Source organism: Streptomyces sp. NPDC051217, from assembly GCF_044455465.1.
GTDB lineage: Bacteria > Actinomycetota > Actinomycetes > Streptomycetales > Streptomycetaceae > Streptomyces.
Genome location: NZ_JBITEV010000020.1, coordinates 54,323 through 100,039, shown reverse-complemented (window position 1 = coordinate 100,039; position 45,717 = coordinate 54,323). Strand labels below are relative to the sequence as shown.

General features: G+C 69.6%; 43 protein-coding genes, 4 tRNA genes, 1 other RNA gene and 4 pseudogenes (1 of these 52 running past the window's edge). 21 read left to right on the top strand and 31 right to left on the bottom strand.

Annotated features, from left to right (window positions below; all coding sequences use genetic code 11):
- The first annotated feature begins 360 nt into the window (after positions 1–360).
- The gene (locus tag ACIBBB_RS32675; protein WP_398988458.1) at positions 361–579 is read left to right on the top strand and encodes a DUF6274 family protein; all 219 of its coding nucleotides are present in this window, start codon (positions 361–363) and stop codon (positions 577–579) included.
- Positions 580–972: 393 nt separating this feature from the next.
- Here the strand turns inward: ACIBBB_RS32675 and bldC are convergent, their stop codons facing one another.
- Both bldC and ACIBBB_RS32665 read right to left on the bottom strand, forming a co-directional pair.
- Positions 973–1,179, bottom strand: coding sequence for a developmental transcriptional regulator BldC (gene bldC / locus ACIBBB_RS32670; protein ID WP_003949541.1), 207 nt, complete (start codon positions 1,177–1,179; stop codon positions 973–975).
- A gap of 546 nt (positions 1,180–1,725) precedes the next feature.
- Positions 1,726–2,574 carry a hypothetical protein gene (locus ACIBBB_RS32665; RefSeq protein ID WP_398988456.1) on the bottom strand — a complete coding sequence of 283 codons (849 nt, stop codon included), beginning with the start codon at positions 2,572–2,574 and terminating at the stop codon, positions 1,726–1,728.
- Positions 2,575–2,726: 152 nt separating this feature from the next.
- Here ACIBBB_RS32665 and ACIBBB_RS32660 point away from each other — a divergent pair, with 152 nt between their 5' ends.
- Together ACIBBB_RS32660 and ACIBBB_RS32655 are read left to right on the top strand one after the other, a co-directional pair.
- Positions 2,727–3,827 carry a Leu/Phe/Val dehydrogenase gene (locus ACIBBB_RS32660; protein WP_398988454.1) on the top strand — a complete coding sequence of 367 codons (1,101 nt, stop codon included), beginning with the start codon at positions 2,727–2,729 and terminating at the stop codon, positions 3,825–3,827.
- Positions 3,828–4,128: 301 nt separating this feature from the next.
- Complete coding sequence (locus ACIBBB_RS32655; protein ID WP_189111161.1) at positions 4,129–4,377, top strand: DUF3073 domain-containing protein; 249 nt, start codon at positions 4,129–4,131, stop codon at positions 4,375–4,377.
- 98 nt (positions 4,378–4,475) lie between these two features.
- On the opposite strand, the gene purM is transcribed toward ACIBBB_RS32655, so the two are convergent.
- The 9 genes from purM to purS all read right to left on the bottom strand — a co-directional run bounded on the left by purM (position 4,476) and on the right by purS (position 13,765).
- Positions 4,476–5,549 carry a phosphoribosylformylglycinamidine cyclo-ligase gene (gene purM / locus ACIBBB_RS32650; protein ID WP_398988452.1) on the bottom strand — a complete coding sequence of 358 codons (1,074 nt, stop codon included), beginning with the start codon at positions 5,547–5,549 and terminating at the stop codon, positions 4,476–4,478.
- Between the two features lie 137 nt (positions 5,550–5,686).
- Positions 5,687–7,204: an amidophosphoribosyltransferase gene (gene purF, locus ACIBBB_RS32645; protein WP_398988450.1), complete on the bottom strand. Its 1,518-nt coding sequence runs from the start codon at positions 7,202–7,204 to the stop codon at positions 5,687–5,689.
- A gap of 144 nt (positions 7,205–7,348) precedes the next feature.
- A complete protein-coding gene (locus ACIBBB_RS32640) occupies positions 7,349–8,158 on the bottom strand; it encodes an META domain-containing protein (RefSeq protein ID WP_398988448.1) in 810 nt (269 codons plus the stop codon).
- Positions 8,159–8,244: 86 nt separating this feature from the next.
- Positions 8,245–9,039 (bottom strand): sterol carrier family protein, encoded by a 795-nt coding sequence (locus tag ACIBBB_RS32635; RefSeq protein WP_398988446.1) that lies wholly within the window; start codon positions 9,037–9,039, stop codon positions 8,245–8,247.
- A gap of 10 nt (positions 9,040–9,049) precedes the next feature.
- Positions 9,050–9,910 carry a M23 family metallopeptidase gene (locus ACIBBB_RS32630; RefSeq protein ID WP_398988444.1) on the bottom strand — a complete coding sequence of 287 codons (861 nt, stop codon included), beginning with the start codon at positions 9,908–9,910 and terminating at the stop codon, positions 9,050–9,052.
- A gap of 31 nt (positions 9,911–9,941) precedes the next feature.
- Positions 9,942–10,475 (bottom strand): ArsR/SmtB family transcription factor, encoded by a 534-nt coding sequence (locus ACIBBB_RS32625; RefSeq protein ID WP_398988442.1) that lies wholly within the window; start codon positions 10,473–10,475, stop codon positions 9,942–9,944.
- A gap of 109 nt (positions 10,476–10,584) precedes the next feature.
- Positions 10,585–12,843: a phosphoribosylformylglycinamidine synthase subunit PurL gene (gene purL, locus ACIBBB_RS32620; protein WP_398988440.1), complete on the bottom strand. Its 2,259-nt coding sequence runs from the start codon at positions 12,841–12,843 to the stop codon at positions 10,585–10,587.
- Positions 12,843–13,523, bottom strand: coding sequence for a phosphoribosylformylglycinamidine synthase subunit PurQ (gene purQ / locus ACIBBB_RS32615; RefSeq protein WP_398988438.1), 681 nt, complete (start codon positions 13,521–13,523; stop codon positions 12,843–12,845). Before purQ ends, purL begins: the two co-directional genes overlap by 1 nt.
- Positions 13,520–13,765, bottom strand: a complete 246-nt coding sequence (gene purS, locus ACIBBB_RS32610; protein ID WP_078076409.1) for a phosphoribosylformylglycinamidine synthase subunit PurS — start codon at positions 13,763–13,765, stop codon at positions 13,520–13,522. Before purS ends, purQ begins: the two co-directional genes overlap by 4 nt.
- A gap of 399 nt (positions 13,766–14,164) precedes the next feature.
- On the opposite strand from purS, the gene ACIBBB_RS32605 reads away from it, so the two are divergent.
- The 8 genes from ACIBBB_RS32605 to ACIBBB_RS32570 all read left to right on the top strand — a co-directional run bounded on the left by ACIBBB_RS32605 (position 14,165) and on the right by ACIBBB_RS32570 (position 18,981).
- The gene (locus ACIBBB_RS32605) at positions 14,165–14,491 is read left to right on the top strand and encodes an Lsr2 family protein (RefSeq protein WP_398988435.1); all 327 of its coding nucleotides are present in this window, start codon (positions 14,165–14,167) and stop codon (positions 14,489–14,491) included.
- 126 nt (positions 14,492–14,617) lie between these two features.
- A tRNA-Gly gene (locus tag ACIBBB_RS32600) sits at positions 14,618–14,689 on the top strand.
- Between the two features lie 41 nt (positions 14,690–14,730).
- Positions 14,731–14,803, top strand: a tRNA-Gly gene (locus ACIBBB_RS32595).
- A 132-nt stretch (positions 14,804–14,935) separates the two neighbouring features.
- The gene (locus tag ACIBBB_RS32590; protein ID WP_398988433.1) at positions 14,936–15,934 is read left to right on the top strand and encodes an ABC transporter ATP-binding protein; all 999 of its coding nucleotides are present in this window, start codon (positions 14,936–14,938) and stop codon (positions 15,932–15,934) included.
- Entirely contained in the window at positions 15,931–16,743 is an 813-nt protein-coding gene (locus tag ACIBBB_RS32585) for an ABC transporter permease (protein WP_398988431.1), read from the top strand. The genes ACIBBB_RS32590 and ACIBBB_RS32585 overlap by 4 nt, the downstream gene beginning before the upstream one ends.
- Positions 16,744–16,856: 113 nt before the next feature.
- Positions 16,857–18,245: a sensor histidine kinase gene (locus tag ACIBBB_RS32580; RefSeq protein WP_398988428.1), complete on the top strand. Its 1,389-nt coding sequence runs from the start codon at positions 16,857–16,859 to the stop codon at positions 18,243–18,245.
- A complete protein-coding gene (locus ACIBBB_RS32575; RefSeq protein ID WP_398988426.1) occupies positions 18,242–18,886 on the top strand; it encodes a response regulator in 645 nt (214 codons plus the stop codon). The genes ACIBBB_RS32580 and ACIBBB_RS32575 overlap by 4 nt, the downstream gene beginning before the upstream one ends.
- A 22-nt stretch (positions 18,887–18,908) precedes the next feature.
- A tRNA-Gly gene (locus ACIBBB_RS32570) sits at positions 18,909–18,981 on the top strand.
- Between the two features lie 66 nt (positions 18,982–19,047).
- Here the strand turns inward: ACIBBB_RS32570 and ACIBBB_RS32565 are convergent.
- The 6 genes from ACIBBB_RS32565 to ffs all read right to left on the bottom strand — a co-directional run bounded on the left by ACIBBB_RS32565 (position 19,048) and on the right by ffs (position 27,780).
- Positions 19,048–19,947 (bottom strand): phosphoribosylaminoimidazolesuccinocarboxamide synthase, encoded by a 900-nt coding sequence (locus ACIBBB_RS32565; protein ID WP_398988424.1) that lies wholly within the window; start codon positions 19,945–19,947, stop codon positions 19,048–19,050.
- A 109-nt stretch (positions 19,948–20,056) separates the two neighbouring features.
- Positions 20,057–21,514 (bottom strand): N,N-dimethylformamidase beta subunit family domain-containing protein, encoded by a 1,458-nt coding sequence (locus ACIBBB_RS32560; RefSeq protein ID WP_398988422.1) that lies wholly within the window; start codon positions 21,512–21,514, stop codon positions 20,057–20,059.
- Between the two features lie 240 nt (positions 21,515–21,754).
- Positions 21,755–23,569 carry a hypothetical protein gene (locus ACIBBB_RS32555; RefSeq protein WP_398988420.1) on the bottom strand — a complete coding sequence of 605 codons (1,815 nt, stop codon included), beginning with the start codon at positions 23,567–23,569 and terminating at the stop codon, positions 21,755–21,757.
- A gap of 326 nt (positions 23,570–23,895) precedes the next feature.
- Positions 23,896–25,152 (bottom strand): phosphoribosylamine--glycine ligase, encoded by a 1,257-nt coding sequence (gene purD / locus ACIBBB_RS32550; protein ID WP_398988418.1) that lies wholly within the window; start codon positions 25,150–25,152, stop codon positions 23,896–23,898.
- A gap of 192 nt (positions 25,153–25,344) precedes the next feature.
- Entirely contained in the window at positions 25,345–27,639 is a 2,295-nt protein-coding gene (locus tag ACIBBB_RS32545) for a DNA polymerase III subunit gamma and tau (RefSeq protein WP_398988416.1), read from the bottom strand.
- A 42-nt stretch (positions 27,640–27,681) separates the two neighbouring features.
- Positions 27,682–27,780, bottom strand: an RNA gene (gene ffs / locus ACIBBB_RS32540) — signal recognition particle sRNA small type.
- Positions 27,781–27,852: 72 nt separating this feature from the next.
- Here ffs and ACIBBB_RS32535 point away from each other — a divergent pair.
- The 4 genes from ACIBBB_RS32535 to ACIBBB_RS32520 all read left to right on the top strand — a co-directional run bounded on the left by ACIBBB_RS32535 (position 27,853) and on the right by ACIBBB_RS32520 (position 32,778).
- Positions 27,853–27,940 (top strand) — tRNA-Ser (locus tag ACIBBB_RS32535).
- A 440-nt stretch (positions 27,941–28,380) separates the two neighbouring features.
- On the top strand, positions 28,381–28,842 hold the full coding sequence (locus ACIBBB_RS32530) for a hypothetical protein (protein ID WP_398988414.1): 462 nt from the start codon (positions 28,381–28,383) through the stop codon (positions 28,840–28,842).
- A 133-nt stretch (positions 28,843–28,975) separates the two neighbouring features.
- A complete protein-coding gene (locus ACIBBB_RS32525) occupies positions 28,976–31,933 on the top strand; it encodes a BTAD domain-containing putative transcriptional regulator (protein WP_398988412.1) in 2,958 nt (985 codons plus the stop codon).
- A gap of 194 nt (positions 31,934–32,127) precedes the next feature.
- Positions 32,128–32,778 carry a hypothetical protein gene (locus ACIBBB_RS32520; RefSeq protein WP_398988410.1) on the top strand — a complete coding sequence of 217 codons (651 nt, stop codon included), beginning with the start codon at positions 32,128–32,130 and terminating at the stop codon, positions 32,776–32,778.
- Between the two features lie 631 nt (positions 32,779–33,409).
- On the opposite strand, the gene ACIBBB_RS32515 is transcribed toward ACIBBB_RS32520, so the two are convergent.
- The 5 genes and pseudogenes from ACIBBB_RS32515 to ACIBBB_RS32495 all read right to left on the bottom strand — a co-directional run bounded on the left by ACIBBB_RS32515 (position 33,410) and on the right by ACIBBB_RS32495 (position 36,550).
- Positions 33,410–33,820: a tyrosine-type recombinase/integrase gene (locus ACIBBB_RS32515; RefSeq protein WP_398988527.1), complete on the bottom strand. Its 411-nt coding sequence runs from the start codon at positions 33,818–33,820 to the stop codon at positions 33,410–33,412.
- Between the two features lie 451 nt (positions 33,821–34,271).
- On the bottom strand, positions 34,272–34,448 hold the full coding sequence (locus tag ACIBBB_RS32510; RefSeq protein ID WP_398988537.1) for a hypothetical protein: 177 nt from the start codon (positions 34,446–34,448) through the stop codon (positions 34,272–34,274).
- 43 nt (positions 34,449–34,491) lie between these two features.
- Positions 34,492–34,713 (bottom strand): annotated as a pseudogene (locus ACIBBB_RS32505) (ATP-binding protein); the annotation flags it as partial.
- A gap of 358 nt (positions 34,714–35,071) precedes the next feature.
- On the bottom strand, positions 35,072–35,656 hold the full coding sequence (locus ACIBBB_RS32500) for a TerD family protein (protein WP_398988408.1): 585 nt from the start codon (positions 35,654–35,656) through the stop codon (positions 35,072–35,074).
- Positions 35,657–35,962: 306 nt separating this feature from the next.
- Positions 35,963–36,550 (bottom strand): hypothetical protein, encoded by a 588-nt coding sequence (locus ACIBBB_RS32495; protein WP_398988406.1) that lies wholly within the window; start codon positions 36,548–36,550, stop codon positions 35,963–35,965.
- A gap of 175 nt (positions 36,551–36,725) precedes the next feature.
- Here ACIBBB_RS32495 and ACIBBB_RS32490 point away from each other — a divergent pair, with 175 nt between their 5' ends.
- Positions 36,726–37,289: a hypothetical protein gene (locus tag ACIBBB_RS32490; protein ID WP_398988404.1), complete on the top strand. Its 564-nt coding sequence runs from the start codon at positions 36,726–36,728 to the stop codon at positions 37,287–37,289.
- Between the two features lie 26 nt (positions 37,290–37,315).
- Here ACIBBB_RS32490 and ACIBBB_RS32485 read toward each other — a convergent pair whose 3' ends face one another.
- The gene (locus ACIBBB_RS32485; RefSeq protein WP_398988402.1) at positions 37,316–38,230 is read right to left on the bottom strand and encodes an alpha/beta hydrolase; all 915 of its coding nucleotides are present in this window, start codon (positions 38,228–38,230) and stop codon (positions 37,316–37,318) included.
- Positions 38,231–38,342: 112 nt separating this feature from the next.
- Between ACIBBB_RS32485 and ACIBBB_RS32480 the strand changes: the two genes are divergently transcribed.
- Positions 38,343–38,777: a MarR family winged helix-turn-helix transcriptional regulator gene (locus ACIBBB_RS32480; RefSeq protein ID WP_398988400.1), complete on the top strand. Its 435-nt coding sequence runs from the start codon at positions 38,343–38,345 to the stop codon at positions 38,775–38,777.
- A gap of 75 nt (positions 38,778–38,852) precedes the next feature.
- Here the strand turns inward: ACIBBB_RS32480 and ACIBBB_RS32475 are convergent.
- A pseudogene (locus tag ACIBBB_RS32475) lies at positions 38,853–39,160 on the bottom strand (IS630 family transposase); the annotation flags it as partial.
- Between the two features lie 155 nt (positions 39,161–39,315).
- Between ACIBBB_RS32475 and ACIBBB_RS32470 the strand changes: the two are divergent.
- The 3 genes and pseudogenes from ACIBBB_RS32470 to ACIBBB_RS32460 all read left to right on the top strand — a co-directional run bounded on the left by ACIBBB_RS32470 (position 39,316) and on the right by ACIBBB_RS32460 (position 41,254).
- Positions 39,316–39,708: an ester cyclase gene (locus tag ACIBBB_RS32470; protein WP_398988398.1), complete on the top strand. Its 393-nt coding sequence runs from the start codon at positions 39,316–39,318 to the stop codon at positions 39,706–39,708.
- 66 nt (positions 39,709–39,774) lie between these two features.
- Positions 39,775–40,134 (top strand): annotated as a pseudogene (locus ACIBBB_RS32465) (SDR family NAD(P)-dependent oxidoreductase); the annotation flags it as partial.
- Positions 40,135–40,651: 517 nt separating this feature from the next.
- Complete coding sequence (locus ACIBBB_RS32460; protein ID WP_398988397.1) at positions 40,652–41,254, top strand: TetR/AcrR family transcriptional regulator; 603 nt, start codon at positions 40,652–40,654, stop codon at positions 41,252–41,254.
- Positions 41,255–41,313: 59 nt separating this feature from the next.
- Here the strand turns inward: ACIBBB_RS32460 and ACIBBB_RS32455 are convergent.
- The 3 genes and pseudogenes from ACIBBB_RS32455 to ACIBBB_RS32445 form a co-directional block, all read right to left on the bottom strand.
- Positions 41,314–41,538, bottom strand: a pseudogene (locus ACIBBB_RS32455) (disulfide bond formation protein DsbA); the annotation flags it as partial.
- A 145-nt stretch (positions 41,539–41,683) separates the two neighbouring features.
- Complete coding sequence (locus tag ACIBBB_RS32450) at positions 41,684–42,451, bottom strand: GlxA family transcriptional regulator (protein ID WP_398988395.1); 768 nt, start codon at positions 42,449–42,451, stop codon at positions 41,684–41,686.
- A gap of 2 nt (positions 42,452–42,453) precedes the next feature.
- Positions 42,454–42,579 carry a hypothetical protein gene (locus ACIBBB_RS32445; protein WP_398988393.1) on the bottom strand — a complete coding sequence of 42 codons (126 nt, stop codon included), beginning with the start codon at positions 42,577–42,579 and terminating at the stop codon, positions 42,454–42,456.
- A 97-nt stretch (positions 42,580–42,676) separates the two neighbouring features.
- On the opposite strand from ACIBBB_RS32445, the gene ACIBBB_RS32440 reads away from it, so the two are divergent.
- Positions 42,677–43,183, top strand: coding sequence for a hypothetical protein (locus ACIBBB_RS32440; RefSeq protein WP_398988391.1), 507 nt, complete (start codon positions 42,677–42,679; stop codon positions 43,181–43,183).
- A 226-nt stretch (positions 43,184–43,409) separates the two neighbouring features.
- Here ACIBBB_RS32440 and ACIBBB_RS32435 read toward each other — a convergent pair whose 3' ends face one another.
- From ACIBBB_RS32435 to ACIBBB_RS32420, 4 genes are all read right to left on the bottom strand, one after another.
- On the bottom strand, positions 43,410–43,688 hold the full coding sequence (locus tag ACIBBB_RS32435) for a hypothetical protein (protein ID WP_398988389.1): 279 nt from the start codon (positions 43,686–43,688) through the stop codon (positions 43,410–43,412).
- Positions 43,689–43,970: 282 nt separating this feature from the next.
- Entirely contained in the window at positions 43,971–44,390 is a 420-nt protein-coding gene (locus ACIBBB_RS32430) for a CoA-binding protein (protein WP_398988387.1), read from the bottom strand.
- Between the two features lie 133 nt (positions 44,391–44,523).
- On the bottom strand, positions 44,524–45,258 hold the full coding sequence (locus ACIBBB_RS32425; RefSeq protein ID WP_398988385.1) for a response regulator: 735 nt from the start codon (positions 45,256–45,258) through the stop codon (positions 44,524–44,526).
- Positions 45,255–45,717: the 3' end of a sensor histidine kinase gene (locus ACIBBB_RS32420; protein WP_398988525.1), read on the bottom strand. It continues 767 nt past the right edge of the window; only the last 463 of its 1,230 coding nucleotides appear in the window; its start codon lies off the right edge, out of view; it ends in the stop codon at positions 45,255–45,257. The genes ACIBBB_RS32425 and ACIBBB_RS32420 overlap by 4 nt, the downstream gene beginning before the upstream one ends.

Below are 45,717 nucleotides of genomic sequence, written 5' to 3'. Positions count from 1 at the left end.
GTGACACGCCAACCCGAGGCCGCGCCCGCAGCGAAGCTGCCGTCGGACACAGCAAATCCCGTCAGGACCGCGTCGCAGTACTCGGAGCCCGCATCCCTCTGGATGCGGGCTCCACTGCTACATCCGGCCGGTGACACGCCAACCCGAGGCCGCGCCCGCAGCGAAGCTGCCGTCGGACACAGCAAATCCCGTCAGGACCGCGTCGCAGTACTCGGAGCCCGCATCCTTCTGAATGCGGGCTCCACTGCTGTGCGTTGGCCCACTGCGCGCGCGAGGCTCGTTGCTGTGTCTTGGGTTGACGCGTCCCCGCGGCGCCGGTAAGTCATCAGCAGGGGCCCTTTATTCCCGGGGGGGGCGCGCATGGTGGCGTCGGCGGCCAGACACAAGACTCGCGCGCTCCTGCGTGCCCATCTGGCGGCCGCGACGGGCTATCGACATGTCATGCGCCACTGCGCGGTCTGTCACCGTCTCCAGCGGCTCGCCATGGAGTCCGCCGCGCCCGCGCTTCCTGACGGCGAGGCCACAACCAACAGCTCCGCTCCGAATCGCACACCAGAAGCGGACAGCGACCCTCATTAGGCGCTATGACCGGAGTTGGCAAGTGGCCAGTACTGTGACGGGTGTCACCGCTCATGTTTGCGGAACGACTCCGCTTACCCCCCACCTACAAACCGCGAATTTGATATGTGCAATTGCACGCTCCCGCAAGCGCTTCCCGCCCGACCCTCTCCAGCCCCCAACTCCGGCCCCACCACACAAAAAAGATCGCGCTGGACTCGGCGGAGTCCAGCGCGATCAAAGTGACTTGCCCCGTGTTGCGGGAGCGTGGGCCCTGTTGGGGCAGGTGCCCGCCGTGTGGAGCGTTGCGAAGCTATGTGGATCAATGTGGAGCTATGGAGCGGGACGACCGGATTGGGGACCCGGGTGTCCGGTTGGGGTTGGTTGGTTGTCAGCTGTGCCCTGGCGAGACGTTCAGGCCTCGCTGCGCTGCTGCGGAATACCCGCAAGCAGTGCGCGGACCTCTGCCTCGCGATACCGGCGATGCCCACCGAGCGTGCGGATGGACGTGAGCTTGCCGGCCTTTGCCCAGCGTGTGACCGTCTTCGGGTCCACACGGAACATCGTGGCAACCTCAGCCGGGGTCAGCAGCGGCTCGGCATCAGGGGTGCGAGCGGTCATGAGCGGCCTCCTCGGGAGAACCGAACCATCTCGGTTCTTTCCTCTAAATTCTGCACCTTGACCCACGTTGCCCGAAATGGCGGACGCGGGCCGAGTCGGTTATAGGACGAACGGCTTGTCCTCGGCACTACAACTACACCATCTGTCCAGCCTCGTCGGCCAAACCGATGGAATTGCCCTCTCAGGTGTTCATCAACGACGGAAGCCGATGGACCATGCCATAGCGGACAGTTACGTCGCAGTGACGATCAGTCACAGGAGCGATCAGGCGTCACGAGACCCCCGATAGAGCGCAATGCAGAGCAATCCACCCTTACTCGGACGGAAGGAGCCCCCTCCGGACTCCTTGTCCTATTTTGACACGAGGGTGGGTGATGGGCGCAAGAGCCCCGTAAGTGCGGTCCGTCACGCTTGAGCGTAAAGAATCCGTATCGGGGCCTAAGTCCCGTGGGCAGGGGACGCATGGCGCCACGCCCGCCGACGGCCCCCGCCACCGCCCGCCGGCGTCCCTGCCGCACGCTCCGGGCGGGCCCGCCGGGCCCGCCCTCAGTTGGCGAACTGGCGGTCCCTGACCGCCCGCCAGCGCTCCGCCAGCCGTTCGTACGCCACGCCCGCCGCCTCGCCGTCCCCGGCCCGCAGCGCCGCGATTCCGGCCGCCACGTCCGCCGCCGACCGGTCGTCGGCGAGCTGCGGCCCGGTCAGCGCGTGCACCAGCCCGCCGTAGTCGAGCTCGACCAGCGAGCGGGGGTGGAACTCTTCCAGCCACCGTCCCACATCTATGAGGCCCTCAATGAGCGGGCCCTCGTCGACCGACTCCCGCAGCGCCTTCAGCGCGCGGGCCAGCCTGCGCCGGGCCTGCACCATCGGGGTCCGGTAGCGCAGGGCGGGCGCCGTGGGGCCCGACTCCTCGTACGCCCGGTACTCGCGCTCGTCGTCGGCGAAGAGCGTGAACCAGCGCACCGGCACCTGCCAGACCGCCGTCCTGATCCACGGCCGGGCGTCCGGATTGCGGTCCCGCCACTGCTCGAAGTCGACTGCGGCCTGCTCACGCACCACCGACGGCAGCACGGCCTCCAGCAGCGGCTTCGGCAGGGTGTCGCCCAGCGACTCCAGGGCCAGCCAGCCGCGTAGCCGGGTGCGCCAGGGGCACACGCACACCACGCCGTCCACCTCCGTCACGAAGGCGTCGGCGCTCTCGTGCACCGGCACCGGGACGGGCGGCGTGGGCAGCAAGTCCGCCAGGGAGCGCCGGAGTTCGTCCTGCGCCGTCGGCGTACGCTCGCGCGCGGCGTAACGCGCCCAGTGGCTTCTCTCCGGCTCCGGGAAGGCGGCCAGGGGCTCGTACACGCGCAGGTAGGAGGCGTAAGGGACGAGGAGTGAAGACACCGCTGGCATGGGGCGAATCGTCCCATGCCCGTACCCCCCGAGAGGGTGATCCTCGGCACTGCGTCGGATCTACGTCGCGGTAGGACTTACTCTCATGCCCAAACAGTCCCTCCCCACCCCCAGGAGGGCCTCTCACCGCTTCGTACTTGGGAGTCACCACCGTGACCGATGTGACCGGAGCCCCTGTCGCAACCGTCGACGCACTGCACACCCTGTTCCACTCCGAGCAGGGTGGCCACGAACAGGTCGTCCTCTGTCAGGACCGCGCCAGCGGGCTCAGGGCAGTCATCGCCCTGCACTCCACCGCCCTGGGCCCCGCCCTGGGCGGCACTCGTTTCTACCCGTACGCCTCCGAACAGGACGCCGTCGCCGACGCGCTGAACCTGTCGCGCGGGATGTCGTACAAGAACGCCATGGCCGGTCTCGACCACGGTGGCGGCAAGGCCGTGATCATCGGCGACCCCGAGCTGATCAAGACGGACGAGCTGCTGCTGGCGTACGGACGGTTCGTGGCCTCGCTCGGCGGCCGTTACGTCACCGCGTGCGACGTCGGTACGTATGTCGCCGACATGGACGTCGTCGCCCGCGAGTGCCGCTGGACGACCGGCCGCTCGCCCGAGAACGGCGGCGCGGGCGACTCCTCCGTACTGACGGCGTTCGGCGTCTTCCAGGGGATGCGCGCGAGCGCACAGCATCTGTGGGGCGACCCGTCGCTGCGCGGCCGGAAGGTGGGCATCGCGGGCGTCGGCAAGGTCGGGCACCACCTGGTGGAGCATCTGCTCCGGGACGGCGCCTCCGTCGTGATCACGGACGTACGGGACGAGTCGGTGCTCCGGATCACCGACCGGCACCCCGAGGTCACCGTCGCCGCCGACACCGACGCGCTGATCCGCGCGGAGGATCTGGACGTCTACGCGCCGTGCGCGCTCGGCGGCGCGCTGAACGACGACTCCGTGCCCGTACTGAACGCGCGGGTGGTGTGCGGTGCGGCCAACAACCAGCTCTCGCACCCCGGTGTCGAGAAGGATCTCGCGGACCGCGGCATCCTCTACGCGCCGGACTACGTGGTGAACGCCGGAGGCGTGATCCAGGTCGCCGACGAGCTGCACGGATTCGACTTCGAGCGGTGCAAGGCGAAGGCAGCGAAGATCTTCGACACCACGCTTTCAATATTCGCACGTGCGAAGGACGACGGGATTCCGCCGGCCGCGGCGGCCGACCGGATCGCCGAGCAGCGCATCTCGGAGGCCCGCCTCCGCTGACGTCCGCAGGGGGGCGGTCGGCCGGTGCCGAGCCGTCGCGTGGCCCTGGGGGAGACGAGACTCACCCCGGTCGGCGGGTCGCCCCTCAAGAAGAGGTTAAAATCGCAGCTGACCAGCGAGGACATTCGTTCTCGCCGGTCCCGCGCCGAGGCGCGTCATGCGGGCGGCGTACCGTATGGCCGCGGAAGCAGGTACCGTTGAAGTCCTAAGGACGGGTCTCTCTGCGGAGAGCTCGTTCTGAAACATGAACGCGTGTCAAGACTCTGGGGCCGTGGAGCCCCGTCACCGAGGGGGTCGAGCCATGGGGCGCGGCCGGGCCAAGGCCAAGCAGACAAAGGTCGCCCGCCAGCTGAAGTACAACAGCGGCGGGACAGACCTGTCGCGTCTGGCCAATGAGCTGGGCGCATCGCCTTCGAGTCAACCGCCGAACGCTGAGCCGTTCGAGGATGACGACGAGGAAGATGACCCGTACGCACAGTACGCGGAGCTGTACAACGACGACGAAGAGGACGAGGAGTCCGGTCCGTCGTCACAGCGCCGCGGCGCTTGACGTACGTACACCTCAAAAAGAAATCACCCATGTGACCCGGTCCGGACTCCCCGGACCGGGTTTCACCATGAGACCGGTGCCTCGTCGGCGTGCCCGGACTAGGCATAGTCCCCGGTCAGCGCCGCGCCCGTGGTGGCGCCGGTGCTCTGCCGGTCCACGATGCCGCCGGCCACCCAGGCGCCCACGCCCCGGTCGGCCAGCGTGGTGAGGGCCGTGTCCACGGACTCCTCGGGGACGACGGCGATCATGCCGACGCCCATGTTGAGCGTCTTCTCCAGCTCCGTACGCTCCACCTGACCCGCCGAGCCGATCAGGTCGAAGACCGCGCCGGGCGTCCAGGTCGAGCGGTCGACCGTCGCGTGCAGATGGTCCGGGACGACACGCGCCAGGTTGTTGGCGAGGCCGCCGCCGGTGATGTGGCTGAAAGCGTGCACCTCGGTGGTCCTGGTCAGGGCCAGGCAGTCCAGCGAGTAGATCCTGGTGGGCTCCAGCAGCTCCGCGCCGAGCGTGCGGCCGAACTCCTCGACCTCGCGCTCCAGCGACCAGCCGAGCCGGTCGAACACGACGTGCCGCACGAGTGAGTACCCGTTGGAGTGAAGCCCGGAGGACTCCATGGCGATCACGACGTCACCCGTACGGATACGATCCGCGCCCAGCAGCCGGTCCGCCTCGACCACGCCCGTACCGGCGCCGGCGACGTCGAAGTCATCCTCACCGAGGAGGCCCGGGTGCTCGGCCGTCTCACCGCCGACGAGGGCGCAGCCGGCCAGCACACAGCCCTCGGCGATGCCCTTGACGATGGCGGCGACCCGCTCGGGGAAGACCTTGCCGACGCAGATGTAGTCGGTCATGAACAGCGGTTCGGCCCCGCACACCACCAGGTCGTCGACGACCATGCCCACGAGGTCGTGGCCGATCGTGTCGTAGACGCCCATCTTGCGCGCCAGATCGACCTTCGTGCCGACGCCGTCGGTGGCGGAGGCGAGCAGCGGGCGCTCGTAGCGCTTGAGCGCGGAGGCGTCGAAGAGGCCGGCGAAGCCGCCGAGGCCCCCGACGGTCTCGGGGCGCTGGGTCTTCTTCACCCACTCCTTCATCAGCTGGACGGCGCGGTCGCCGGCCTCGATGTCGACGCCCGCGGCGGCGTAGGAGGCACCGGAGGATTCAGCTGGCATGGCGGGGAGCTTTCGTGTCATTGCTGCGGAGATTCGGTTCGGGTCCGTGGGTTCGGGACGTGGCTGCGGGCCGCCGCGGCCGTAAGGGGGGTCGCGGCGGGCCGTACGGGCACGTTCACGGGCGCTCACGGCCGGTGTTACGGCCGCCTGAGGGCGTCGGCGGCATCGGCGCCGCCCGCCAGCTCGGTCTCCAGCAGCTGCTTGCCGAGGAGTTCGGGGTCGGGCAGGTCCATCGGGTACTCGCCGTCGAAGCAGGCGCGGCAGAGGTTCGGCTTGGCGATGGTGGTCGCCTCGATCATGCCGTCGATGGAGATGTACGAGAGGGAGTCGGCGCCCAGTGACGTGCCGATCTCCTCGATGGACATGCCGTTGGCGATCAGCTCCGCGCGGGTGGCGAAGTCGATGCCGAAGAAGCAGGGCCACTTGACCGGCGGGGACGAGATCCGGATGTGGACCTCGGCCGCGCCCGCCTCACGGAGCATCTTGACGAGGGCGCGCTGGGTGTTGCCGCGGACGATCGAGTCGTCGACGACCACCAGCCGCTTGCCCCTGATGACCTCTTTAAGAGGATTGAGCTTGAGACGGATGCCGAGCTGGCGGATGGTCTGTGAGGGCTGGATGAAGGTCCGGCCCACATACGCGTTCTTCACCAGTCCCGAGCCGTACGGGATGCCGCTCGCTTCCGCGTAGCCGATCGCGGCGGGGGTGCCGGACTCCGGCGTCGCTATGACGAGGTCGGCGTCGGCCGGTGCTTCCTTGGCGAGTTTGCGACCCATCTCCACACGGGAGAGGTAGACGTTCCGGCCGGCGATGTCGGTGTCCGGGCGGGCCAGATAGACGTACTCGAAGACACAGCCCTTGGGCTTCGCTTCAGCGAATCGGGAGCTGCGGAGGCCGTTCTCGTCGATGGCGATCAGCTCGCCGGGCTCGATCTCCCGGACGTAGGCGGCGCCGCAGATGTCGAGGGCGGCGCTCTCGGAGGCCACCACCCAGCCGCGTTCGAGCCGGCCGAGGACCAGCGGGCGGATGCCCTGCGGGTCACGGGCCGCGTAGAGGGTGTGCTCGTCCATGAAGACGAGCGAGAAGGCGCCCTTCGCGTGCCGCAGGACCTGCGGTGCGGCCTGTTCGACGGTGAGGGGCTTGCCGTCGTCGTCCGTCTGTCCGGCGAGGAGCGCCGTGATCAGGTCGGTGTCGTTGGTGGCCGCGACGCGGGTCGTGCGGCCGTTCTCCTTGGGCAGGTCGGCGACCATTCCGGCGAGCTCCGCCGTATTGACCAGATTGCCGTTGTGACCGAGCGCGATCGAACCGTGCGCGGTCGCCCGGAACGTCGGCTGCGCGTTCTCCCACACCGAGGCTCCGGTGGTGGAGTAGCGGGCGTGGCCCACGGCGATATGGCCTTGGAGTGAGCCGAGGGAAGTTTCGTCGAAGACCTGTGAGACAAGGCCCATGTCCTTGAAGACAAGGATCTGGGAGCCGTTGCTCACTGCGATGCCCGCGGATTCCTGTCCGCGGTGTTGCAGTGCATACAGTCCGAAGTAGGTGAGCTTGGCGACCTCTTCACCGGGGGCCCAGACTCCGAAGACGCCGCAAGCGTCCTGAGGGCCCTTCTCGCCGGGGAGCAGGTCGTGGCTGAGTCGTCCATCACCACGAGGCACGCCACCGAGTGTAGGCGAGATCGACCGCTGGTCCGAATGCGGTACGGAAGTGGGCCATGAGATGGACCCCGCGGCGGGCCGGCGGCGTGTCGCCACCGGCCCGGCCGGGGAGGTCCCCGTTCACCAGCGAGAACCGTGCGGGCACTACTTCGCCGGGGACCCCGCGACGGCGCTGAATCCTTCACCGCCGGCTGTCTTGAGGGTCAGCGCACGGTGGTGCAGCTCATACGTCACCTGTCCGTCGAGCACCTTCATCAGCTCCCGCTCCACGGACATTCCCGGCTCCGGGCACATCCTCTTGGTGGCTTTGACGGCCCCGAAGGTGATCGTGGAGTCCGTGATCTTCGCGGACGCCGAGAACCCGTTGCAGCCGAGGTTGCCGCTCACGGTCCCGTCCTTGGTGAAGGTGAGCGTCGCCTTCGGCGTCTCGCCCTTCTTGTCCTTGGGCAGCGAGCGGGCCGTTCCGTCGGAGACGAGGCTGTCGACGGCCCAGCCGGTGCCGACGAGCGGGGCCGGCTTCTCGGCGGACAGGGCGATGGAGTCACCTCCGGCGGTGGTGAGGGTCAGTTTCTTGTCCTCGACCTTGGCCTTGATCTTGCCGTCGAAGGCGCCGCCGAGGGCCTTCTCGAAGTCCCCGGGCACCCCCGGGCAGCCCATCTGTGTCGACGGCAGCCTCTCACCGACAGTGATCGTGTCACCGTCGACGGTGACCATCGCTCCGACGCCGTTGCAGCCGGTCTCCGCACTCGCCTTGCCCTTGGAGTCGATCTCCAGGCTGGCCCCGGCGGGCACCGCGATCTTCTTGCCGTCGACGCTGAAGCTCTCGATGTTCCAGCGGACATCGGTCAGGGGCAGATCGGTCCGCACCGCGCTGCCGGATCCTCTGCCGGACTCGGTGCCGCAGCCGGCGAGGGCGAGGAGGGCCAGGGTCGTGAGGGCGGTGACGGTGGTCACTGGCTGTTTCTGCATGCCGGTGGGACGAGGCAGGTCCGGGTCCGGTTCCGCACGGTTGTCGCCCGGACCGGCCGGGCCGGGCCCGTTCACCTCATGACCGGCAGCAGCCCGCCGAGGTCCGCGCGCTCGCCGCTCGCGCTGACCTGGGCCGATGACAGCGCCTCGGCCCATGCCGTACGCCCCGTCGCGAGCCGCAGCCAGGTGACCGGGTCAGTCTCGACCACGTTCGGCGGGGTGCCGCGGGTGTGCCGGGGACCCTCCACGCACTGCACGACGGCGTACGGCGGGATCCGCACCTCCGTCGACGCCCCCGGCGCCTTCATCGCGAGCGCGTCGGCGAGCAGCCGTGTGCAGGCGGCGAGGGCCTGCCGGTCGAGGGGGACGCCGAGCCCGACGGCGCGGTTCAGGTCGTCGGTGTGGACGACGAGCTCGACGGCGCGGGTGACCAGGAAGTCGCCCAGCCTCATGGCACCGACCCGGATGGCGACGAGCCGCTCGGGCGGGGCGTCCTTCAGCAGGTCGGTGATCCGGGCGGCCGTGCGCTCGAACAGCTCGGTGGGCTCGGCGGAGGCCGCGTACACCTTGACGTCGTCCGAGATCGCGACGGCCACCGCGGCCGTCGCGAACGCCCACTCCGGCAGCCCCACCTCCACGGCGGGTGGCGCGGGCTGCTCCAGCGCGCGGCAGACGCTCTCGACGCCCATGCACACATGTGCGGTCAGCTCGCGTACGGTCCAGTCGCCGAGGCCGGCGGGGAGGGCGAGCTGGTCGGGGGTGAGGGCGGCGACCGCCTCGCGCACCTGCGCGAACTGGGTGAGGACGGCGGTACGGGTCTTCTCGGAGTCGTAACCGCGTTGCTTGCGCTTCTTGGCCGGGGGCATAGCCGGGAGGCTAATCGAGCCGCTCGGCGGGGGTCGCTTCTTTTCGCGGGGCGATCGATTCGCCCGGCGCGGTGAACGCCTCGCCGTTGGCCGGGACCCCGACGCCCCGCCACGTGAAGGGGATGCCGCGCGCCGTGTCCGGGTCGGGGCCGTCCATCAGCTGGAAGTGAAGGTGCGGCTCGGTGGAGTTGCCGGTGTTGCCGCAGTCGGCGATCCGCCGGCCCGCGCGCACCGTGTCCCCCACGGCGACGGTCACCGAGCCCTGCTTGAGGTGCGCGTACGCGGCGTAGGTGCCCTCGCCCAGATCCAGGATCACATGGTTGCCCAAGATCCACGAAGGGCCCGTGGCCTCCCGCACCAATCCTTCGACCAGCATCATCCAGGCGAGCGCCGGGAACGAGGTGCGGGTCAGATGGTCGCGGCGCCGGTCCAGTACACGGACGACCGTCGCGTCGGCCACGGCCAGCACCGGGGTGCCGAAGGCCGGGTAGTGACCGTTCCCGCGCGCGAGCGGCCACAGCTTCGCGAACGGAGGGCGGGTGTCGGGCTCCGGCGCGACCAGGATGTCGATGGCGTACGTCTGGCCGTAGCCGTGCAGGCCGTGGCTGGGCACCTTGTCCGCCGGACTGTTGTGCGCCGTCCAGCGCCCGGACACCGGCGGTTCCGTCTCGACGGGGGCGCGGGCGGACCGCTTGAGAGCGGTGGAGGTCAGCCGCCCCAGGACCAGGAACGTCACGATCGGGAGCAGGGCCGGGCCGAGGGTCGCCCAGCCCGGCGGACGGAGGCCGGCGAAGACCATGCACAGGGCGAGTACGACGACAGCCAGGATGCAGCGGCGGGCCAGGATCATGGCGAGTTTCCGGACGGACATGGTGCGGGTCACCTCGGTTCTCCGGTGGAGGTCAGTTCCTGGCGGCGGACAGCATCACCAGCAGCGGTACGACGCGTGCGCCCGGCACCTCGTAACGCCCGCGCCCCGTCGTCTGGAGCCAGCCCGCGCCGGTCAGCTGGCGCAGATGGTGGTAGATCTGCCCGGTGGTGCCCATGTCGTCGAGCGCGGCCAGTTCGGCCGCCGTGCGCAGGCCGCCGAGGATCTCGCGCAGCAGCCGCAGCCGCACGGCGTGCCCGAGCGCGGCGAAGCAGTCGACGGTCACCGACCAGTCCGCGTCGAGCACTCCGTCGGTCAGCTCGGTGAACTGCCACCGGTAGTGCTCCTCCGTCGGCAGCCGTACCGAGCCGGTGTACGTCACGCCGCCGCCGGGCGCGCCCAGCTCCGCGAGCTGTTCCTCCAGGTACTGGAGCGGACGGAAGGTGCCGTCCGCCGTCGGCGGCCCCGGCCGCTCCCCTCGCGGCGGCCGGGACGGCGCCCCCGGCTCCGCCCGCTCCAGCGCCGCGAGCCGGCGCTCCAGCTCGGCGACGCGTTCCTCAAGTTCCATGGTGAGAAGTTACGTAATTACGTAATCCAGCGCAAGCCTCTCCGCGTACGGGCACGACGAAGCCCCCGCCCGGTTCGGTGAGAACCGGGCGGGGGCCAAGGCGTTCGTCTCAGGCCAGCAGGGCCTCGATCGTTCCCTCGTGCGCGGTCCGCAGCTCGCTCAGCGGGATGCTGAACTCGCCCTGGACCTCGACCTCTTCGCCGTCCACGACACCGATCCGTGTCGCGGGCAGCCCGCGCGCGCCGCACATGTCGGTGAAGCGCGTCTCCTCGCTGCGCGGCACGGCGACGACCGCGCGCCCGGCCGACTCGCTGAAGAGGGCCGTGAAGGCGTCGAGTCCGTCCGGCACGACCAGCCGTGCGCCCCGGCCGCCCCGCAGGCACGACTCGGTGACGGCCTGGATCAGACCGCCGTCGCTCAGGTCGTGCGCCGCGTCGATCATGCCGTCGCGCGATCCCGAGATCAGGATCTCGCCGAGCAGCTTCTCCCGGTCCAGGTCCACCTTCGGCGGCAGTCCGCCCAGATGGTCGTGGATCACCTGCGACCACGCCGACCCGCCGAACTCCTCGCGGGTCTCGCCCAGCAGATAGAGGAGCTGGCCCTCTTCCTCGAAGGCGATCGGCGTACGGCGCGTGACGTCGTCGATCACACCGAGCACGGCCACGACCGGTGTCGGGTGGATCGCCGTCTCGCCGGTCTGGTTGTAGAGCGAGACGTTGCCGCCGGTGACCGGGGTGCCCAACTGGAGGCAGCCGTCGGCGAGTCCACGGGTGGCCTCGGCGAACTGCCACATGACCGCCGGGTCCTCGGGCGAACCGAAGTTGAGGCAGTCCGAGATGGCGAGCGGCTTGGCGCCGGACGCGGCGACGTTGCGGTACGCCTCCGCCAGCGCGAGCTGCGCGCCCGCGTACGGGTCGAGCTTGGCGAACCGGCCGTTGCCGTCCGTCGCCATCGCCACGCCGAGGTTGGTCGACTCGTCGATCCGGACCATGCCCGCGTCCTCGGGCTGCGCGAGCACCGTGTTGCCCTGGACGAAACGGTCGTACTGGTCGGTGATCCACGCCTTCGACGCCTGGTTCGGCGACGAGACGAGCCGCAGCACCTGCTCACGCAGCTCGGCCGAATTCGCGGGCCGGGCAAGCTTGTTGGCGTCGTCGGCCTGGAGCGCGTCCTGCCAGTCGGGGCGGGCGTACGGCCGGTGGTAGACCGGTCCGTCGTGCGCCACCGAGCGCGGCGGCACGTCCACGATCTGCTCGCCGTGCCAGAAGATCTCCAGCCGGGTGCCCTCGGTGACCTCACCGATGACGGTGGCGATGACGTCCCACTTCTCGCAGATCTCCATGAAGCGGTCGACCTTGTCGGGCTCGACGACCGCGCACATGCGCTCCTGCGACTCGCTCATGAGGATTTCCTCGGGCGAGAGGGACGAGTCACGCAGCGGAACGGTGTCGAGCTCGACCCGCATTCCGCCGGATCCGGCCGACGCCAGCTCGCTCGTCGCGCAGGAGAGCCCGGCGCCGCCGAGGTCCTGGATACCGGCGACCAGCTTCTCCGCGAAGATCTCCAGGGTGCACTCGATGAGGAGCTTCTCCTGGAAGGGGTCGCCCACCTGGACCGCCGGGCGCTTGGCCGGTCCGGTCGACTCGAAGGTTTCGGAGGCCAGCACCGAGACGCCGCCGATGCCGTCGCCGCCGGTGCGGGCGCCGTAAAGGATCACCTTGTTGCCGGTGCCCGACGCCTGCGCGAGGTGGATGTCCTCGTGCCTCATGACGCCGATGCAGCCCGCGTTGACCAGCGGGTTTCCCTGGTAGCAGGGGTCGAAGACGACCTCGCCGCCGATGTTCGGCAGGCCCAGGCAGTTGCCGTAACCGCCGATGCCGGCGACGACCCCGGGCAGCACCCGCCGGGTGTCGGGGTGGTCGGCCGCGCCGAAGCGCAGCGGGTCCACGACGGCGACCGGGCGGGCGCCCATGGCGAGGATGTCGCGGACGATGCCGCCGACGCCGGTGGCCGCGCCCTGGTAGGGCTCGATGTACGAGGGGTGGTTGTGCGACTCGACCTTGAAGGTGACCGCGTACCCCTGGCCGACGTCCACGACGCCCGCGTTCTCGCCGATGCCCACCAGCATCGCGTCGCTCGCCGGGGCCTTGTCGCCGAACTGCTTGAGATGGACCTTGCTGCTCTTGTACGAGCAGTGCTCGGACCACATAACGGAGTACATGGCCAGCTCGGCGCCGGTCGGCCGGCGCTGGAGGATCTCCCGGATCCGGGTGTACTCGTCCTCCTTGAGGCCGAGTTCCTTCCAGGGCTGGTCGACGTCGGGCGTCCCCGTCGCGTTCTTGACGGTGTCCAGGTTCTTGATCGTCATCAGGCGCTTACCAGCTTCTTCAGGATCGAGGTGAAGAACCCGAGCCCGTCGGTACGACCCGTACCGATCAGCGGTTCCACGGCGTGCTCGGGGTGCGGCATCAGCCCGACGACGTTGCCCGCCGCGTTCGTGATGCCCGCGATGTCGCGGAGCGAGCCGTTCGGATTGCCGTCCAGATAGCGGAAGGCGACCCTGCCCTCGGCCTCCAGCTCGTCCAGGACCGGCTCGGCGGCCACGTACCGGCCGTCGATGTTCTTCAGCGGTACGGAGATCTCCTCGCCCGCCGCGTAGTCGGCGGTCCACGCGCTCTCCGCGTTCTCCACCCGCAGCTTCTGGTCGCGGCAGATGAAGTGCAGATGGTTGTTGCGCAGCATGGCGCCCGGCAGCAGATGCGTTTCGGTCAGGATCTGGAAGCCGTTGCAGATCCCGAGGACCGGCATGCCGCCCTTCGCCTGCTCGATGATCGTCTCCATCACCGGCGAGAAACGGGAAATGGCGCCGGCCCGCAGATAGTCGCCGTAGCTGAATCCGCCGGCCAGGACAACGGCGTCGACCTGCTTGATGTCCTTGTCGCGGTGCCAGAGTGGGACGGGCTCGGCTCCGGCGATCCTGACAGCGCGAAGACTGTCGCGGTCGTCGAGTGTGCCGGGGAAAGTGACGACTCCGATACGAGTGGTCACGACTCCACCTTTACGACGAAGTCCTCGATGACGGTGTTGGCGAGGAACGTCTCGGCCATCTCATGGATGCGGGCGAGGGCGGCCTCGTCGACCGGGCCCTCCACCTCCAGCTCGAAACGCTTTCCCTGGCGGACGTCCGCGATCCCGTCGAAACCCAGCCGGGGCAGTGCGCGCTGCACTGCTTGTCCTTGCGGGTCGAGGATCTCCGGCTTGAGCATGACGTCGACTACGACGCGTGCCACTGGCACTCCCGGTGGTGTGGTGCGGCTGTGTGCAGCTGTCTGCGGCTGTGGTTCTGACCGGGGAATCCCCCGACCCCCCGAGTCCCATCAGCGTACCCGTACGCAAAATCTACGCGAGTAGATATCCACACAGTGCCGGACTCTCCACCGATCTCCGTCGATATCGCACCGCGAGACCACTGGGAAAAATCCAGGAAAAAAACTCGCCCCCGCCATTGCCGTCGGACACGCTGATGCAATTGGCTGGGCTTCACAATGCGAGGCGGTTCGCTGTACAAAGGAATATAGCGATGGGTCGCATTGCCCCTAAACAGCCGGAAGGCCGGTATCACCGCACGTCAGCCCTGCTTCAGAAGCATGGGCCGACGGAGCGGGTACCGCATGAAAGGACCGATATCCGTGGCGCAGCGCGTAGTGGTCACGCTCTCCGACGACATCGACGGCGGAGAAGCGGCGGAAACGGTCTCGTTCGGCCTCGACGGGAAGTCGTACGAGATCGACCTCAATCCCGCCAATGCAAAGAAACTGCGCAAGGCCCTGGCCCCGTACCTCGCGGCGGGCCGGCGACAGACCCATGCCGGCAAGAACCGTAAGTCGTACCGGCACACCGCGCTCGCGCCCGACCCGGCGGCCGTCCGCGCCTGGGCGCTCTCGCACCGGATGGAGGTGCCGGCCCGCGGCCGTATCCCCAAGCGGGTCTACGAGGCGTTCCGCGAGGCGAGTTGAGTCACCGGCCGCCGACACGGCCGGACGGGCACGCCGGGGAACGGAGTTGCACTGCACCCCCAGCGATCGGCTAGAGTCTGGAGCACGCCGAAGGGCAAGGCCGAAAAGCCGAACCTCACGCAGCGTGCGGGTGTAGTTCAGTAGTAGAACGCCCCCTTTCCAAGGGGGAGGCGCAGTGTGCGATTCCTGTCACCCGCTCTGCATCACATCGAAGCTTGTTGGTCGGTGGACGATGCACTGCGGACGTAGCTCAGTTGGTAGAGCGCAACCTTGCCAAGGTTGAGGTCGCCAGTTCGAACCTGGTCGTCCGCTCCGAATCGAAGGCCCCGGTCACTTGTGACCGGGGCCTTCGTCGTCTCCGCGCCCCCCGCGATGACATTTGTCATGAGCACTCATGACAGCGCGCACTGCTCCCGGGCCCGATCCGCCGGAAACCTTGAGGGCATGACACGAACTCGGGGAAACCACAGCGCGAGCAGAGCGAATGGGGATGGGAACGTCATCGAGGTGGAGCGGCTCCGGCGCACGTATGCCGGAGGGTTCCGGGCGGTCGACGGGATCTCCTTCACCGTCGGGGAGGGGGAGCTGTTCGCGCTCCTCGGCACCAACGGCGCGGGCAAGACCTCCACCGTCGAGATGCTGGAGGGTCTCACCCGCCCCAGCGGCGGCACCGTGCGGGTCTTCGGACGGGACCCGTACACGGACAGGGCACGAGTACGGCCGCGAACCGGGGTGATGCTCCAGGAGGGCGGCCTCCCGAGCGATCTGACGGTCGAGGAGACCGTACGGATGTGGGGCGGCTGCACGAGCGGCGCACGGCCCGTCGGCGAGGCGCTGGAGCTCGTGGGGATGAGCAAGCGCGCCGACGTACGGGTCAAGCAGCTCTCCGGCGGTGAGAAGCGGCGCCTGGACCTGGCGCTCGCTCTGCTCGGGCGGCCCGAGGTGCTGTTCCTGGACGAGCCCACGACCGGCCTGGACGCCGAGGGGCGGCGGGACACCTGGGAGCTGGTGCGGGAGCTGCGTGCCGGCGGCACCACCGTCCTGCTGACCACGCACTACCTGGAGGAGGCCGAGGGCCTCGCGGACCGGCTGGCGATCATGCACGGGGGCCGGATCGTGGTCTCGGGCACACCGGCGGAGGTGACGGCGACCAGGCCGGCCCGGATCCGGTTCAGGCTGCCCGTGGGGGTGGAGCCGGGGCATCTGCCGCTCACGCTGCGGGCGGCGGCGGACGGCCGGCAGATCACCATCCGTACGCAGGAACTCCAGCGGGACCTCCGTGAACTGCTGCGCTGGGCCGACGAGTCCGGCGTTGAGCTGGAAGCGCTCGACGCACGCTCGGCCTCGCTCGAAGAGGCGTTCCTGGACATCGCGGCACAGCGCACGGGGGCAGCGGCCACCGGTGCGGGCACGGGCAACACGGGAGAGGCGGTAGCGGCATGAGCACGGCAGTCGCACAGAACCGGGAGACGGCCGCCGAGGGCGGGACCACGAACAGGGCGGGACGGCTGGGGGCGCTCGCGCGGGCCGAGCTGACCATGCTCGTACGCAACAGGACGATGCTCTTCATGGCCCTGTTCATGCCGGTCTTCCTGATCCTCTCGACCAAGGCCTCACTGAAGAACGTGGATCTGGGCGGGACCGGGCTGAGCATCACGGAGGTCGCGCTGACGGGCGGCATCGGCATGGTGCTGCTCATGGTCGTCTACATGAACCTCACCTCCTCCTACACGGCCCGGCGCGAGGAACTGGTGCTCAAGCGGCTCCGTACATGCGAGGTGTCCGACCCGGAGATCCTGGCCGGGACCGCGCTGCCCGCCGTCCTGCTGGCGCTCGTGCAGTGCGTCCTGCTGGTCGTCGTCGGGGTCGCGGTCCTGGACGTCAGCGCTCCGCAGCGGCCCGAGCTGCTGGCCCTGGGTGCGCTGGCGGGCCTCGGGCTCATGGCGACGCTGGCCGCCGCGTCGGCGTCGTTCACCCGTACCGTGGAGAGCGCCCAGATCACCACCCTGCCGATGCTTCTGATCTCGGCGATGGGATCGGGACTGTTCGTGCCGCTGGAGGCGCTGCCGGACAAGGTCGCCTCGGTCTGCGAGCTGCTGCCGATGACCGGGATCGTGACTCTGGTGCGGGCCGGCTGGCTGGGCGGCGCTTCGGGCGGCGACCTGCTTACGGCGGGACTGAATACCCTGGCCTGGACGGTGCTGGCGGTGTTCGCTGTCAGGCTGTGGTTCCGCTGGGAGCCGCGGCGCTGAGCGCCACGAGCGCACGGACACGGCGCGGACACGAGCACCGGCACGAGAACCGGCGGGAACACCCCGGCACGGACACTTCGCACGGACACGGACGACAGCCCGGGAGGGACGACATGGCGAGGTTGTGGGCGACGGGCTCATGGGCCGGGAAGAGCAAGCCGGCCAAGGTCGAGATCTACACCCGCTGGTCCTTCCACTCCTTCGCGGCGATCGAGGTGGGGGTCGTCGGGCTGCCGACCCTGTCGCGGGCCGGCTCTCCGGTCGGCGGCTGGTTCCTGCTGCTCGTCACCGCCCATGCGCTCGTGAGCGCCGCCACCAGTTCCTACGGCCTGTCCTGGGCACTCGGCAGGCGGGACCGGCCCGTCCGGCTCATGATCGCGACCGCCCTGCTCACCGCCGGCGGCGTCGTGGCCGCCATGAGCGTGTTCCCCGTGAAACCGGACGTGGACGACGCCCAGTCCGTCGCCTATCTGCTGGTCACCTTCGCGGGCTTCGGCGTCGGGACGCTGGCCATCGGCCTCCGCCGGGTGCGGAGCATGCTGCTGACCGTGCTGGCCGCGCTGGTGGTCGTGGCGGCGGCCGGTCTGGTGTTCGGACTGGGGTTCGGCGCCATCCTAGGCGGTCTGATCGGGGTGCTGGCGGCGGCGCTGGCCCTGGTCTTCGCCTGTGGCTTCTCCGTCTGGCTGGCCAAGTCCGTGTGGGACCTGGACAGCGCCCGGGAACTCCAGGCGCGGCTCGCGGTCGCCGAGGAGCGGCTGCGCTTCGGCCGTGACATGCACGACGTCATGGGCCGCAATCTGGCGGTGATCGCGCTCAAGAGCGAACTGGCCGTGCAGTTGGTACGGCGCGGGAGCACGGAGAAGGCCGCCGAGCAGATGGCCGAGGTGCAGCGGATAGCGCGGGAGTCGCAGCGCGAGGTGCGGGCCGTCGTACGGGGGTATCGCGAAGTGGATCTGCACACCGAACTGGAAGGCGCGCGGGGCGTGTTGGAGGCCGCCGGCATCGGTTTCCAGCTGGATCTGGAGGGGGCGGTTGTCGGGGCGCCCGCCGGGGCGACCGGCGAGGGAGCCGGTGGGTTGCCGGGTCGGCTGCCCGGTGGACTGACACCCGAGGTGCAGTCCGCCCTCGGGTGGGTGGTGCGGGAGGCCGCCACGAACGTGCTGCGGCACGGGGACGCGCGGCGCTGCACGGTACGGCTGACGGTACGGGAAGGGGGCGACGCGGTGCTGGTCGTGGAGAACGACGGACTGCCCGAACAGAGGGTCCTGGCCCGGGTGGGCTCGGGAGGCACGCCCAGGACGGCCGGGGCCGGGCTCGCCGGGCTGCGCGAGCGGCTGGCCACGCTGGGCGGCACACTCGACGCGGGCCCGGTGGCCGGTACGCGCTTCCGGCTCACGGCGCGCGTGCCGCTGCCGGCGCCGGCGGAGTCCACCCAGCCTGTTACCGCGACCGCCGGCGAGCCGGCGGCGCACGGGTCCGTCTCCGACGAGGTGACCGCGTGAGCGGCACCGGGCAGCCCGACGCCGCGTCGGCCCCTCTCGTACGCGTCCTTCTCGCCGACGACGAGCATCTGATCCGCGGCGCGTTCGCCGCGCTCCTCGGCCTGGAGGACGATCTGACCGTCGTCGCCGAAGCCGCCTCCGGGCCCGAGGCGCTGGCGATGGCGCTGGCGCACCGCCCGGACGTCGCCGTACTCGATCTCCAGATGCCGGGCGCCGACGGTGTGAAGGTCGCCACATCGCTCCGTACCGAACTTCCCAGCTGCCGCACGATGATCGTCACCAGCCACGGTCGGCCGGGTCATCTCAAGCGGGCCCTGGCGGCGGGGGTGCGCGGCTTCGTACCGAAGACCGTCAGCGCCCTCCAGCTCGCCGAGATCATCCGCACCGTGCACGCCGGAAATCGGCACGTGGACCCGGAGTTGGCCGCCGACGCGATCTCTGCCGGGGACTCGCCGCTGACCGTGCGCGAGGCCGAGGTGCTGGAGCTGGCCGCCGACGGGGCGCCGATCGCCGACATCGCGGCGTGGGCCTCGCTGTCACAGGGCACCGTACGGAACTACCTGTCGTCGGCCGCGTCCAAACTGGGGGCGGAGAACCGGCATACGGCGGTGCGTCTCGCCCGCGAGCGCGGTTGGGTATAGTGGGTGGCGCGCCACGGCGTATGCGGACGTAGCTCAGTTGGTAGAGCGCAACCTTGCCAAGGTTGAGGTCGCCAGTTCGAACCTGGTCGTCCGCTCAGCACAAGAACCCCCGGCCGGATCATCGGCCGGGGGTTCTTCGTCGTCCTGCTGTCCGGCGTCGGTTACCAGCGCGTGCCGGTGAGGAGTTCGTACGCCTCCAGATACTTGGCGCGCGTCGCGTCCACGACCTCGCCCGGCAGCTCCGGCGGCGGCTGCTCGCTCGCGCGGTCCCAGCCCGACGCGGACGAGGTCAGCCAGTCGCGTACGTACTGCTTGTCGTACGACGGCTGCGCGTGTCCCGGCTCCCAGCTCGCCGCCGGCCAGAAGCGCGAGGAGTCCGGGGTCAGCACCTCGTCGGCGAGCACCAGCCGGTCCTCGGTGTCGAAGCCGAACTCGAACTTCGTGTCGGCGAGGATGATGCCCCGGTCGCGGGCGATGTCCCGGGCGCGGCCGTAGACGTCGAGCGTCGTACGGCGCAGCAGCGCGGCGGTCTCGGCGCCGACCTGGCGGGCGACCTCCTCGTACGACACGTTCTCGTCGTGGTCGCCGACCGCGGCCTTCGTGGCGGGCGTGAAGATCGGTGCCGGCAGTTCGGAGCCGTCGACCAGGCCCTCGGGGAGGGCGAGGCCGCAGACGGTGCGGGTCTGCTCGTACTCGGCGAGGCCGGAGCCGGTGAGATAGCCGCGCGCGACGCACTCGACCGGGGTCATCCGCAGTGACTGGCAGACCAGTGTGCGGCCGGCCCAGTCGGCGGGGGCGCCGTCCGGGAGGTCGGTGGAGACGACGTGGTTGGGCGCGAGATCGGTGAGCCGGTCGAACCACCAGAGTGAGAGCTGGGTCAACACCCGGCCCTTGTCGGGGATTTCGGTGGGCAGGACCCAGTCGTACGCGGAAATGCGGTCGCTGGCGACCATCACGAGATCGCCCGCCTCGTTCCGGTACAGGTCGCGCACCTTGCCGGTGTGCAGATGCACCAGACCCGGGACCTGAAGCGGCTCGGGCTTCTCTACGAATCCGGACACGGTTCCTCGTTCCTCGCCGTGGGAGTTTCCGATTCCGATTCTCCCGTATGCGCGGAGTCGGGTGTGCGCGGGGGCGAGGGGGGCTCGGACCGCCGGCTTCGGTTCGTGCTCAGTCGCGCTTGCAGATGCGGTCGAGGAGATTGGCCGTAGCCCGCTGGACGCGCGCGTCGACATGGCCGGGGCGGTCCAGCGCGGGCGACCACGCGAAGGTGCCCGAGGCGAAGACGAGGGCGCCGGAGGGGGCCCGGTAGAGCGAGGTCTCCTGGTGGCGAAGGGAGTTCTCGCTGTCCCGGTACGGCGAGTGGGCCAACAGCATCCGCTCGTCGTGCTCGGGCAGCGCCGTACGCGGGAAGTAACGGTCCGCCTCGCCGGCGACCAGGCCGGGGATCTCGTCGCCCTCGGAGGCGCCGGTGGCGTCCCAGAACCAGTGCTCCGCGTTCCGTACGACCATCGGGTGCGGCTCGGGGACCCGGCCCACGTACTGGATTCCGAGCAGCTGCTGCTCGGGCCTGTCCACCTCCCGCCAGAGGGCGGGGCGGCCGGGGCCGTGGCGCTTGCGGCAGGTGAGGAGGCGGCCGGGGACGCCGGAGGGGGAGGGGCCCAGCTCCATCTGCCAGTACATGGTGTTGGCGGAGAGGAAGACCAGGGACGTGCCGTGCTCGCGCGCCCGCTCGACGGTGCGGCGCATGGGGAGCGACCAGTACTCGTCGTGGCCGGGGAAGACCAGCCCCCGGTAGCGCGTCGGGTCGATCAGACCGGCGTGCAGATCACGGGCGTCCGCGTAGGCGATGTCGTAGCCGTAACGCTCGGCCCAGCGGATGAAGTCGTAGGCGTGGCCGACATGGATGGGCAGGCCGGCGCCCGCGTACGGACGGTCGAAGGAGACGGTGATCGCCGCGTCCTCCTCGCCGAGGAGCCGGCCCTGCTCGTCCCAGGCGTGGTAGAGGCTGGCGCCGAGGTGGCCGTCCTCCGGGTAGAGGTTGTACGCCTGCCAGGTGATGTCGGGGAGCAGGAGGAGCAGGTCGGCGGGGTGGCTGTCGCGGACCGTGAAGGGGACGTGGGAGCGGTAGCCGTCGGTGGTGGTGAGGACGGCGACGTACGCGCCGAGCGACCAGTACGACGGGATCTGGAGGCGCCAGGAGAGCCACCAGTGGTGGCACGAGACCGTACGCTCGGCGGCGAGCGGGGCCGGCTGGACGATGCCGGAGAGGCGGGGGCTCGTGGTGATCTTGCGGGCGCCCTCGCCGCCGTAGTGCCCGATCCGGTAGACGTCCACGGAGAACGGCTGGGGCGGATCGACGGTGATGTGGAAGTCGATCGACTCGCCGGGCGCGGCGGCGCCGGTGGAGGAGAAGCCCTTGATCTGGCAGTGGACGTCGTCGGCGGTGCGGGGGCCGCCCCTGTCGCGCCCGAGCGTCGGGTCCGCGTACCAGGGGACGACCTGGCCGGTGTCGTCGAAGTAGGTCTCGCTGCCGCGCAGCCAGGGCACCGGTCCCTGGCCGAAGGGGTCGGAGACGGCGTGGGCGAGCGCGCCCGATTCCCACCGTCGGATGTGATCGGCGCACATTGGCGCGCCCCTCCCTGGATGCCCCGTGCAGGTGTTGATGGTTGATCGACTGCCGTTGTGCGGACCGCTGTTGGGGGGACCGAGTCGGCGCCGGTCTCCAGCACATCACATAACGCACGCACTCCGTCACCGTTCGTCGCGAATGGAACTGACCGGAAGTGGGCGGAAGGGGTGGGAAGCACCCGAAACGCCTGGCTCCGGTCTCGCGTGCCCGTTTCGCCGGTGGAGTGGTGACCGACTTCACACCAGACGGACCGGCTTCTCCGGTCGTACGCCCGTCGCGGCCAGCCACTGTCGCAGCGGCTCCCCGTCGCCGTCCTCCACCAGGCTCAGCACCCCGCCCGCCAGATCCGTGCGGCGCTTGCCGTCCATCAGGAGAGCCGGGCCGTCGAGCCAGTCGAGCCCCGGGGCCGCGCCCGCCGTGTCGACGGCGGCGCAGCAGACCATCGCGGTCACGTGGTCGGCGAGCAGCTCTCGGCCCGTACGCGGCGGCATGAGCGGGAACAGCGGCAGCGGGTCCGAACCGCGGAGAGCCAGGGCGTCGCCCGCGGCTTCGGCGGGCTGGGGCGCGCTCGGGGCGGGCGGCGCGGCCTCTGCCTCCTCGCGCGCCACCTCCGCGCTGATCGCTGCGGCGAGGGTGTCGCCCGCCTCCTCGCCCTGTCCGGCGAGATGGTCCATGACCCGGTCCAGCGTGGGTCCGGGCAGGGCGGCGTCGGCCGTGGGATCGCCGGGCCGCGCGGGGCGCCGTACACCCATACCGTCCAGGACGCGGTGCAGCCTGGCCGCTTCCGTACGCCACTTGCGGTCGACGACCTCTTCCGGATACTGCTGCCAGTCGACCGGGGACCAGTCCGGGCCGGAGGCGGCCGGGCCGCCGTGGAAGAGGCGCGCGGCCAGCAGGGACGCGGCCTCGTCGACCGCGCCGGGCTCTTCGAGCAGATCGCAGGCGGGGCGCTCACCGAGCCGGGACGCGAAGCCCTCGGCCAGCCGGTCGCGCCGCGAGAGCTCGGTCAGCGCCGATACGACTCCGACATCGAGCCGGGACGGCCAGCGGCCCATCCGCCAAGCGGGCAGGGCGACGCGGGTCAGCAGCCGGTCCCAGCCCGCGTAGGCGAGGCCGACCTGCTCCTGGGCGACGATCCGCAGGCCGTAATCCACACTCTGGGCACGCTCGGACGCGGCGGACGCGACACCGCGCTCCATCAGGGCGGCGTGCTCGGCGCAGGCGCGCAGCATCAGGCGGGCGATCCGGCCGATGACGGCCGACGCGGCCCGGCGTATCAGCCCCAGGTCCTTGCGGCCGGCGAGGGCAACGGTGGCGTCCAGACCGCGTACGAAGCGGCGGGCGGCGGCTATGTCCGGTTGCGACGCCGGTCCCGTACCGGCGACGACCGGGGCCAGCACGGCGCGCAGCTCGGCGACGCGCATCCACCAGAGGAAGGGGGAGCCGATCACGAGGACGGGCGCGGCGGGCGCGGCGCGGCGACCGGCGCCGTAGGTGCCCGCGAGAGCGCCGTGAGTGCCTGCCGGGGCGCCGTGGGTGCCGGGTGAGGCGCCTGGGGTGAGTGGGTCGTGCGGTCCGTTCGGGGAGCCGGCGCCGTTTCCGGGCGATTTGGTCGATGCGTCGGCGGGGGCGTGCGCGGGGTGCGTACGGTCTTCCAGCCAACTGTCGCAGTCCGGCGTCAGCGCTATGGACGAGGGTGCGGGCACGTCGAGCCGCTCGGCCAGCTCCCGCACCAGGCGGTAGAGGTCGGGGGCGGACCGCTCGGCGATCTCCACGGTGGGGCTGAGGGCGGGTCTGGCCCTGGCGATCACGGCCGCGACGGCAGCCGCGCACAGCAGCACGACGAGGGCGACACCACTCACGATCCAGCGCGCGGCATCCCAACTCCCGCCGGTGAGACGGCCGGTGGCACCGCCCGCGAGCAGGACGACCGCCGCGGCGGCGGGCAGCAGAGCGACGGCCGCCGCTCTGCCGCGCACGCGCAGCACAGCGAGGGCCCGGACCCGGGCGCCCTGGGCGCCGATCTCCTCACCAACACCTGAACCGGACACGTCCGGATCTCACCCCCTCTGCCAGCACTGCGGCGGATTTGCTCACTCCCCCACTGTGGCACCCGCCACTGACATCGCAATGCCGGTGGGCCAAGTGCCCGAACGCTTGCGCCGCACCATAGTTGGGGCCTCGGCGGGGGTCATTCGGATGGGTTAACCGTCACTCGATGGAATGGCTTTGGTCAAAGGTGCTGACGTTGCCAGTGTTTTTTGATGTGGCGTCCGGGACGTGGCGCGGATGCGGTGGACGCGGCATGGAAAAGTCCCCGTCCGAGCAGGTCGGACGGGGACCGGGGCTTGGCTCGGGCCCTCGCTGAGGGGCCGGTTCAGGCTTCGGCGGCCTCACGGGCGATGTCCGTACGGTGCTGCGAACCGTCCAGCCGGATCCGGTCGACGGCCGCGTACGCCCGCTTCCGTGCCTGCGCGAGATCCTTGCCGGTCGCTGTGACGGACAGCACACGGCCTCCGGCGCTGAGGACCGTACTGCCGTCGTCGGCCAGCCGGGTCCCGGCGTGCAGGACGTACGCGTCGGGCGCATCGTGCGCGACGACGTCGGCCAGGCCCTCGATCGGATCCCCGGTACGCGGCGTACCGGGGTAGTTGTGCGAGGCCACGACGACCGTGACCGCCGCGTCGTCGCGCCAGACCAGGGCCGGCTGGTCGGCGAGCCTGCCCTCGGCGGCGGCCAGCAGGACACCGGCGAGCGGGGTCCTCAGCCGGGCCAGGACCACCTGCGTCTCGGGATCGCCGAAACGGGCGTTGAACTCGATGACCCGCACACCGCGGCCGGTGATCGCCAGGCCCGCGTACAGCAGCCCGGAGAAGGGCGTGCCACGGCGGCGCAGCTCGTCGACGGTCGGCTGGAGGACGGTCTCCAGGACCTCGTCGACCAGCTTGGGGTCGGCCCACGGGAGCGGCGAGTACGCGCCCATGCCACCGGTGTTGGGGCCTTCGTCGCCGTCGAGCGCGCGCTTGAAGTCCTGGGCGGGGCGCAGCGGGAGCACCGTACGGCCGTCGGTGATGGCGAAGAGGGAGACCTCGGGGCCGTCGAGGAACTCCTCGATGACGACGCGGCCGCAGGCGAGCGCGTGCTCGCGGGCGGTGGCGAGGTCGTCGGTCACGACGACGCCCTTGCCGGCGGCGAGACCGTCGTCCTTGACGACGAAGGGAGCGCCGAAGGCGTCGAGGGCCTTGTCGATCTCCTCGGGGCTGGTGCAGACGTAGCTGCGCCCGGTGGGAACGCTCGCCGCGGCCATCACGGACTTGGCGAAAGCCTTGGAGCCCTCCAGGCGCGCGGCCTCGGCGGACGGGCCGAAGCAGGCGATGCCCGCGTCCCGTACGGCGTCGGCGACCCCGGCCACGAGCGGCGCCTCGGGTCCGACGACGACGAGCCGGGCCTCCAGCTCGCCGGCGAGGCGGGCGACGGCGGCACCGTCCATGGCGTCGACCGCGTGCAGCTCGGCGACTTCGGCGATGCCGGCGTTGCCGGGCGCGCAGTGCAGAGCGGTGACGTCGGGATCGAGGGACAGAGAGCGGCACAGGGCGTGTTCGCGGGCACCGCCGCCGATGACAAGGACCTTCACGGGGGCAGCCTAGCGGGGACGGGGTGCGGTCCCGGTCCCGGTCCACTCCCGGCCTGCGCCTGGCTGTCCCCCCGGGCCGTCCTAAGGGCTGTCCCGTAATCCCCGGTGGATCAGCGCGCGGCGTCAGACGCGGTACATCAGCCGCTGCCGCGGCGGGCCCCATCTGATCCGCGAAGATCCGCCGGACAGGACCTAGTCGTTCGGGTACTCCTCCACGACCGTGGCACCGAGCTCGCGGACGATCAGGTCGTGGCCGGAGAGCGCGGAGTCGACGAGGTCGGCGTCGTCCTCTTCAGGAGTGTCGTCCTCGGGGGCGACGTGGTGCGGAGGCGGCGCGGGGGGAGAGTCCGACGGGCGGCGCTGCTCGGGCGGCGTACGGCCGGCGGTGGCGGTGGCGGTGGCTGGCGCGGGCGCGGCGGGAGCGTAGGCGCCGGACATCGCCGAGCCGGGGCGGGGGCCGGGGCCGGAGGAGGACTGGGCGGACGGCTCGGGCCGCTGGGAGGGAGCGGGGGCGGGGGGTCTGGAGCCGCCGCCCCCGTCCCCGCCGCCGTAGCCGCCGGGGGCTCCGGCACCGCCGCCTCCGCCGCTCCCGTAGCCGCCTCCGCCGCCGTGACTTCCGCCTCCGCCGGGGCTGTTTCCGCCGTTGCCGCCCCCACCGCCGGGGGCGGACGGCTGCGGGGTGCCGCCCGAGGGATCGATGATCGCCTCGATCTTCCACTGCACGTGGAACTGCTCGGAGAGCGCCTGCTTGAGCACTTCCTCGCTGCCGCTGCTGGCGAAGTTGTCGCGGGCGCCCGCGTTGAGGAAGCCGAGCTGGAGGGTCGTCCCGTCGAAGCCCGCGACCTGCGCGTTCTGACTGAGCAGGATCCAGGTGAAGCGACGGCGGTTCTTCACGGCCTCCAGGATGTCCGGCCACATGTTCCGCACCTGGCCTGCGCCCTGGGTCATGACGGGACCGCCGGTGTGGGCGGACGGGCCGGTGGGCTCCGGCGCTGGCGCGGCAGGAGCCGGTTCGGCGGCAGCCGGGCCCCGGCCGGGGGCGGAGGCGGTGGGCCAGCCGCCGGGCTTGCGGGGCGCCTCCGAAGCGGGGGCCCCCGCGCCCGGCCAGGCGCCGGGGCGGTTGCCGTTCGGGGGCCCGGGGTCGGGCGCAGGAGGCGGGGTGGGAGAGGGCGTGGCGGCGGGAGGGGGCGTGGGCGCCGGGCCCGGCGTACCACCACCTTGTACGGCGGCGCGCGCCCCGGCCGGCCCGTTCTCGACCGCGTGAGCCTCAGGCCCGGGGACGTACCCCATGGCGGGCGCGGGCCCCCCGGTCGAGAACGCCGCCGCGGAGACCCCCCGCTCCAGCCGGTCGAGCCGCGTCTGTACGGACCGCTCGTCGTCGAAGGCGGCGGGCAGCAGTACGCGCGCGCAGATCAGTTCGAGCTGGAGCCTGGGCGAGGTGGCGCCCCGCATCTCGGTCAGCCCGGTGTTGACGAGGTCGGCGGCCCGGCTCAGCTCGGCGGCCCCGAAGACCGACGCCTGGTCCTGCATCCGCTGGACGACGTCGTCGGGGGCGTCGATGAGCCCCTTCGTACCGGCGTCCGGAACGGCGGCCAGGATGACCAGGTCCCGCAGCCGCTCCAACAGGTCGGCGACGAACCGCCTCGGGTCGTTGCCGCCCTCGATCACCCGGTCCACGATCTCAAAGGCGGCCGCCCCGTCGCCCGCGGCGAAGGCGTCGATCGTGGAATCGAGCAGCGAACTGTCCGTATATCCGAGCAGGGCCGTCGCCATGGCGTACGTCACGCCGTCCTCGGCGGCACCCGCGAGGAGCTGGTCCATGACGGACATCGAGTCCCGCACGGACCCGGCACCGGCGCGCACGACGAGCGGCAGCACGCCTTCGGCGACCGGGATCCGCTCCTCGCCACACACCTTGCCGAGATAGTCCCGCAGCGTCCCGGGCGGCACGAGCCGGAACGGATAGTGGTGCGTACGCGACCGGATCGTGCCGATGACCTTCTCCGGCTCGGTGGTCGCGAAGATGAACTTGAGATGCTCCGGCGGCTCCTCGACGACCTTCAGCAGGGCGTTGAAGCCCGCCGGGGTGACCATGTGCGCCTCGTCGATGATGTAGATCTTGTACCGACTGCCGGCCGGCCCGAAGAACGCCTTCTCCCGAAGATCACGCGCATCGTCCACACCACCGTGCGAAGCGGCGTCGATCTCGATGACATCGATCGACCCGGGCCCGGTCCTGGCCAGGTCCTGGCAGGACTGGCAGACCCCGCAGGGGGTCGGCGTGGGTCCCTGCTCGCAGTTCAGACAGCGCGCGAGGATGCGTGCGCTGGTCGTCTTCCCACAGCCCCGCGGCCCGCTGAACAGGTACGCGTGATTGACCCGGTTGTTGCGCAGGGCCTGCTGCAGCGGGTCAGTGACATGCTCCTGCCCGATGACCTCGGCGAACGACTCGGGGCGGTAACGGCGGTACAGCGCTAGGGACGACACACCTACGACGATATCGGCCCGCTACGACATCCCACCCCCGCCAACGCGAACGCCCCCCACGCACCCGCCAGAGCCAACCTACCCTTGCTGCCTTCCGGCCCTGGGGGAGTTCAGTCAGATAGCGCCACGTGAGGGGCTGCGCCCACAGTACCCGATGCCCACCCCCGGGAACGAGTTCGCGAGCACCGCTCCACGTCTTGTATGGTTCGTCGCGGAGGATTCGCCTAGTGGCCTAGGGCGCACGCTTGGAAAGCGTGTTGGGGGCAACCCCTCACGAGTTCGAATCTCGTATCCTCCGCCATTGCTCTCACCGGGCAATAGTTGAAGGCCCCCGCTGCTGGCAGCGGGGGCCTTCAACGTTCCTCACCAGGGCGGTGAGCGGCGTACATCGCGGCGGCGCCACCCGAGAATGACGCCGCGATCACATGCACCGGTCCCGGCCACCCGAATATGGGCTCGCAGATGGTCGCAGGCCGCACGGATGTCGTTGGTCACCGAGGCGATCGTCAGCTCCGACTCGTGCCTGTCGCTCGCCCCATGCCCCCGCAGGTCGAACCGCCGGCTGGTGACCCCCGACGCGGCAGGCATCCCCCTCAGCCGCTCCCGTCACGCGCACCCTGGCCACACGGACCGAACCCTGACTTTGTCACAGCAGCGCAACCGCCCAGCACGACCGGGCAGTTGCTCCGGCCTGCTGGTTAGGGTCCCCCTGGAATCATTGGCAGATCACGGGGGGTTTTCATGAGGCTCAAGCATGTGGGGCGGTTCGGCACCACCGGCGCGTTGGTCGCCGCGGCGTTCGGCGCGTCGATCGTCTTCACTCCGGTGTCGGCATCCGCGGACAGCGATTGGAAGTGCTACGGCACCGGGGTCAAGCGCTGCGCCACTGTCTGGTGGGACGAGACCGCCGGCACCTACCGGGCGCGGGCGAAGATCACCGACGTCGCCGGTGGCGGCAGCTACGAGGTCAAGGTCACCAACGTGAAGCTGGAGCGCACCAGCGGCGGTGACTTGATTACGGTGCGCACGGCGGCGGACACCGACGGCTGGCATGACACCGAGGACTTGGCCGGCACCACCACCGTCGGCCCGTGCAACTGGCCGGGGGAGAGTCTCAGGGTGGTGGCGACGTTCAGTTGGAAGGGCGCAGGTACCGGCGAGAAGACCTGGCGTCCCAACCACTCGTGGGGCCAGGTCTGCTGACCCGACGGAGATGTCCGCCCCGCACCGGTCGGTGCGGGGCGGACATCTCCGTCAGGCCGGTCGCGAGTCGGCGGCCGTTACAGTTGGCGTCGAACGGCGGGGGGCGGGTGTGGACTTCGGGGTGTTGGGCCCGGTGACCGTGTGGCGGGCCGGCGTACCGCTGGAACTGGGCACGCCGAAAGGGCGGGTGCTCCTGGCGGTCCTGCTGTGCCGGCCGGGTCGATCGGTCGCCGATGATGCGCTGGCAGAGGCGATCTGGGGCGAGGAACAGCCGAAAAGTGCCGCCAAGAACGTGCAGACCTACGTCCACCGGCTCCGGCGGCGCCTGGGGGATTTGGGACGCATCACCAGGGAGGGCCGGGGCTATCTGTTGCGTGTCGGCCGTGACGAGCTGGACGCGGCACGTTTCGAAGATCTGGCGGGCGTGGCCCGGGCGGCGCTGGCGGCCGGTGATCTCGATCAGTCGCGTCGGCTCTTCGACGAGGCCCTGGGCCTCTGGCGGGGACCCGCGTACACCGGGATCGCCGACGTCCCGGCGCTGGCCTCGGAAGCCGCTCGGCTCGATGAGCTGCGGCTCGGCGTACTCGAAGAGCGCATCGACGTCGACCTTCGGCTTGGTCTGCACAGCGAGCTTCTTGGCGAGCTGACCGCGCTGACGATGGAGCATCCGTTCCGCGAGCGGATGTGGGCCCAGCTCATGCTCGCGCTGTATCGGTGTGGCCGGCGGGCGGACGCGCTGCTGGCTTATCTCCAGGTCCGTGATGTCCTGGCCGAAGAGACCGGTCTGGAGCCCGGGCAGAAGTTGCGGGAACTGCACCGGACCATCCTCGGTGAGGATCCCGCGCTGGACCCGGCGATCGCGACCGAGGGGCGGGGACGCAGGTACGCCGGCGGCGCCCGGATGCTGCCTCCGGCGCTCGGCGACTTCAGCGGGCAGCAAGCGGAGTTGGCGGAGATCGAGGCAGTGCTCCGCGAGGACCGCGCCGCTGATGAGCCGGCCGCGGTGGTGACGATCTCGGGCCCTGGCGGGGTCGGCAAGACCGCGCTCGCGGTACAGGCCGCGCATCGCCTCAGGTCCGCGTACCCCGACGGGCAGCTGTTCGCGGCGCTGGCCGGCGCACGTACCCAGCCGGTCGACCCGGCCACTGTGCTCGGTCGTTTCCTGCGTGCGCTGGGAGTGCCCGCCACCGCGGTGCCGGACGATCCGGAGGAGCGCACGGATCTCTACCGGGGCATGCTCGCGGAACGCCGGATCCTGGTGGTGCTCGACGACGCCTTCGACGAGGAGCAGTTAGCTCCCCTGCTGCCGGCGAGCGGTACGTGTGGGGTGATCGCCACCGGCCGCGTGCGGCTGGGCGGTCTTGGCGGCGCGCATCGGGTCGAGCTCCGCGAGATGTCCGAAGTCGACAGTCTGATCATGCTGCGCAACAGCACGGACGACCGGTTGACCTCGGCCACCCGGGGGGAGCTGTCCGACCTGGTCCGGCTGTGTGCGCGGCTGCCGCTCGCGCTGCGGATCGTCGGGTCGCTCCTGGTGTCACGACCTCATTGGCGCCTGGCGGACCTCGTGTCGCGGCTGGCGGACGAACAGCATCGGCTGGACGCCCTGCGCTATCGCGATCTCGAAGTACGGGCCAGTTTCGGGCTGAGCTACGAGGGGCTCCGGCCCGATGCACGGCGGCTGTTCCGGCTCCTCGGACTGCTGGAGGCACCCGATTTCCCGCTCTGGGCGGCAGCCGCCGCCGTCGATGCCGAATTGCGCCCGGCCCAGGAGCTCCTCGACGAACTGGTCGACGTCCATCTGCTCGACGTCACCGGAACGCCGAACGGTCAGGCGCGTTACGGCTTCCACGACCTGATCCGCGCGTACGCGAGGGAACGCGCGGAGGTGGAGGAGTCGGTGGAGGCCCGGGAGGAGGCCGTCGTCCGCGTCCTCAGCGCCCTGTTGACCCTCACGGACATCGCCGACCGCGACCACATGGGACAGAACATGTTCCAGCGGGACGCTCCCCGGTGGCGGCCGGAGCGGGTGGAGGCAAGCCTGCCGCCCTCCGTACCACCGATGGAGTCGCTGGATTCGGAGCGTATCCCTTTGGTGGCAGGTGTACGGCAAGCCGCGGAGCTGGGCAGGGACGAGCTCTGCTGGGAGCTGGCCGTGGGCGGGCAGGCACTGTTCGAGACGGAGCGGTACTTCGACGACTGGCAGGAGTGCTACGAGAAGGCGATGGGCCTGGCCAAGGCGGCGGGCAATGTGCGGGGCCGGGCCAGATTGCTCATCTCGATGGCCGGCCTGCGCTACATCCGGCGCCGGTACGGTCCGGCCGAGGAGTCCAACACCGAGGCCATGGGCCTGTTCGAGCGGATCGGGGACTCGCGGGGCTACCTGGAGGCACTGAGTAACGCGCCGTTCTTCCTTGTGCCCAACGGACGTCTGACCGAGGCGATAGCCGCCGGTCGCGAGGCCTACGAACGGCTCAACGCCGGCGGGCAGGACGCGGCGGCACTGCACGCGTACTCACAGGTTGGCCTCGCTCACCTGCAGGCGGGAAGGCCGGGGGTCGCGGTAGAGGTCCTCACGGAGATCGTTGCCGGGGCACGGAAGCAGGGGATCCGGACCCTGATCGCGCGAGACACCTACTGGCTCGGCCAGGCGCAGCTCGCACTCGGCCGTCATGCGGAGGCGGAGGAGGCGTTCACCGAGCTGAACGCGTATGCCCGGGACATCGGGTCATCGGGCGCGTTCTACACGGCCCACGCCTGGGGCTGTCTCCACCTGGCCCGAGGTGAGTACGCGGACGCGCGCCGGCATCTCCTCGAAGGTGTCGAAGTCGCGCGTGCACTCCATGACCCCATGTTCGAGACCCGTGTTCTCGTCGACCTGCTCGATCCCCGCCTGTACGGCCGGCCCGATCTGCGAGCCGCGATCGGCCAGGGGGAACACGCGGTCGAGGTGGCCCGCGGTATCGACTACCCGTACCTGCTCGCGGGTGTGCTGGAAAAGCTTGCCCGGCTACAGGCCGCGGCGGGAGACGACACCGCCGCGAGGCATCTGACCGACGAGGCCGCCGCCGTGGGAGCCAAGATCCGCTGAGCCGTGGCGGGCAGCTCGTATTCCCGGTGTGTGCCGGCCGTATTCCGGTCCGTGTCACTGTGCGCGTCAACGACGAAACGCCGTCGGGAAGCCGCTCTGGCATCTCCGGCCGCGTTGCCGGTCATCTCTCGGAACAACCAAACGTTCGGAGCTGTCGAGTCAGGCAGCTCTCGTTACGAGTGAGGTAGTTAGTAGTGCACAAGGGACGTATCGTGTTCGCGGCCGCTCTGGTCACCATGGCGCTCGGGCTCTCCGCCTGCAACGGCGACGAGGAGGGGGCGGCGGCGCAGGACTCACCGGCGGCATCGACCCCGGCTTCGGCCTCGTCCGAGCCGAGCGACGAGGGCGCGGATGCCGGCAGTGGCAGTGGCGGCGCCGCTGCCCCGGGCGAGGGGGACGTCACCGCGCCGGGAAGGAAACTCAATGTGGGCGACAAGGCTGTCCTGCCGTTCGAGTACACGAGCGAGAAGAAGGGCACCATCGCCGTAACCGTCACGGCGATCGAGAAGGGCGCCGAGGCCGACATGGCCGCCTTCGGTGAGAAGGCAGCGGGAATGACGCCCTACTTCATCAAGATGAAGGTGGAGAACGTCGGAGGCACCGACCTGTCGTACGCGTCGCTGAAGCTGAACGGTGTGCTGGAAGGCGGCGCCGGCACGGGCGTCATACTGATGGGCGACATTCCAGGCAAGTGCGACAACGAGACCGCGCCCACCGAGTTCACCACCAAGGGTGCGTCGTACGAGACCTGCGCGCTCAGCGCCACGAAAAGCACGCCCGTCACGGCCGCCGAGTTCGACGAGGGCGACGCGTACAGCGACAGCCCGGTCGTCTGGACCAACTGAAGATCCGCGCCTGCCTGTACCTCGCCGGCCTGACGGCTCAAGACGGTCCAGGTCGTCCTCACCGGGCCGGTCGGCGCCATGCCGTCCGGGCCGATTGCGGTGTCACCCCTGACCGCCATGCCGGGCGGCCGGTTGACCGGGCACCCGCTCGTCCTGCGGCAGCAGCGGTGGTGTCCGGGGTGGTGGCAACCCCGGCGCGATACCGGGTCTGGTGAGGCGAGCCCGGAGGCAAAGGCTGCGACCAGATCGTCGCGGACGCTGTCGCCGAGGCTCGCGCACCATCGGTACGGGGCACCAAGTCCCATGCCTGTCAGCCCGTCAGGCCAGGATGCTGGTCGTCCTCTTGGACGAACTGGCTGCAACACCGCGTTGTCGCGCCGGAACTCGCTGAGCCATGGCTGCAGTTCTGGCTGCATTCGCCTACGTACGGCCCCGTTCGCAAGTGGTGTCCGCCCCGGCCTCACCGCAGGTCAGACCGTTCCCGCACACCCCCGGACCCCCAGGCGAACATTTGGAAAGCGTGTTGGGGGCAACCCCTCACGAGTTCGAATCTCGTATCCTCCGCCATTGCTCTCACCGGGCAATAGTCGAAGGCCCGCCGTCGCTAGCGATGGCGGGCCTTCGACGTGTCTCAGGGCTCGTTGTCATGGTTTTTGTCCACAGCGAGCTTTTCCTGGGGTCCCCAGATCACTTCTGCGATCTTCCGGGCGACGTCCTTGAGCATGGCGTCCGGCACGTGCAGGTACCGCGCCCGCATGCCTGCGGAGGTGCCCGGTTCCCACCCCATGATCTGGTCGATCACGCGGTCTGGGACACCGAGCAGCATGAGCACGGTTGCGGCCGTGTGACGTGCGTCGTGAAGGCGAGCGCCCGAAATCCCGCGTCTTCCACCAGCCGCTTCCAGTCGTGGTAATCCGTGTTCGGGCTCAGCGGGCCCCCGGGCGGCCTTGGTGAACACGTAGTCCGACGCGGCCCACAGGTCGCCGACCGCCTTGCGCTCGCGCTTCTGCGTCTCAGCGTGTGCGCGGAGCACGGCGACCAGCGGGCCCGGCAGGGGGACAGCGCGACGGCCCGCGCGGGACTTGGTGTTCTTGGTCTCGCGCCGGACCTGCGCCTTCGACCTCGGATTCGTCCTCTTCCATCCGCGGCGGCTTCGCCAGCGCCGCGGCGTTCTTCGCCGCGTAGCCGCGCCGTACAGCCTCCCCCAGGGAGGTTCGGGCCGTGCGGTGGGCCTGGTGAGCCGTACCCGCCTTGCGCGCCCCGCCCGCCTGCACGCGGCGATACAGGCTCTCCAGATGTTCGGGCTGCAAGCGGGTCAAGGCGATGCCTGCCGATACCGGGCACGAGGTGAACGCGAACAGCAACCTCGTAGCCGTCATACGTGTTCTCGCTGACCGCCGGCTTGGCGATGTTCTCAGCCCAGTGCCCAAGCCACTTCTCAACCGTCCACGGCTTGCCGGGCTGACTCGCCGAACCCGCGTCGCGCAGCTTCTTCAACCGCCGGACCTCGTCAACCAGTTCCTCGCGCGTCGGGCGCGTCGCATGTCGGCGGTACGGCTCCCGTTGTCCTTGTAGCCCATCGGCACGCGAGCGTGCCAACGGCCGTCCTTCCCGAGGTAGATGGCGGATTCACCATTGGCGCGGCGGGTGCCCTTCTCCAACTCTGCCACGGCAGACTCCTGGTTCGTGCTGTCGGATTGAGGCCGGGGCGTCTGCATGCCTGAAGACGGTTTGCGCGAGGAGATCGCCCTCGATCACGTCGTCGTTCAGGTCGTCCGGACTGGCCCGGTACGCGGGGAGCGCCCCTGGACCGGTCGCCGCGTCGAGCTGGGCGCACAGGTGGGCGAAGTCGGCCATCCGCAGATCGGTGGGAGTTTCCGCCTCGGCCGCTCGGACCTTGACCGCGAGGTCGAGGAGCGAGCCGAGAACGACGGGCCCTTGCCGTCGGTGTCCTTGACGGAAAGGGGCAGTTCCCCGGTGAGCTGAGTACGGCGCCAGCACACCTCACGCGGGTCCGGGACGGTGATGTCCCACCCGGTGTGCACTCGCCGACACCGAAGCCTCCGGCCACAACCCCACCACCCCAGCTTCACCAGCCCGCGCCACACCGGACCCGAGTTCGGAGGTCCCGAGGCTCCCGGGCCTGATCTCCCCGCCCTGCGGGGCTGATTGACCGGGCACATCGCTCAGGGCCGGTGGGGCGTCAAGGGTTGAACGCCGGTCGGATCCGGTCCGGCCGGTCCGGCGACGGCCACGCGAATGGACGATCGGCGGACTGCCTCGAGGACTCACGCTACTTGCTGACGGCGAAACGCATCAGGGCCTGCTCGTCCCCCTGCTTGATCTTCCCCGTCTCGTTGATCACCTGGAGCTTCCAGCCCGTACCCTCACGTACCGCCTTTGCCACGACGCAGCCGTTGTCGTTGCTGAGCAGGCTCGGCCAGATGTCGGCGACCTGCTGGATGCTGCCGCCCGTCGCGTCGTACACCTTGAAGCTGATGTTGCGTGCGTTCTGGAAGGAGCTGCGCTTCTTGTAAGCGGCGGCGATGAACACGATCGACGTGATGTTGGCCGGCACCCGGGAGAACTCGACGGTCACCGTCTCGTCGTCACCATCCCCCTTCCCCGTCTGATTGTCCCCGCTGTGCAGCAGCGAACCGTTCCCCAGCGGGTCCAGGGAGTCCAGCCCGGCCAGACGCACCGGATCCGCGCCCTGCACCGCGATCGCGATCAGATCGAGATCGGTGCCGGCCTTCTGCCGGAGCTTGCCCAGGACTCCCCCGCTGCTCCCCACAGTCGGATCCCATGACACCCCGATGGACAGATGAGTGACCCCGTCCAGGTCGGCGGGACCGTCTTCCTTCGTCAGCGTGATCATGCCTAATCCTTCTGATGGCTGGAATGGGACACCTGAAGTGTGCCTCGTACCATCGACATCTGGTCCACCAGGCTCGGACTCTTCTCAGCGGGCCGCTTCGGTACAGGGCAACCCCGGAGGGTCACGCCGGGCGGCGGGTCCACCGGACATAGAGAATCCCCAGCGCGACGGTGAAACCCAGGTGGGACCGGATCACAGAGGCACCCTTGCCGGGAACCGGAAGCAGCGGCGAAATGGGCCTCACTGTACGGGAGTTGGTGTTTCTACCGGTCAGTATGTCCTTTTTCTCGCGGGCCGCCGCCTTGGTCAGCCGCTTCGCCGCGGTGGCGGTCCGTTCTCTGGGGCCCGTGGCTTGATGTCCGTACCCTTGACGGCCCTGACGAACTCGGCGTCGAACCGCTCCTTGCCCGCCTTCTCCACAAGGCGGGTGAGGTACTTCAGCTGCGCGACGGTGATCGGGGTCTTCTGCGCCACGGCCTTCCGCTTCGCGCTCTCCTCGCGAATCCGCCCGTAGTACTCCTCGTTGGCCGCCTTGCGCTTCGCCTCCGACTCCCCGCTGCGGCAGGCGACCTGCACGCCCTCGTGCCAGGTCTGAGTGCCCGGCTTGCCGGTGACCGCCTCCCACAGCGCGTTGGCCGCCAGCGCGGACTCGTCCACGCCCTCCGTCAGACCGGGGCCCACCAGCCCGTAGTAGCCGGTCTTCGCCCCGCGGCAGGACAGTGAACCCGCCGGAATGGCGTGGGCGGTGAGCCAGTCCTGCCCACACCCGCAGTGCGTCGCGTGGTACCGGCCCCACTTGCTCTCCAGCGGCTCGTACACGAGACGGTCGCCGTAGATCGTCGTCGACCTGAGGGCGTAAGTCCGCCTGCCGATCGACGATCTCGGTATTCCCACCGGGCAGCAACCGGTCATCCTGCGCCTGGAACAGGGACGCGCGAAGAACCCCTCTGCCCAGGTCGTCGGCGCCCTCGCCCTCGCCCGGGCCCTTCAGCTCTCCCGCGCCGAGCGCGACCAGCTGTACCCAAGCGCCGGGCTCCTGCCGCCCCAGGATGGGACGGTCAGCACCCATGTGCCCGCGGGGATCCAACGACTCACCGCGCGCCTGGGCGACATCCCGATCGCGGTGTTCGCCGCCGACTGGACCCTGGTGTGGTGGAACACCACGTGGAGCGCCCTGCACGGCGACCCCACCGCCCTCCCGCCCGCCGAACGCAGCCTTGCACGCGCCCTGTTCGGCAACGGCCCTGCTCACGCCTCGATCCCTCCCGTTCGGTCCGAACGCGGACAGGACGCCTTCGAGGCGTCGATCGACGACGGCCGTGGTTTCACACGGCCGGTCGGAGGCCCTCTCAGCACTATGGCCAGAGTCCCGCAAGTCGTCGCTCACCGGCACGGCGAACCAGCCGTGATCGGCGGTTCCTGCCTGTTCCGCTTGTTTGCGAACCAGGCCGCAATAGCACCGAGCGTGTGCCTCACCGGCTTGGCCTACACCGGGTTGCCGGGTCGGTGTCGGCAGCTGATGAAGCGGTACCCACGGAATCTCTTCGGAGCGGAATCGCGCCCTCAGCGGCGCCTGGAGCCCATCACCAACTCACGTCGTTCCTGGTCCGGCCCTGCGGAACTCGTGCTGTGACCGCATAGGTTCGCCGGTTCTGATGCTTACAGGTTGTTCACATAGAAGCTGGTGAGTCGTTCGACGGCAGCGTCGACGTATTCGGGCTCGTCGTACATCTCGTAGTGGCCGGCGCCGTCGATCACCATGAGGTCGACGGGGTTGGGGGCCAGCTTCCACAGCTGCATGCCGGTGTCGTAGGAGCCGGTGTTGCCGATGCGTCCGGCGAGGATGACCTGTAGCGGCTGGGTCATGAGCTGATCGGCCAAGTGGAACGCGTCATAGCCCAGCAGGAGGGAGTCGCTGCGCGAGAGGCGCCGATTTGTGGAGTGCTCGTTACCGCCGCGCTCGGTGCGGTAGTAGGTGATGGCCTGAGTGGTGTCGATGTCGGTCAGGCCCGCTGTCATGGCGTCCTTGAGGGTGTCGGGCAGCCAGTTCACACGGGTCGTCTCGCCGGAGCGGGCCTCTTCGATACGTGCGTCCGCGAGGGCGTTGAGTGCGGCGGCCGGGCCGTCGGGCTGGAAGCTGCGGAACGAGGTGCCCATGTTGCCCGGGACGACCGTGCCGACCGCTTTGATGCGGTGGTCCGTGCGGGCGGTGTGCACGGCGTAGCCCCCACCGGCGCAGATGCCGAGGACGCCGATGCGCTGCGGGTCGATGCCGGGGGTCGTCGTGAGCACGTCGATGGCGTAGGAGATGTCCTCGCCTCGGCGGTAGGGGTCTTCGAGGTCGCGGGGCTCGCCTCCGCTCTGGCCCTGATGGGCGGGGTCGAAGACGAGCGCCGCGATGCCGCGGGCGGCGAGACGGGAGGCGTAGTTGGCGCCGATCTGCTCCTTCACGCTGCTGCCTGGGGTAGAGAGCACCACGGCGCGCAGCGGTGCCCTGCTGTCGGCGTTGTCGGGCATGTGGAGGGCTGCGGCGAGTTCGATGGGACCGCGCGGAATCGTGAGGTGCTGAAGCATGCGTAGCTTCCTTGGTGAGGTCGTTGTTCCATAGAAGTCCAGTACAAAACAGCAACTGGTACGATCTGAAACTAATACGAAACAGTACCACCCCACCTGGACGGAGGCTCGCATGTCAGTCGACGGGGCGCAGCTGTGGACGCTGAACCAGCGGCTGCTGGGCGTCGTGATGGATGCCTGCACGCGAGAGCTGGCCGAGCTCGGGTTGGAGACGAAGGAGTTCTTCGTCCTGGCCGAGGTGGAGGCATCGCCGTACCCGGCCGAGATCGCGACCGCGCTGCTGCTGCCCAAGGCGAGCGTGACGGTCTACGTTCGCAACCTCGTCACCAAGGGCTTTGTCCGCCGCGAGATCGACGAGGCGGACTTGCGGCGTCATCGGCTCGCACTGACCGCTGAGGGCACGCAAGCACGCGATCGAGCACTTGCGGCCCTCGCGACGGAGTACGACCGCAGGTTGGCGAGGGTCACCCCCCAGGACCGCGTTGAGCTGCAACGCATCCTCCAGGCGATGCTCGCCTCGCCCGCGTCAGGCCGTATGCCCGAGTGATTCGTCTGCCCGGTGCTCTGCTGCACGTTCGGGCTGCGACCGCATGGATTCGTCAGATCGTTCAGGTTTCGACGGCAAGGGGCGTCCGCCCCGGCGGATGCCCTTCTCGCTTCGGATGCGGGCGCGTTCGCGACGCTGCGCCGCGAGGACGTCGGGGTGGCGGGCGTTGGCATTACGCCGGCGCCGGTAGGCGTGCGGGGCCCGGGTCCGCACGCTGTGATCGCGGTGGTGGGAGTTTGCGATCATGAACTGCCGCAGAGGCCCGAAATGGGCTTCGATCGGGTTGGCCCATTCACCGCCCCCTTCGTGCGGCGGTTGACGCCCCACAGCCGGTCGTCGACGACGGAGTAGCAGCCGTGGAAGTACCGCACCCTGTGGGTGCGCCCTGTGGGCGCGGTGCGGTTGCCGTTTTGGATTCTCTTGTACATAATACGGGAGGCGTAAACGGGCGAGTTCCTTACCGATCGGAGTGGCGTCGGTCGGCGTTCTCGTTCATCAATATCCGAGCCCCGCGGCCCGGGGCGGCAGAGGGGGTTCCATGTCCGAGAACGCGGTACGCAAGGTCTTCGAGCGCTACATCGAGGCGCTCAACGCCCACGACTTCGACCGTATGACTGAGTTCGTCCATGACGAGCTTGTCGAGAACGGTAATCCGGTCACGCGAGAGGACGTCATCGCGGAGCTGAAGGGGCACGGTGACGCGGTGCCGGACTTCACCTGGCGGGTGAAGGACATCGCCGTCGACGGTGACCGCGTGGCGGCCCGTCTGTTCAACAAGGGCACGCCCGCGAAGGAGTGGTTCGGCGTCGCACCGACCGGCGCCACGGTCGAGTACGCCGAGTATTCCTTCCACCGGGTCCGCGACGGGCGCTTCTACGAGATGAACTACCTCATCGACGCCCAGGCAGTCCAGCAACAGCTCGGCGCCTGACACACAGGCACCGAGGCACGCCCGGTCGCGGCGTGAGGGGCCGGAGGCGAGCTGGTTCCCGTCGGGCGGGCCGGCGGACGCATCGTGAACATCTCCTCCGGCACCAGCCGCGTCGCCCTCCCCGATCTCATCGGCTACACCATGACCAAGGGCGCCATCGACGCACTCACGCTCCCCCTCGCCCTGCAGTTGGGTCCCCGCGGCATCACCGTCAACGCGGTCGTCCCCGCCACCACCGACACCGACATGAACGCCTCCTGGCTGCGCGGGAACTCCGAACTCATCGACACCATCGCCGCACAGAACGCCCTCGGCCGCCTCGGAAAACCGGATGACGTCGCCGATGTCGTCGCACTCCTCGCCTCCGACGACGCCCGATGGATCACAGGACAACTCATCGACGCCACCGGCGGCTTCCGCCTCTAAGGGGCTGACCCGGTCACCGGGAGACATCCCCGAACCGGGGGGAAGACGGCGGCGACGGGAGCTCGAACCCGCTGTCCGGGCTCCCGTCGCCGCCCCGCAGCCCAAATTGTTCTACGACGTGGAGAAGGTTCGCGCCGGCCGCGACACATGCTTCGGCGTCGACGGCAATCTCCTCAGCTGTGCGAGGCATAGCTGAATGCGAGCTGTCGCCATTGAGGGCCACGCTGGTGGAGAATACCCGCAAGACCGGCCTGGACAGGGCGATATCGGCGTCGGGCAGGCGGCAGGCTCTGACGGCGCTGCGCAGCCCGAGTTCAAGCCCGCGTATGCGCGGGGTGCTGGTGATCGCGCATTCCGGCGAAGCCGGGTCCGCCGGAGCGTCTCAGGAATTCCTTCCTTGGGAATATTCATCTCCCCCAGGACGTAAGAGTTCTCTGTGCGTAATGCGAGGAAGGAGGATTTGATTCACCTGACACTCAGAGCATGAAAGAATACAACACCTGATACAGTTGGGAAGATGGGTAGGCCACGATCCTTTGACGAGACTGCGGTACTCGACGCGGCGGCGGCGGAGTTCCGGGTGCATGGTTTCACCGAAACTTCGACCGAGCAGTTGTGCGAGGCGGCGGGAGTCCGGCGGAGTAGCCTGTACAACGCTTTCATCTCGAAGGATGAGTTGTTCGTGCGTGCGCTGGAGCGGTATGTGGCTGTGGCGCACGAGCGCTACGTGCGAAAGCTGGACGATGACCGGCTCAGCGGAGCCGAACGGCTGGGCCTCCTGATCGAGGGTGTCGTCGAGGAGGAGCGCGCGGCGCTTGAGCACGGGCATGCGGCAGGTTGCATGGTCGTGCACACCATGATGAGCCCGGACCTGCGTGAACGGGACGAGCGTGTTGCCCGCATCCTCGACCGGGACCTGCGTGAGCATCTGGATCTCATTGAGGGCGTGATCCGAACCGGGCGCCTCGATGGCAGTATCCGGGCGCATATCGAACCGCGCGACGGGGCTTTGCTGGTAACAACGGTGATCTTCGGGCTACGCGTAACCGCACAGGCCGGGTTCGAGCCCGGGGTGCTGCGACAGGTGGCACTCGATGGCCTGAGTTCACTTCTGACCTGAGCGTCGGCAACGGAGGTCGTTCGAACTGGTCGGCCGAGGGTTCGGCCTCTACAGATTGCTGTGAAATCCCAGTGCTCAACAGGGGATGCGGGAAGGCCGACCTCCTTCAAGGCTGCTCCGACCGTTTCCCTTCCCAGCTCCTGCCCCTGATTGTGGGTACGTCTGCCGATTGCCGAGTAGAGGTCCCCGAGCACCTCGGCGCCGTACTCCTCCTGGGCCGCTATGACGACGCGGACCTGCCCCAAAGCCTTGGTCTCCGGCAGTTCACGGACGTCCTTGGGCAACGGGAGTCCTGTCGGACGTGTTTCTCCTCAAACGGGCGCGAACGCGAACAGTATGCCGCCACAGCGAGTGGTGCGCGGGACCGTTCGACTTCTCCGGCCTCTATCACCGGCTGGAGACGTCGGACGGTCTTTGGCTGACGTTTTCTCAGCGAGACGATCTCCGCAAAGCTACATAAATGGCTGCGGGACGACCGGTCGCCGATCGTGAACCCGACCCTCTGCGAGGTAATGTTCCGGGCGCCGTGCCCGCCATCGTGACGGCCGCTTCACCCACCGGGCCGATTCCGGAGAAGGCCGAAGGGGCCCTACCTGGCGGAGTGCCCGGTCTGTGTTGCCCGGTAGCGCGACGGTGAGATCCCGTATCGGCTGGTGAAAGCCTGGCGCAGCGTCTCGGTCGAACCGAACCCGCACCGCGTGGCCACAGGCTCATCTGGGCCTGGTTTCCCGGTCGCTGCAGGTAGGTGACCAGGTCCCGCGCCACTTGGCGGGTCAGCTCGGCGCCGTGATCATCCTCGATGAAGGCGAGGGTGAGATCCAGGGCGCTGGTGATGCCGGCCGCCGTGTAAACGTCCCCGTCGCGTATGTAGATGGGGCTGAAATCCACAGTGATCGCTGGGTGTTGTGCGGCGAGCTGGGATGCGTAGCGCCAGTGCGTGGTGGCGCGGCGACCATCCAGCAGTCCGGTGGCGGCCAGGATGCTGGCCCCGGTACACACCGAGGCCACGCGTCGGCTTTCCTTGGCCAGGCGGCGGACGTGGCCAACGAGCCGCGAGTCAGCGGCCGCCCGCTCGTGTCCCAGGCCGCCCGAGACGATCAACGTGTCGAGCGGACCGGTGAGTCGCTCAAGGGGCTGCTGACTCTGCAATGTCAGGCCCGAGCCACAAGTTATCGGGTTGCCACCCGGACTGGCCACACTCACGCGGTAGGGGAGAGCGGGGTTACGGATCCGATTCGCCCCATGGCCAGGCTCGTGGTCACGCAGGCGATGTCCAGCAGCTCGGCCGTGTCGTAGCCGACGATCACGATGAAGCGTTCGTCCACGCGGCGACCCTGTGCCAAAGAGACCGGCACCCCAAGGTTCCAGACGTCTCATGGGGCGCCGCCTTCTTATGGAACCGGCCGGACCAATAGTGGAGCCATGATCGACACCATCGCTTCGGGAGGCCACCTGATGATCGGCTCCGCTCAGGACGACAAGGCATCGGCCACGGTCGGCCGGGATGGTTCAGCAACCGCCACCTTCGGCTTTGTGACCACGCTCAAGCACCGCTGGCCCACGTGGTTCGCTCTCGCGTTGGTGGTCGCCACGTTCGCGGACGGTCTCCCGGCCCTGGAGTTCCTGGCGTGGCTCCTCGTCGTCATGCCGGTCTGCTACCTGATCTTCGGGGCGTTGCGCGGGGAGCTCCGCAGGCCGAGCGTGCTCATGTTCCAGACGGCAGGGTTGCTCGGCTTCGGTGTCCTGGCCATGGTGGCGCTGGCGGTGGATCACGGCTTCGGCTGGTACGTCCTGGCGGCCGGCTGGCTCGCTCACGCTGCCTGGGACTTCGCCCACCACCGGGCCAAGATGGTTGTGCCTCGGGCGTGGGCGGAGTGGTGCTTCGTCGTCGACCTGCTCGGCGCTGCCGCGATGATCTTCATGCCGTAGCCGTGTTCCCCGGATCGAGCCATTGACTTCTCTCAGCGGTGATCATTTCCAGGTTCCGTTGAGGACGAGGGCGGCACGGGCGATGGCGCCGATCCGGCCGGGGCTGATGGTGACGTGCTACAGGGTGCGCCAGCGTTGTTCGAGCTCGGCCGCGGCACGTTCGCCGAGGGCTCGGGTGTCCCTGATCAGGTTGTTGGTGGTTCGCGTTTCCGCGTGCAGGGCCTGCTCAGAGCGGCCCTTCGGGCGCCGGACCGCGATGAGGTGCCGTAACCGGCGCGACCAGTTGGCCGAGACGGCGCCGTGTGACGGTGCCTGTGTGCCAGGCGCCGAGCTGTTGCTGGACTGCCTGGGCGTCGATCAGGTAGTTCATCTCGTAGAACCGCCCGTCACGGACCTTGCGGAAGGAACGGCGGGGACCGATGAGATTGATGGGCGGCGCGTGGAACGTGGCGGACAGGACGTTGCCGTCGGGCCTGGTGTTGATCGTTCCGTACGACGCGGTCATTCCATTTTCCTGTCTTCGCTCATCTCTTGGAAGGCCTGCGCATCGAGACCGTTACCGGTGCTGGATTCCTCGGCGTGGAAGTCCTTCGGCCCGGGGCGCAACATATCAGGCGATTTCAGACAACCCGCGCGGCGTTCTCTCCGACAGGACGATTGGCTCCGCCGCCCCGCGGCGAAGGCCCCGACCGCACGGCCGGGCACCCTGCGGGGTGCCCGGTCCGGCGGGCTTCTGGGCGGGGGGCGAGAGGCCGCGCTGCTCCTAGGTGGGTGGGTTCGGGGTTTGTCAGAGCAGGCCCAGGCGGGTGATCTCCCGGCCCGCCGAGCGGTCCATCACCATCTGGAGGCCCGCTGCCCGTGTTCGGGCGTACGCGGACTCGTCTATGACGTCCAGTTGGAACCAGACCGCCTTGGCGCCCAGCGTCACCGCCTGGTCGGCTATGGCGCCGGCCAGGTCGGAGTTGACGAATACGTTCACCACATCCACCGGGAAGGGGATGTCCGCCAGGGAGGCGTAGCCCTGTTCGCCTTCCACCGCTTCGGCCTTGGGGTGCACGGGCACCACCTTCTTGCCGATGCGGCGCAGTTTGGCGGCCACGCGGTAGGCGGCCCGTTCGGGGTTGTTGGACAGGCCGACCACCGCCCAGGTGTCTCCGGTGTTGGTCAGGATGTTGCTTGTCGTCGCGTCATCGCCGTAGACCGTCATGCCGGTCCAACGTCGGTGACAGCCTGGCAGTGCCCGGCGGGATGAGGGACCCGCGCCGGTAAACTTCCCGTTTGACCGAGAAGACCGGATCGGGGGCGGCGCCGATGGCGGTACGCGTCCGTCGCCGGCGGAGCTACGGGGGCCGCTCGGCCGTTGGCCTTCTGGTGTCGCGGCGGACGGCGGTGCTTGAAGGAAGCAACCGCTGCTCCTTCGCCAGTGCCACCGCCCCCGCGCGCGTGTCGACCCCCAACTTTGCGTAGATACGGCCCAGATGGGTCTTCACCGTCGCCTCGCTGATGAACAGGGCGCGGGCGATGTCGCGATTGCCCAGGCCGCGTGCCAGTTGCCGGAGTATTTCCAGCTCTCGTACGGACAAGGTGGGGCGCGGGCTGCGCAGTTGGGCCAGGACGCGGTCGGCGATCGGGGGCGAGAGCGTGGTGTGGCCGGAGGCCGCGTCGCGGATGGCGGCGAAGAGTTCCTCCGGCTGTTCCGCCTTGAGCAGATAGCCAGTGGCGCCCGCCTCGATGGCGCGTGTGATGTCGGCGTCCGTGTCGAACATCGTGAGCACCAGTACGCGGGGCCGGCCCCCGGCCGCAGGGCCGTACGCCTCGCCCGTGAGCAGGTGTCCGGTGGCCGTCACGCCGTCCATGCCGTCGCCGAGTTGGAGGTCCATCAGTACGACGTCGGGCCGTACGCGCGCCGCCATCGCCAGTGCCTCCTCGCCGCTGCCCGCCTCGGCGACCACCTCTATGCCGTCGGTGCTGGACAACAGCGCGCGCAGGCCGGCGCGTACCACCGCGTGGTCGTCGCAGAGCAGGAGTCGTACGGGAGTTGAGGACTCGTCGGTCCGTCGCGGACTCACGCTCATGACACCGCCTTGTCGGGTACGGGTACGGGTACGGGTACGGGTACGAGTTCGGACACGTGCACAGGTTCGGGCACACGTACGACGGATACGGGTTCCAGCGGCACGGCCGCCGACACCACCGTGCCCTCGCCCGGCTCCGACTCCACCGCGAACGTGCCGCCCAACTGCCGTGCCCGCACCCGCATCGCGGGCAGCCCGTGCCCCCGCCCCGCGCGGCCCGGCGGCGCACCGACGGCGAACCCGCGGCCGTCGTCCGCCACGTCCAGGGAGATCTGGTCGTCCAGACAGGTCAGGGTCAGCGCGGCCCGGGTCGCCCCGGCGTGCTCGCGTACGTTGGCCAGCGCGCCCTGCGCGATGCGCAGCAGCGCCGCCTCGACCCGTTCCGGCAGGGGGCTCGGGGCGCCGTCGAGGTGGAAGACCACCGTCAGGTCATCGCCGCTCTCGCGGTCGGCGAGCGCG

What these genes read in the sequence shown, in the direction of transcription:
- ACIBBB_RS32675 (WP_398988458.1), top strand. Translation starts at nt 361, where the DNA reads ATGGTGGCGTCGGCGGCCAGACACAAGACTCGCGCGCTCCTGCGTGCC.
- bldC (WP_003949541.1), bottom strand. Translation starts at nt 1,179, where the DNA reads ATGACCGCTCGCACCCCTGATGCCGAGCCGCTGCTGACCCCGGCTGAG.
- ACIBBB_RS32665 (WP_398988456.1), bottom strand. Translation starts at nt 2,574, where the DNA reads ATGCCAGCGGTGTCTTCACTCCTCGTCCCTTACGCCTCCTACCTGCGC.
- ACIBBB_RS32655 (WP_189111161.1), top strand. Translation starts at nt 4,129, where the DNA reads ATGGGGCGCGGCCGGGCCAAGGCCAAGCAGACAAAGGTCGCCCGCCAG.
- purM (WP_398988452.1), bottom strand. Translation starts at nt 5,549, where the DNA reads ATGCCAGCTGAATCCTCCGGTGCCTCCTACGCCGCCGCGGGCGTCGAC.
- ACIBBB_RS32635 (WP_398988446.1), bottom strand. Translation starts at nt 9,039, where the DNA reads ATGCCCCCGGCCAAGAAGCGCAAGCAACGCGGTTACGACTCCGAGAAG.
- ACIBBB_RS32630 (WP_398988444.1), bottom strand. Translation starts at nt 9,910, where the DNA reads ATGTCCGTCCGGAAACTCGCCATGATCCTGGCCCGCCGCTGCATCCTG.
- ACIBBB_RS32625 (WP_398988442.1), bottom strand. Translation starts at nt 10,475, where the DNA reads ATGGAACTTGAGGAACGCGTCGCCGAGCTGGAGCGCCGGCTCGCGGCG.
- purL (WP_398988440.1), bottom strand. Translation starts at nt 12,843, where the DNA reads ATGACGATCAAGAACCTGGACACCGTCAAGAACGCGACGGGGACGCCC.
- ACIBBB_RS32590 (WP_398988433.1), top strand. Translation starts at nt 14,936, where the DNA reads ATGACACGAACTCGGGGAAACCACAGCGCGAGCAGAGCGAATGGGGAT.
- ACIBBB_RS32585 (WP_398988431.1), top strand. Translation starts at nt 15,931, where the DNA reads ATGAGCACGGCAGTCGCACAGAACCGGGAGACGGCCGCCGAGGGCGGG.
- ACIBBB_RS32580 (WP_398988428.1), top strand. Translation starts at nt 16,857, where the DNA reads ATGGCGAGGTTGTGGGCGACGGGCTCATGGGCCGGGAAGAGCAAGCCG.
- ACIBBB_RS32560 (WP_398988422.1), bottom strand. Translation starts at nt 21,514, where the DNA reads ATGTGCGCCGATCACATCCGACGGTGGGAATCGGGCGCGCTCGCCCAC.
- ACIBBB_RS32530 (WP_398988414.1), top strand. Translation starts at nt 28,381, where the DNA reads ATGAGGCTCAAGCATGTGGGGCGGTTCGGCACCACCGGCGCGTTGGTC.
- ACIBBB_RS32500 (WP_398988408.1), bottom strand. Translation starts at nt 35,656, where the DNA reads ATGATCACGCTGACGAAGGAAGACGGTCCCGCCGACCTGGACGGGGTC.
- ACIBBB_RS32485 (WP_398988402.1), bottom strand. Translation starts at nt 38,230, where the DNA reads ATGCTTCAGCACCTCACGATTCCGCGCGGTCCCATCGAACTCGCCGCA.
- ACIBBB_RS32480 (WP_398988400.1), top strand. Translation starts at nt 38,343, where the DNA reads ATGTCAGTCGACGGGGCGCAGCTGTGGACGCTGAACCAGCGGCTGCTG.
- ACIBBB_RS32470 (WP_398988398.1), top strand. Translation starts at nt 39,316, where the DNA reads ATGTCCGAGAACGCGGTACGCAAGGTCTTCGAGCGCTACATCGAGGCG.
- ACIBBB_RS32460 (WP_398988397.1), top strand. Translation starts at nt 40,652, where the DNA reads ATGGGTAGGCCACGATCCTTTGACGAGACTGCGGTACTCGACGCGGCG.
- ACIBBB_RS32440 (WP_398988391.1), top strand. Translation starts at nt 42,677, where the DNA reads ATGATCGACACCATCGCTTCGGGAGGCCACCTGATGATCGGCTCCGCT.
- ACIBBB_RS32435 (WP_398988389.1), bottom strand. Translation starts at nt 43,688, where the DNA reads ATGACCGCGTCGTACGGAACGATCAACACCAGGCCCGACGGCAACGTC.
- ACIBBB_RS32430 (WP_398988387.1), bottom strand. Translation starts at nt 44,390, where the DNA reads ATGACGGTCTACGGCGATGACGCGACGACAAGCAACATCCTGACCAAC.
- ACIBBB_RS32425 (WP_398988385.1), bottom strand. Translation starts at nt 45,258, where the DNA reads ATGAGCGTGAGTCCGCGACGGACCGACGAGTCCTCAACTCCCGTACGA.